At 67.2% G+C, this 49,961-nt stretch carries 44 protein-coding genes, 1 tRNA gene, 1 pseudogene and 1 riboswitch; of the genes and pseudogenes, 14 read left to right on the forward strand and 32 right to left on the reverse strand.

Going from position 1 to position 49,961, the window contains the following annotated elements:
• Positions 1 to 1,071 precede the first annotated feature (1,071 nt).
• Positions 1,072 to 2,697, reverse strand: a complete 1,626-nt coding sequence (groL, locus tag ON40_RS30990) for a chaperonin GroEL (protein WP_040828580.1) — start codon at positions 2,695 to 2,697, stop codon at positions 1,072 to 1,074.
• 187 nt (positions 2,698 to 2,884) lie between these two features.
• Complete coding sequence (locus tag ON40_RS30995) at positions 2,885 to 3,175, reverse strand: hypothetical protein (RefSeq protein WP_040828534.1); 291 nt, start codon at positions 3,173 to 3,175, stop codon at positions 2,885 to 2,887.
• A gap of 114 nt (positions 3,176 to 3,289) precedes the next feature.
• Between ON40_RS30995 and ON40_RS31000 the strand changes: the two genes are divergently transcribed.
• Positions 3,290 to 4,060, forward strand: coding sequence for a trans-aconitate 2-methyltransferase (locus ON40_RS31000; protein WP_040828536.1), 771 nt, complete (start codon positions 3,290 to 3,292; stop codon positions 4,058 to 4,060).
• 408 nt (positions 4,061 to 4,468) lie between these two features.
• On the opposite strand, the pseudogene ON40_RS31005 reads toward ON40_RS31000, so the two are convergent.
• Positions 4,469 to 5,170 (reverse strand): annotated as a pseudogene (locus tag ON40_RS31005) (Clp protease N-terminal domain-containing protein); the annotation flags it as partial.
• Positions 5,171 to 5,323: 153 nt separating this feature from the next.
• Between ON40_RS31005 and ON40_RS31010 the strand changes: the two are divergent.
• Positions 5,324 to 6,139, forward strand: a complete 816-nt coding sequence (locus tag ON40_RS31010) for a serine hydrolase (RefSeq protein ID WP_040828537.1) — start codon at positions 5,324 to 5,326, stop codon at positions 6,137 to 6,139.
• 74 nt (positions 6,140 to 6,213) lie between these two features.
• On the opposite strand, the gene ON40_RS54880 is transcribed toward ON40_RS31010, so the two are convergent.
• A complete protein-coding gene (locus tag ON40_RS54880) occupies positions 6,214 to 6,384 on the reverse strand; it encodes a hypothetical protein (RefSeq protein ID WP_235748778.1) in 171 nt (56 codons plus the stop codon).
• A gap of 4 nt (positions 6,385 to 6,388) precedes the next feature.
• Between ON40_RS54880 and ON40_RS54885 the strand changes: the two genes are divergently transcribed.
• Positions 6,389 to 6,664, forward strand: a complete 276-nt coding sequence (locus tag ON40_RS54885; RefSeq protein ID WP_245568071.1) for a hypothetical protein — start codon at positions 6,389 to 6,391, stop codon at positions 6,662 to 6,664.
• Between the two features lie 308 nt (positions 6,665 to 6,972).
• On the opposite strand, the gene ON40_RS31020 is transcribed toward ON40_RS54885, so the two are convergent.
• The 4 genes from ON40_RS31020 to ON40_RS31035 form a co-directional block, all read right to left on the reverse strand.
• The gene (locus ON40_RS31020) at positions 6,973 to 7,326 is read right to left on the reverse strand and encodes a UBP-type zinc finger domain-containing protein (RefSeq protein WP_040828583.1); all 354 of its coding nucleotides are present in this window, start codon (positions 7,324 to 7,326) and stop codon (positions 6,973 to 6,975) included.
• On the reverse strand, positions 7,326 to 8,834 hold the full coding sequence (locus tag ON40_RS31025; RefSeq protein WP_040828539.1) for an ATP-binding protein: 1,509 nt from the start codon (positions 8,832 to 8,834) through the stop codon (positions 7,326 to 7,328). Before ON40_RS31025 ends, ON40_RS31020 begins: the two co-directional genes overlap by 1 nt.
• Positions 8,835 to 8,848: 14 nt before the next feature.
• The gene (locus ON40_RS31030) at positions 8,849 to 10,522 is read right to left on the reverse strand and encodes an NAD(P)/FAD-dependent oxidoreductase (protein ID WP_040828540.1); all 1,674 of its coding nucleotides are present in this window, start codon (positions 10,520 to 10,522) and stop codon (positions 8,849 to 8,851) included.
• Positions 10,523 to 10,592: 70 nt separating this feature from the next.
• On the reverse strand, positions 10,593 to 10,784 hold the full coding sequence (locus tag ON40_RS31035) for a hypothetical protein (RefSeq protein WP_040828541.1): 192 nt from the start codon (positions 10,782 to 10,784) through the stop codon (positions 10,593 to 10,595).
• 234 nt (positions 10,785 to 11,018) lie between these two features.
• On the opposite strand from ON40_RS31035, the gene ON40_RS31040 reads away from it, so the two are divergent.
• The gene (locus tag ON40_RS31040) at positions 11,019 to 11,465 is read left to right on the forward strand and encodes an SRPBCC family protein (protein ID WP_040828585.1); all 447 of its coding nucleotides are present in this window, start codon (positions 11,019 to 11,021) and stop codon (positions 11,463 to 11,465) included.
• Positions 11,466 to 11,670: 205 nt separating this feature from the next.
• Positions 11,671 to 12,318, forward strand: coding sequence for an SIMPL domain-containing protein (locus ON40_RS31045; RefSeq protein ID WP_245568072.1), 648 nt, complete (start codon positions 11,671 to 11,673; stop codon positions 12,316 to 12,318).
• Between the two features lie 60 nt (positions 12,319 to 12,378).
• On the opposite strand, the gene ON40_RS31050 is transcribed toward ON40_RS31045, so the two are convergent.
• Positions 12,379 to 13,407 (reverse strand): beta-ketoacyl-ACP synthase III, encoded by a 1,029-nt coding sequence (locus tag ON40_RS31050; RefSeq protein WP_040828543.1) that lies wholly within the window; start codon positions 13,405 to 13,407, stop codon positions 12,379 to 12,381.
• 268 nt (positions 13,408 to 13,675) lie between these two features.
• Between ON40_RS31050 and ON40_RS31055 the strand changes: the two genes are divergently transcribed.
• Positions 13,676 to 14,392, forward strand: coding sequence for a phosphatidylserine decarboxylase (locus ON40_RS31055; RefSeq protein ID WP_040828544.1), 717 nt, complete (start codon positions 13,676 to 13,678; stop codon positions 14,390 to 14,392).
• Positions 14,389 to 15,288 (forward strand): CDP-alcohol phosphatidyltransferase family protein, encoded by a 900-nt coding sequence (locus tag ON40_RS31060; RefSeq protein WP_040828545.1) that lies wholly within the window; start codon positions 14,389 to 14,391, stop codon positions 15,286 to 15,288. Before ON40_RS31055 ends, ON40_RS31060 begins: the two co-directional genes overlap by 4 nt.
• 4 nt (positions 15,289 to 15,292) lie before the next feature.
• Here the strand turns inward: ON40_RS31060 and mnhG are convergent, their stop codons facing one another.
• The 13 genes from mnhG to napA form a co-directional block, all read right to left on the reverse strand.
• A complete protein-coding gene (gene mnhG, locus ON40_RS31065) occupies positions 15,293 to 15,640 on the reverse strand; it encodes a monovalent cation/H(+) antiporter subunit G (protein ID WP_040828547.1) in 348 nt (115 codons plus the stop codon).
• Positions 15,637 to 15,897: a monovalent cation/H+ antiporter complex subunit F gene (locus ON40_RS31070; protein ID WP_040828548.1), complete on the reverse strand. Its 261-nt coding sequence runs from the start codon at positions 15,895 to 15,897 to the stop codon at positions 15,637 to 15,639. The genes mnhG and ON40_RS31070 overlap by 4 nt, the downstream gene beginning before the upstream one ends.
• A gap of 59 nt (positions 15,898 to 15,956) precedes the next feature.
• On the reverse strand, positions 15,957 to 16,526 hold the full coding sequence (locus ON40_RS31075; RefSeq protein ID WP_083896058.1) for a Na+/H+ antiporter subunit E: 570 nt from the start codon (positions 16,524 to 16,526) through the stop codon (positions 15,957 to 15,959).
• The gene (locus tag ON40_RS31080) at positions 16,523 to 18,139 is read right to left on the reverse strand and encodes a Na+/H+ antiporter subunit D (RefSeq protein WP_040828550.1); all 1,617 of its coding nucleotides are present in this window, start codon (positions 18,137 to 18,139) and stop codon (positions 16,523 to 16,525) included. Before ON40_RS31080 ends, ON40_RS31075 begins: the two co-directional genes overlap by 4 nt.
• Positions 18,136 to 18,519 carry a Na(+)/H(+) antiporter subunit C gene (locus ON40_RS31085; RefSeq protein ID WP_040828551.1) on the reverse strand — a complete coding sequence of 128 codons (384 nt, stop codon included), beginning with the start codon at positions 18,517 to 18,519 and terminating at the stop codon, positions 18,136 to 18,138. The genes ON40_RS31080 and ON40_RS31085 overlap by 4 nt, the downstream gene beginning before the upstream one ends.
• Entirely contained in the window at positions 18,516 to 21,401 is a 2,886-nt protein-coding gene (locus tag ON40_RS31090) for a Na+/H+ antiporter subunit A (protein WP_051193783.1), read from the reverse strand. The genes ON40_RS31085 and ON40_RS31090 overlap by 4 nt, the downstream gene beginning before the upstream one ends.
• Positions 21,402 to 21,505: 104 nt before the next feature.
• Positions 21,506 to 22,831 carry a hypothetical protein gene (locus tag ON40_RS31095; RefSeq protein ID WP_040828553.1) on the reverse strand — a complete coding sequence of 442 codons (1,326 nt, stop codon included), beginning with the start codon at positions 22,829 to 22,831 and terminating at the stop codon, positions 21,506 to 21,508.
• Positions 22,832 to 23,128: 297 nt separating this feature from the next.
• The gene (locus ON40_RS31100) at positions 23,129 to 25,354 is read right to left on the reverse strand and encodes an AAA family ATPase (RefSeq protein ID WP_040828554.1); all 2,226 of its coding nucleotides are present in this window, start codon (positions 25,352 to 25,354) and stop codon (positions 23,129 to 23,131) included.
• Positions 25,355 to 25,530: 176 nt separating this feature from the next.
• The gene (locus ON40_RS31105; RefSeq protein WP_051193787.1) at positions 25,531 to 26,850 is read right to left on the reverse strand and encodes a phosphatase PAP2 family protein; all 1,320 of its coding nucleotides are present in this window, start codon (positions 26,848 to 26,850) and stop codon (positions 25,531 to 25,533) included.
• A 138-nt stretch (positions 26,851 to 26,988) separates the two neighbouring features.
• Positions 26,989 to 28,134, reverse strand: coding sequence for a glutamate--cysteine ligase (locus ON40_RS31110; RefSeq protein WP_040828556.1), 1,146 nt, complete (start codon positions 28,132 to 28,134; stop codon positions 26,989 to 26,991).
• 10 nt (positions 28,135 to 28,144) lie between these two features.
• Complete coding sequence (gene sodC, locus ON40_RS31115; protein ID WP_040828558.1) at positions 28,145 to 28,828, reverse strand: superoxide dismutase[Cu-Zn]; 684 nt, start codon at positions 28,826 to 28,828, stop codon at positions 28,145 to 28,147.
• 144 nt (positions 28,829 to 28,972) lie between these two features.
• Entirely contained in the window at positions 28,973 to 29,530 is a 558-nt protein-coding gene (locus tag ON40_RS31120; RefSeq protein ID WP_040828560.1) for a LytR C-terminal domain-containing protein, read from the reverse strand.
• 39 nt (positions 29,531 to 29,569) lie between these two features.
• Positions 29,570 to 29,914, reverse strand: coding sequence for a nucleoid-associated protein NapA (gene napA, locus ON40_RS31125; protein WP_040828562.1), 345 nt, complete (start codon positions 29,912 to 29,914; stop codon positions 29,570 to 29,572).
• Between the two features lie 126 nt (positions 29,915 to 30,040).
• Here napA and ON40_RS31130 point away from each other — a divergent pair, with 126 nt between their 5' ends.
• From ON40_RS31130 to ON40_RS31140, 3 genes are read left to right on the forward strand one after another with little or no spacing between them, the layout of a single operon-like run.
• Entirely contained in the window at positions 30,041 to 30,631 is a 591-nt protein-coding gene (locus tag ON40_RS31130) for a peptide deformylase (protein ID WP_040828564.1), read from the forward strand.
• Positions 30,621 to 31,583: an N-acetylglutamate synthase, CG3035 family gene (locus ON40_RS31135; RefSeq protein ID WP_040828565.1), complete on the forward strand. Its 963-nt coding sequence runs from the start codon at positions 30,621 to 30,623 to the stop codon at positions 31,581 to 31,583. Before ON40_RS31130 ends, ON40_RS31135 begins: the two co-directional genes overlap by 11 nt.
• Before the next feature lie 49 nt (positions 31,584 to 31,632).
• Complete coding sequence (locus ON40_RS31140; protein WP_040828566.1) at positions 31,633 to 32,448, forward strand: exodeoxyribonuclease III; 816 nt, start codon at positions 31,633 to 31,635, stop codon at positions 32,446 to 32,448.
• A gap of 10 nt (positions 32,449 to 32,458) precedes the next feature.
• On the opposite strand, the gene ON40_RS31145 is transcribed toward ON40_RS31140, so the two are convergent.
• Both ON40_RS31145 and ON40_RS31150 read right to left on the reverse strand, forming a co-directional pair.
• Positions 32,459 to 33,097 (reverse strand): hypothetical protein, encoded by a 639-nt coding sequence (locus tag ON40_RS31145; protein WP_040828591.1) that lies wholly within the window; start codon positions 33,095 to 33,097, stop codon positions 32,459 to 32,461.
• A gap of 162 nt (positions 33,098 to 33,259) precedes the next feature.
• Positions 33,260 to 35,086 carry an acyl-CoA dehydrogenase gene (locus ON40_RS31150; protein ID WP_040828567.1) on the reverse strand — a complete coding sequence of 609 codons (1,827 nt, stop codon included), beginning with the start codon at positions 35,084 to 35,086 and terminating at the stop codon, positions 33,260 to 33,262.
• Between the two features lie 356 nt (positions 35,087 to 35,442).
• Positions 35,443 to 35,569, forward strand: a riboswitch (TPP riboswitch).
• Here ON40_RS31150 and thiC point away from each other — a divergent pair.
• Both thiC and ON40_RS31160 read left to right on the forward strand, forming a co-directional pair.
• Entirely contained in the window at positions 35,562 to 37,202 is a 1,641-nt protein-coding gene (gene thiC, locus ON40_RS31155; RefSeq protein ID WP_040828568.1) for a phosphomethylpyrimidine synthase ThiC, read from the forward strand. Its footprint overlaps the riboswitch before it by 8 nt.
• A 510-nt stretch (positions 37,203 to 37,712) precedes the next feature.
• Complete coding sequence (locus ON40_RS31160; RefSeq protein ID WP_040828569.1) at positions 37,713 to 38,570, forward strand: DUF5995 family protein; 858 nt, start codon at positions 37,713 to 37,715, stop codon at positions 38,568 to 38,570.
• Between the two features lie 292 nt (positions 38,571 to 38,862).
• Here ON40_RS31160 and ON40_RS31165 read toward each other — a convergent pair whose 3' ends face one another.
• Positions 38,863 to 40,008 carry a GTP-binding protein gene (locus ON40_RS31165; protein ID WP_040828571.1) on the reverse strand — a complete coding sequence of 382 codons (1,146 nt, stop codon included), beginning with the start codon at positions 40,006 to 40,008 and terminating at the stop codon, positions 38,863 to 38,865.
• Positions 40,009 to 40,081: 73 nt separating this feature from the next.
• Between ON40_RS31165 and thiD the strand changes: the two genes are divergently transcribed.
• Positions 40,082 to 40,930, forward strand: a complete 849-nt coding sequence (gene thiD / locus ON40_RS31170) for a bifunctional hydroxymethylpyrimidine kinase/phosphomethylpyrimidine kinase (RefSeq protein WP_040828573.1) — start codon at positions 40,082 to 40,084, stop codon at positions 40,928 to 40,930.
• 116 nt (positions 40,931 to 41,046) lie between these two features.
• Positions 41,047 to 42,294: a bifunctional glycosyltransferase family 2/GtrA family protein gene (locus ON40_RS31175; protein ID WP_040828574.1), complete on the forward strand. Its 1,248-nt coding sequence runs from the start codon at positions 41,047 to 41,049 to the stop codon at positions 42,292 to 42,294.
• Between the two features lie 78 nt (positions 42,295 to 42,372).
• Here ON40_RS31175 and ON40_RS31180 read toward each other — a convergent pair.
• The 7 genes from ON40_RS31180 to ON40_RS31210 all read right to left on the reverse strand — a co-directional run bounded on the left by ON40_RS31180 (position 42,373) and on the right by ON40_RS31210 (position 49,880).
• A tRNA-Glu gene (locus ON40_RS31180) sits at positions 42,373 to 42,445 on the reverse strand.
• Between the two features lie 45 nt (positions 42,446 to 42,490).
• A complete protein-coding gene (locus ON40_RS31185) occupies positions 42,491 to 43,168 on the reverse strand; it encodes a TetR/AcrR family transcriptional regulator (protein WP_051193785.1) in 678 nt (225 codons plus the stop codon).
• A 6-nt stretch (positions 43,169 to 43,174) separates the two neighbouring features.
• Positions 43,175 to 43,963 carry an enoyl-CoA hydratase family protein gene (locus tag ON40_RS31190; protein ID WP_040828576.1) on the reverse strand — a complete coding sequence of 263 codons (789 nt, stop codon included), beginning with the start codon at positions 43,961 to 43,963 and terminating at the stop codon, positions 43,175 to 43,177.
• A 9-nt stretch (positions 43,964 to 43,972) separates the two neighbouring features.
• Complete coding sequence (locus ON40_RS31195) at positions 43,973 to 45,136, reverse strand: acyl-CoA dehydrogenase family protein (RefSeq protein WP_040828577.1); 1,164 nt, start codon at positions 45,134 to 45,136, stop codon at positions 43,973 to 43,975.
• Positions 45,137 to 45,139: 3 nt separating this feature from the next.
• Positions 45,140 to 47,128: an acetyl/propionyl/methylcrotonyl-CoA carboxylase subunit alpha gene (locus ON40_RS31200; protein ID WP_040828578.1), complete on the reverse strand. Its 1,989-nt coding sequence runs from the start codon at positions 47,126 to 47,128 to the stop codon at positions 45,140 to 45,142.
• Positions 47,129 to 47,136: 8 nt separating this feature from the next.
• The gene (locus ON40_RS31205; RefSeq protein WP_040828579.1) at positions 47,137 to 48,735 is read right to left on the reverse strand and encodes an acyl-CoA carboxylase subunit beta; all 1,599 of its coding nucleotides are present in this window, start codon (positions 48,733 to 48,735) and stop codon (positions 47,137 to 47,139) included.
• Positions 48,732 to 49,880, reverse strand: a complete 1,149-nt coding sequence (locus ON40_RS31210) for an acyl-CoA dehydrogenase family protein (RefSeq protein WP_040828593.1) — start codon at positions 49,878 to 49,880, stop codon at positions 48,732 to 48,734. The genes ON40_RS31205 and ON40_RS31210 overlap by 4 nt, the downstream gene beginning before the upstream one ends.
• Between the last annotated feature and the right edge of the window lie 81 nt (positions 49,881 to 49,961).

The following is a 49,961-nucleotide window of genomic DNA, read 5'->3' on the forward strand; positions in this document are numbered from 1 at the left end:
ACACCATCTCGCGGGATTTACCCGGTTGATCGGTGAGGCAACTTTTCAAGCTTAGCGCAACCGTGGATCCCGAACCAAATCGGGGCCTCGATCAAGCTAGTGTGAGCGCCAGGCGCTCCTCGTCCAACCTCGTGTCCCGGGCCTTTCGGCTCCGGGTCGGTGTCCGTGTCGCTCTGACCTGGAATAAGTTACGCGGCAGCCGGTTTCAATGTCAAATCGCCTGGTCATACGGCCAAACCTTGCACAACGTCCACATGAACACCCTTCGAAAACAACACCTGCCGAACCGAAGTTGTCACGCATCCGGATCACCGACGCCGATATCGGCCGGATAGGTGCGGAACTTCCGCACTATTCCGAACGCGGTGCGATCAGTTCTCGCGATCTCGCCCATCCCGTGCCGACGCGTCGCGGACCGACCCGCCCGAAGCCGTCCGGTTCAGTAGCTGCAGAGCTTGACCCAGTCGTTGTCGGAGTCCTGGTTGTCCCGGGCGAACAGAGTCCGGCCCCTTCGATGAAGGGCACCGCCAAGTCGAAGTCTCCCGCCCGGAAGATCGCCCACCGCTCGTCCCGCATCCTCAGGAACCTGGCGTTCTGCGCCCCCTGAAGAAATCCCCCGAAGTCGAAGTCGTGGTCCTCGGTGACGATGTCGCCATCGATGACGTACCCGTGCTCATGCGTGTGGGCATGCAAGTGTCCCCACCCGTCCACATCGCCCGAACAGCTCCCCGAGGCGGCTCCCGCATCCGACTCCGCGGGTGCCTGCCCCGTTCCGAGCAACACCGCGATTCCGACGGACAACAAGGTGAACAGAATTCGCTGCATCGTTCCCACCCGCTCACAGACGGGCCCGGCGCCCATCGTTCGACGCTGACCACGTTAGAAGCGCAAACCCCCTGCAGCGCTTGCGAAATTCCTGATAGAGCCGATCACGGCCCCGCGCACGGCATCCGGTCCGGACGCCCGAGGACACGGGGCATCCGTCGGTCGACGGCCGCCCGCACGGCCGAAGGCCGGCCCACCCGTAGGTGGACCGGCCTTCGGTTGTAAAGCGTTGCCGGGAGGCCGGACTCAGAAGTCCATGCCGCCCATGCCGCCGGTCGGGTCGCCCGCGGGAGCGGCGGCCTTCTCCGGCTTGTCGGCCACGACGGCCTCGGTGGTGAGGAACAGGGCCGCGATCGAGGCCGCGTTCTGCAGCGCCGAACGGGTCACCTTGACCGGGTCGGCAACGCCGGCCGCCAGCAGGTCCTCGTAGACGCCGGAGTCGGCGTTGAGGCCCTGGCCGGTGGGCAGGTTGGAGACCTTCTCGGCCACCACGCCGGGCTCCAGGCCCGCGTTGAACGCGATCTGCTTCAGCGGCGCGCCCAGCGCGACACGAACGATGTTCGCGCCGGTGGCCTCGTCACCCTCGAGCTTCAGGTCGTCCAGAGCCGGAGCGGACTGCAGCAGGGCCACACCACCACCGGGGACGATGCCCTCCTCGACGGCGGCCTTGGCGTTGCGCACGGCATCTTCGATGCGGTGCTTGCGCTCCTTGAGCTCCACCTCGGTGGCGGCGCCGGCCTTGATCACCGCAACACCGCCGGCCAGCTTGGCCAGGCGCTCCTGCAGCTTCTCGCGGTCGTAGTCCGAATCCGAGTTCTCGATCTCGGTGCGGATCTGCGCGACGCGGCCCTGGATGGCATCGGCATCGCCGGCACCGTCCACGATCGTGGTCTCGTCCTTGGTGATGACGACCTTGCGGGCGGTGCCCAGCAGGTCGACGGTCGCGGTCTCCAGCGAGAGGCCGACCTCTTCGCTGACGACCTCGCCACCGGTCAGGATGGCGATGTCGGCGAGCTGCGCCTTGCGACGGTCACCGAAGCCCGGGGCCTTCACGGCGACGGACTTGAAGGTGCCGCGGATCTTGTTCACGACCAGGGTCGACAGGGCCTCGCCCTCGACGTCCTCGGCGATGATCAGCAGCGGCTTGCCGGCCTGGATGACCTTCTCCAGCAGCGGCAGCAGGTCCTTGACGGTCGAGATCTTCGAGCCGACCAGCAGGATGTACGGGTCCTCGAGGACCGCTTCCTGACGCTCGGGGTCGGTGACGAAGTAGCCCGAGATGTAGCCCTTGTCGAAGCGCATACCCTCGGTCAGCTCCAGCTGGAGACCGAAGGTGTTGCTCTCCTCGACGGTGATGACGCCTTCCTTGCCGACCTTGTCCATGGCCTCGGCGATCAGCTCACCGATGGACGCGTCGCCGGCGGAGATGGCGGCGGTGGCAGCGATCTGCTCCTTGGTCTCGACCTCCTTGGCCGAGCTCAGCAGACGGCTGGTGACGGCCTCGACGGCCTTCTCGATGCCGCGCTTGAGACCCAGCGGGTTCGCGCCGGCCGCGACGTTGCGCAGACCCTCACGCACCAGCGCCTGAGCCAGCACGGTCGCGGTGGTGGTGCCGTCGCCCGCGACGTCGTCGGTCTTCTTGGCGACTTCCTTGACCAGCTCGGCGCCGATCTTCTCGTACGGGTCCTCGAGCTCGATCTCCTTGGCGATGGACACACCATCGTTGGTGATCGTCGGGGCGCCCCACTTCTTCTCCAGGACAACGTTGCGGCCCTTGGGCCCCAGCGTCACCTTGACGGCGTCGGCGAGGCTGTTCAGACCCCGCTCGAGGCCGCGGCGGGCCTCTTCGTCATACGCAATTGTCTTGGCCATGGCGTTGTTGAGATCCTCCAGATCAGGGATTGACACGATCTGGCCAGGTTCGGTGCCCGCGACGGACGACCGATGTCTCGGCCTCACCATCCCGACCTGGCACTCATTGGTTTGGAGTGCCAGATCCCTTTTTAGCACTCGAGGGTATCGAGTGCAAGGTTGAATGACGCTGCTCGCGGGGCCGGGATCAGGTGTCGGTGACGCGCAGCGCCAAGGCGAGAAAGGCGTCGGCGCGACGCTCCTCGGGGGTGCGCGGCTCGCCGCGGTCGACAGTGACCTGCCGGGCGTCGTGCAACAGGAGTTCGGCTTCGATTCGCATGATGGCGCGGATGAACGGAGGCGCCACGTCGGGCGGGAGATCTCCGTTGACGATGTAACTACCGTCCGGGCCCGACTCGGTCTCCACATAGGAGAGCGCTCGCAGCAGGTCAACCCGTAGTTCCCCGGCGATCAGGTCGGAATCGGTGTCATCCGCCATAGCGACATCCTATCCGGACGCCTGTTGCGTAAGCGCAATTCGGCCTCTAAAGTACGTACGTACGGTTTGGTTAGGCGATGTCATCATCGATGAAAGCGACGTCAGGAGCCGCCCATGTGGGATCCCCAGCAGTATCTGGCCTTCGACGACCACCGCTCCCGCCCCTTCTACGAACTGCTCGGCCGGATCGGCGCCGAACAGCCCCGGCGTGTCACCGACCTCGGCTGCGGCCCCGGACATCTGACCTCGGTGCTGTCCCAGCGGTGGCCCGAGGCGATCGTCGAGGCATCGGACTCCGCACCGGAGATGGTCGCCGCGGCGCGCGCCCGCGGCGTCCACGCGACCCTGCTCGACGTGCGTGACTGGACCCCCGAGCCCGATACCGACGTGGTGGTCTCCAACGCCGTGCTGCAGTGGGTGCCCGGCCATCCCGCCCTGCTGGACGAATGGGCCCGCAAGCTGCCACCCGGCGCATGGCTGGCCATCCAGGTACCCGGCAATTTCGACGCGCCCTCACATCGGTGCATCCGGGAACTCGCCGCCCGCGAGCAGTGGCGCGACGCCCTCGAACCCGCGGGCCTGCTGCAACCGCGCAACGTCCTGGACCCGACCGGATACGCGACCGTGCTCGCGACAGCGGGATGTGCCGTAGACGCTTGGGAGACAACGTATCTGCAGCGCCTCACCGGTGACGATCCGGTGCTGAAGTGGGTATCGGGCACCGCGCTGCGCCCGGTGCGCGACGCCCTGGACGACACCGGCTGGGATCGTTTCGTCGGCGAACTCGCGCCCATGTTGCGCGAGGCATATCCGCAGCAGGCCGACGGGACGACCTGGCTCCCGTTCCGCCGAGTGTTCGCCGTGGCCCGCACACCCGGTGTCTGATTGCCTCCGCTTCGCTCCGGCCGAAATAGATCCGGGCCACAGCCTCGCAGCCGACGTTGCGAGGAGTGAGCGAGTCGGGCGATGTCCGGATGGACGAGAGAGGCGACCGGGATGGCCGTCACTGTCCAGGCTCTGCGTGGAGGTCCGGACCGGCGCGGCGAGGCCGCCGAGTTGCGCGTGCCCGGCGGCGTAGCAGCGCTGTGTCCCGCGGCCTGTTCCCAGCGTCGAACCGGGCTTTCAGTGCTGCGGCGGCGCGGGCGGCTGGGGTGGCATCGGAGGTTGCGCGGGCAGCGGGGGGTGCAGGCCCTGGGGGTGTTCGGGGGGCGGAGGCGGCTGGTGACCGGGGGGCGGGAGGTGGCCGGGCGGGGGCTGGTGGCCGGGTTGCGGGCCGGGCGGGGGCGGCGGGGTGAACTGGGCGAGTTGGGCAGCGATGTCCTTCTCCAGTCCGGCCTTGTCCAGGCCCAGGCCCGAGAGCAGGCCGGAACCGTCCTCGAGTTCGAGCAGGGCCAGCAGCATATGTTCGGTGCCGATGTAGTTGTGTCCCAGGCGAAGTGCCTCACGGAAGGTCAGTTCGAGGGCCTTGCGGGACTGGGCGCTGTAGGGGATGAGCGCGGGCACCTCCTCGACGGCGGGCGGCAGCGCAGCGGTGGCCACCTTGCGGACCGCGTCCAGGGCGATGCCGTTCGCGACGATCGCGTGCGCGGCGAACGAATCCGGCTGGGTGAGCAGGCCCAGGACGAGGTGTTCGGGCTGGATCTCGGCATTTCCCGCCTGACGCGCCTGCTCCTGCGAAGCCATCACGACCTCACGAGCCCGCGGGGTGAACCGCGCGAAACCGGCATTGGGGTCCATCGCGGCCGGATCACCGGAAGGTTTGGGCACGAACCGCTTCTGCGCGGCCTGCTTGGTGACGCCCATACTCCGGCCGATATCGGTCCACGATGCGCCCGCGCGGCGGGCCTGATCTACGAAATGCCCGATCAGATGGTCGGCCACCTCGCTCAGATGTCCGGCGGCGACGACCGCGTCGGACAGTTGTTCCAGCACGTCGTCGGGACGTGCGCGCTTTATGCCGTCGATCAGATCGTCGAGGCGTATTCTTTCGGTCATGCGTCAACTTTAAGTTGACCAGCGCCGCTTCGTCAACCAAAAGTTGACGATGGCTCATAGGCGACGTCGCCGGTACGGATGGATGCAATTCCCGGACCCGGCCAATACTCTGCAGAAGGCAGAAGCAACAGGACCCCACGTCGACAGGTAGATATGTCCGCATTCCGACGCTCGGCCGCCGTCGCCGCGGCCGTGGTGGCAACATTCGCGCTGCACATGCCGACGGCACCGGCACAGGCACCGGCCCTGGACCCCGCTCTGGTGACCCGCGCGGCCGCGGCCGACGCCTACGCCAAGACCCGGCCCGGCACCACCGGCATCGTCGTCTTCGACCGCCAGACCGGCGCGATCTGGCAGAACGGCAATGCGAACTACCAGGTGTGGGCCGAGTCCACCGAGAAGCTGGAGATGGTCGTCAGCCTGTTGCTGCGCAACGAATCCCACGCCATCACCCTGTCCGCGTCGGACCGCGACCTGATGCATCGCATGCTCAACGTCAGTGACGACAACGCGGCCGATGTGCTGTGGAAGCGTTACGGCGGTGCGAGTTTCGCCAAGGACCTGGGCCGCTTCGGCATGACCACGTCGAAATTCCGTGATCCGCAACCGTATTGGGGATGGATGCGGACCACCGCCGCCGACCTCGATCGCCTGATGAATTCCGCACTGGCCCAGCTCAATCCCGCGGACCGCACCTATCTGGTGAACGAGATGCGCTCGGTGGGCACCGTTCAGCAGTGGGGCGTCTGGGGTGCGGGACCGGCCGCGCAACCCGGCAACAAGGACGGCTGGTCACCCGACAATCCGGACGGCTCGTGGCTGGACAACTCCGTCGGCTTCGTCGGCCCGAACGAGCGCTACACCGTGGCCATCACCGGAAACACCGCGACGGTGAAGAACGGCGACCAGGTCGGCCGGGAAACCGCGACACACGTCGCGAGCATCCTGTTCCAGGGCTACTTCCGCTGATCCCGTGCCCGCCGCGCCGAGCAGCGCTCATCGAGCCCTGAATGATCGGTAAATGTGACGGAGCGCGCGAGCGGTTACTGCTCGGCGACACCGATCGCGACCGCGATGGGCTTGTTCTGCTCGCTCGACGCCAAGCAGACCAACCTGGCCGTACCCAGCGCGACATTCGGGCTACCGTCGAGCTTGGAACCGGGATTCTCCGCGAGCACCTTCTTCACCAGCGACGTTTCGTCCTCGATGCTCATATTCTTGAAAGTGGCGCACGTCGTGCGGGAAGCCGTGCCCAGCTTCGAATTCACCGGCGCACTCGATGCGGCCGCGGCACTACTGGTAGCGGCACGGCTCGGAGCCGCCGCGCTGCTGGCAACCGCTGAAGCCGATGCGCTCGTCGTCGACCCAGGGGCCGAACCAGCCGAATCATCCTGGTGCCCACCGCATGCGGCAAGCCCCGTCGTCAGCACACCGAGGGCCACGATCGCCGCCCCACGAGCGACGATCACCGAAAGTCGTTTCATCTACACGTAATCCCAGATGGTCGGTAACGCCGGGCCCCCCGGCGCGCTCGCAGCGTACTGTATCTTCTGCCTCCGCTTCGCTCCGGCGGGCCGCGGCCCCCGAAGGGCCGATTCTTCCCTCCTCCGCTCCTCCGCTTCGCTCCCCCGCTCCGTCAGTCCAGAATCGACCCGGGCCACGGCCTTTGGAGTTGGCGTTACCCGGAGTGGACGGGCCTGGGTGAGCTGGAGTGATTCGTCAGGCCGGAATCGACCCGGGCTACGGCCTCGGAGTCCGACGTTGTCGAGGCGTGCGCGTAGCCCGGGTGACTCCGGGTCGGGTCAGTGGACGTGGTCCTGCCAATCGCGCGGGACGCGCTCGCGGGGGCCCGGGACGGTCTGGCTGGCAGGGTGGTGGGACGGGGGTGCGAGAGCGGGGCCCTCGGAGAACATTTCGCTGCTGCGGAAGTCCCAGAACCAGTCCTCGCCGGGCTCGAAACTCTGGATGTAGGGGTGCCCGGTTTCGGCGAAGTGCTTACTGGCGTGCTGCTCGGGAGAGCTGTCGCAGCAGCCGACGTGCCCGCAGGCGGCGCAGCGCCGCAGGTGCACCCACCAGCCCTGTGCTGCTTCACATTCCGCGCACCCCGGACCACTGGGCGGGCGGCTGGGATCGATGCCCTCGATGGATTCGGCCATCATTCACCTCCGAGATTCGATTGCACGACAGAGTCACCGACCGCCTCGGCCACCGCGGCGGAACGACCCGGCGGATCGAGCGGCAGCCGGACGATGAACCGGGTGTCCCCCGGCACCGACTCCACCCGAATGTCGCCACCGTGCTTCTTGGCGACGATGCGGAACGAGATATCAAGTCCCAGACCGGTTCCCTCACCCACCGGCTTGGTGGTGAAGAACGGCTCGAAGATCCGGTGCCGCAGCTCGGCCGGAACGCCCGGGCCGGTGTCGCCGATCTCCACTACGGCACAGTCGTTCTCGCGATACGTGCGGACGGTCAGGGTGCCGCGGCCCTGCATCGCGCCGACGGCATTGTCGATCAGATTCGTCCACACCTGATTCAACTCCGCTGCGTAACAGGGCACCTGGGGCAGCGTGCGGTCGAAGTCCTTGACCACGGTGATGTCGTCGCCGATCTTGCGGGCCAACATCACCAGCGTGCTCTTGAGCAGTTCGTGGATGTCGACCACCTGGAAGGGCGCGCGGTCCATCTGCGAATACTGCTTGGCCGCATTGACCAGCGAGGACACCCGCGTGGTCGAATCGGTGATCTCGTTCATCAGCAATTCGGTCTCGACCGTGTAGTTCAGCCAGCGGATCGCGCCCTCGAACACGTTGCTGCCGCAGCCCTCCAACGTCCCGGCGACCCGCTCGAGCCAGTCGATGTCGAATCCGGCCTGGACGAACGTCGGGGCGATATCCCAGCCGTTCGCGATGCCGTGCTCGTCGAGCCAGTCGCCGAGTTCGTCCTCGCGGTCCGCGGTTTCCAGCGGAGTGAGCGTCGGGGCCTTGGCGACCTGCGTCGCGGCTTCCTCCTGCAACTGGACCAGGGCTTCGAGCGTGTCCGGGGTGAATTTGCCGTGCGCCATCATCTTCAGCTTGTGCCGCATGCCCGCGACGCGCTCGCGCAACGCCGAGGTGGCCCGCACGGCCGCGGAGGCGGGATTGTTCAGCTCGTGGGTCAGGCCCGCCGACAGCGAGCCCAGCGCGAGCAGCCGCTCCCGCTGGCCGATGATCTCGTTACTGTTCCGGTTGCCGAAGAACACGCCCTCGAGCAGATGCAGGGCCATCGGGAACCATTCCTGCATCATCTGCGCGAATATCGCCGCGTCGAGCACATAGAAACGCGAAGGCTCGGTGATGTAGAACGAGTTGGAGTAGCTCTGATCCACCTTGTCCGCCATGTAGGCGGTCCACGCACCGGCATACGATCCGCGGTGGCTGGTGCGCACCAGTTCGATCTCCTCGCCGCCGGACTGCTTGGTCAGTACGACCTCGCCCTCCATCAGCACATAGAAGCAGGTCGCGGGCTCGCCCTCGCGGAAGACCAGGCCGGGTTCGAAGGTTTCCATCCGGCCGTCGCGGCACAGCCAGGCCAGCTGTTCGTCGTCGAGCCTCTCGAACAGGAACAGTGTGCGCAATTCCTGGGGATCGCAGATCACATCGGCGCTCTCGGCATTGTCGGTCACGGCGCACACCTTCCTTACTGCTTGGCGATGTATCGGTGGACGAGCATGACCGCCATCGCGCCCTCGCCCACGGCCGAGGCGACCCGTTTGGCCGATTCGGAACGCACGTCACCGGCGACGAAAACACCGGGAACGCTGGTCTCGAGATGATGCGGCGGCCGCGGCAATTCCCAGCCGGACGGGCGGTTGCCGTCCACCATCAGGTCCGGACCGGCCAGCACGTATCCAGCGGCGTCCCGGGTGACGATGTCGTCCAACCAGTCGGTCTCCGGTGCGGCCCCGATGAACAGGAACAACCGCTCGGCATCCACTTTTTCTTCCGCGCCGGTGGCATTGTTGCGCAGCACGAGCCGTTCCAGATGCCCCGCGCCATCGGCCGCGACCACCTCCGTGCAGGGGTGCACGACGATGTTCTCGAGCTGCTCGATCTGCTGAATCAGATAGTGCGACATGGATTTCTCCAGCGAGTCCGCACGAATCAGAATGTGCACGGTGCAGGCGTGCCGGGACAGGAACACCGCGGCCTGCCCCGCCGAATTCGCGCCGCCCACGATGTAGACGTCACGATCGGCGCAGTCGGCGGCCTCGGTCATCGCCGAACCGTAATAGACGCCGCGGCCGGTGAATTCGTCCACGCCGGGCGCCGGGTGGTGCCGGTAGTTGACCCCGGTCGCGATCAGGACCGCATGCGCCGAAATCGAACTGCCGTCGTCGAAATTCACCATCCGCGCCGAACCGCACACCTCCAGGCCGACCACCTCGCGCGCGGTGATGAGTTCGGCCCCGAATTTGACCGCCTGACGACGGGCGCGGTCGGCCAGTTGCGCACCCGACAGACCGTCGGGGAATCCGAGATAGTTCTCGATCCGCGAACTCTGCCCCGCCTGACCGCCGGTCGCGGTGCGTTCGACCAGGACCGTGCGCAATCCCTCGGACGCGCCGTAGACGGCCGCACCCAGGCCCGCCGGACCGCCGCCGATGACGATCAGATCGTAGAATTCACCGGTCGGATCGGTATTGAGCCCGACGCTCGCGGCCAATTCACTGTCCGAGGGGGCCAGCAGCGCCTTACCGGCCGCATCGATGATCACCGGGCAGTTGTCCGCGGACGCGCCCGCTGCCTGCAGCAGTCGCGAGCCCTCCGGTTCGTCGGCCAGATACCAGCGGTACGGCAGCTGATTGCGGGCGAGGAATTCCCGCACCTGCGAACTGCGCGCGGACCAGCGGTGACCGATCACCTTGGTCTCGTGCACCGGGCGATGTTCATCGCCGCGCCACGCCTCGAGCAGCGCGTCGACCACCGGATACAGCTTCTCCTCCGGCGGATCCCACGGCTTGAGCAGATAGTGGTCCAGATCCACGACGTTGATCGCCTCGATGGCGGCATTGGTGTCCGCGTACGCGGTCAACAGCACGCGCCGGGCATACGGATGCAGGTCCATGGCCTGCTCCAGGAATTCGATGCCGTCCATTCCGGGCATCCGGTAGTCGGCGATCAGCACGGCGACCGGCTGACCGCGCAGCTTCAACTCGCGAAGCGCGTCCAGCGCCGAGGCGCCCGATTCCGCGCGCAGAATCCGGTAGTCCCCGCCGTACCGTCGCCGCAGATCACGCACGACGGCGCGGGAGACACCCGGGTCGTCGTCGACGCTGAGGATTGCCGGTTTGGCGGCAGCTGGTGAAGTCACCTCATGAGTATGGGCGGTTCGGACAAGTACGGCGCATTTCTTTCGCTGACAGCAGTACGGGAAGGGAAGATCATGATCTGCGCGGCCCGCGGTGTTCGACGATATCCCGCTCGGTCGGCGTGAGCAGCCGCTCGAGTCGTTCTTCCAGATCGGCCCGCGCACGTTTGCCGTGTATGCGCGGGAGATGGATGTGCTCGGTCTCGGAAACCGGAAGCAGCGGAAGGGATTCCGCCTGCAGATGCAGGAGCGTACGCAAATTCACGGCCGATCACCTCACATGGGACGGGACATACTCCAGTCGGTTGCTTCGTTGCCTGCCGTAATCTCTATCTGCCATTGTGCGTCGGTTATTACCGATTGGGGCAGTATTCACATCGGAATGTGATCCAGTTGATCTTCAGTCCTCGGGTGACCCGGCTCACCGATCGCGGTGGGCGACACCACCAGTAGGATTCCTGGTACCGACAGTTACACCGTCACACGCCCGGAGGCGACGTTGCCGAAACCCCTGGAAGCCACCATCGAGATCGCCGCGCCGCCGGAGCGGGTCTGGGCGGTGCTGACCGACCTGAAGCGGATGCCGGAGTTCAGCCCGAACACCGTCCGGATGATGCCGCTGGGCGCCGTGCGCGCCGGCACCTGGACGATCAACCTGAATCACGATACGTACTACTACCCCACCACCTCCCGGATCGTGCGCTTCGAACCCGACCGCGCCTTCGCGTTCCGGATGAACGAGAACCGCACGATCTGGAGCTACCTGCTCGAAGCCACCGATTCGGGCACTCGCCTCACCGAGCGCCGCGACATCCCGCACGGCGTCCGCAAACCGGTCCGGATCATGATCGCCACCTTCCTCGGCGGCGAGGAACAGTTCGAAACCCGCCTGATCGCCGGCATGAGCGAAACCCTGAGCAAGATCAAATCGGCCGCCGAGCGCTGACTCCCGGGCGGCAACGCCGACACACCCCGCACCGAAACGTCGCCGCACACCCGAACATTCAGGCAAACTACGTCGACCACAAATGTTTTCGGCGCGGCTCGTCCTTCGGGCGCCGAAAACCTGCCGGAGCGAAGCGGAGGCCGAAGACACTGTGCGACGACGAATCACAGGCCCTGTTGCCGTTCTCGCCGGGACCGTTGCCCTGTTGTCCGGTTGCGGGAGTTCGGATTCCGCTCCCGCGCCCGGCCGGGACGTCACGGTGATCGGGTCGGGGGAGGTGCAGGGGACGCCGGACACGCTGAACTCCGATCTCGGAGTGGAGGTGACCGCGCCGGACGTGTCCACCGCGATCTCGACCGCGAGCACCAAGGCCAAGGCGGTCATCGATGCCATGGTCGCCGCGGGAGCCAAACGGGAGGACATCCGCACCACCGGTGTCTCGGTGCAACCGCAGTACGGCCCCGACCAGACCATCACCGCGTACCGATCCAGCAATACCGTGCACGTCGCGGTGCGCGATCTGACCAAGGCCTCGGCGATCCTCGGCGCGGCGACGCAGGCCGGCGGTAACGACACCCGGGTCGACTCGGTCTCGTTCGCGCTGGACGACAATTCCAAACTGCTCGCCGACGCCCGCGCCCGCGCCTTCGCCGATGCGAAATCGCGGGCCGAGCAGTACGCGGTGTTGTCGGGGCTGAAGCTGGGGACGGTCAAGACCATCCACGAGACCAGCAGCGGCGACACCACTCCCTCGCCCTCGCTGCACAAGCAGGCCGCCGTGCCGGACATTCCGCTGGAACCGGGTACGCAGACGGTGGCGTTCAACGTCACCGTCACCTGGAACCTGGACTGACCCGAGCCCCAACCCCAACCAGCACAGGCGATCTGCGCTAATTACGAGCGAACCGCCGCACTACTGCCAGTTGGGGAGTTTCACTACCTGGGCGGCATAGGACAATCCGGCGCCGAAAGCGACCAGCAGCGCGTCGGCGCCGGGTTTGGTCTCTCCAGACCGCAGCAGTGCCTCCATCGCCAGCGGAATCGACGCGGCCGAGGTGTTCCCGGTGTGCTCGATGTCGTTGGCCAGCGCGGTGTCCTGCGACAGTTTGAGTTCGCGGGCCATGATCTCGATGATGCGGCCGTTGGCCTGGTGCGGAACCATCGCGTCGATATCGGCGGGGGTGAGTCCGGCGCGGTCGATGGCGTCCAGGCAGACGGTCTTCAATGAGTGCGCGGCCCAACGGAATACCGCCGTGCCTTCCATCGCCAGGTACGGCCGTACCGCATCGAGGCCCTTCTCGTCGATCTCGGCGAAGAACTCCATCCAGTCCTTGTCCTGCCGGATCGCGCGATGCTGGGTGCCGTCCGAACCCCAGACCGTCGGGCCGATACCCGGCTCGTCGGACGGGCCGATCACCACCGCGCCCGCACCGTCGGCGAACAGGAACGCGGTGCCGCGATCGGTCGGATCCACCGTGTCGGTGAGCCGCTCGACGCCGATCACCAGCGCGTATTTGGCGGTACCCCCCTTGACCAGATCCGAGCCCACCGCGAGGGCATGGCAGAACCCGGCGCATCCGGCGGAGATGTCGAACGCGGCGGGATGGTTCATCCCCAGTGCGGTGGCGATCTGCGGGGCCGCGGCCGGAGTGAGCAGCAGCCAGGTCGACGTCGCCACGATGACGCAGTCGACGTGCTCGGGCGAGATCCCGGCGGCGGCGAGCGCGTCGCGGCCCGCCGCCGCGCTCATCTCGATGATGGTCTCCGCATCCGAGGCGAATCGCCTGGTCCGGATGCCGGAGCGGCTGTGGATCCATTCGTCGCTGGAATCTATCAGCCCGGCGACCTCGTCATTGGTGACGACTCGGGCTGGGCGGTACACGCCGAGCCCGAGCATCGCGGTGTGCTCAGCCCCTTCGACCTGGGCGAGTCGAGCAGCCATCGTGCTCCTCCTCTGTGTACCTACGCGGCTTCCTTCATCGGGCCTCGAACGACCGGTCGCGAAACGGTAGACATGAGGCCCCCTCATATTATCCCGAACTCTAGCGTCAGGTAGAGGAAAGTCACAAACGATTCCGCTGTGTCCCGTTCGCCGCCGGTTTGCGGCCTGCCCCGGGACGGCCCTGTTCCCGTAAGGTGTGAGCGCGGTCCGAGACGAATACGTCACGCACACCCGCGACAACCCCTGTCCATGCACGAAAGAGGAGCCCGTGGCCCGCCGCCCCACCCCGCCCGGCACGCCCGAACAATCCGGACTCGGCCATCTCGCCGACCTGGTTCGCGCTGCGATTCCGCCGCTGCACCCCGCCGGTCTGCCGTTCGTGGCAACACCGCTGGCGGTGGCGCTGGTGGCACGGCGACGCAAGTGGGTACGTCGCGCGGGGATCACCGTGGCCGCGGCCTCGGCCGCGTTCTTCCGGCATCCGCACCGCGTCCCGCCGAACCGGCCCGGCGTCGTTGTCGCACCGGCCGACGGTGAGGTCGCCCTGGTCGACACCGCGGTACCGCCCGCCGAACTGCATCTGGGCGATGGCGAGGTGCCGCGGGTGAGCATCTTCCTGTCGGTACTGGACGTCCACGTGCAGCGCATGCCGGTCTCCGGCATCGTGCGCGAGATCGCCTATCGGCGTGGACAATTCCGTTCGGCCGATCTGCCCGAGGCGAGCTCGGTGAACGAGCGCAACACCATGGTCGTCGAGACCGCGGCCGGACAGCTGATCACGGTCGTGCAGATCGCCGGACTGCTGGCCCGACGGATCGTGTGCGACGCCAAGGCCGGTGACAAGCTCAGCATCGGCGAGACCTACGGGCTGATCCGCTTCGGCTCCCGCGTCGACACCTACTTCCCGGCCGGAACCCAGCTGCTCGTCGAACCCGGGCAGCGCACCATCGGCGGGGAGACGGTGCTCGCAGAACTGCTGTCATGATCGAGAAGGCCGCGATCGTCCAGGGACGACGCAGAACGGTTCGACTGCTTCCCAGCATCGTCACGATCCTGGCGCTGTGCGCGGGCCTGTCCGCGGTGAAATTCGCGCTGGACGGCTCCCGCGAGGTCGCGCTGGCGATGATCGGCGCCGCCGCGGTGCTGGACACGCTCGACGGGCGGCTCGCGCGCCTGCTCGACGCCACCACGAAGATGGGCGCGGAACTCGACTCACTCGCCGACGCGATCTCCTTCGGCGTCGCGCCCGCGCTGGTGCTGTACGTGTCGTTCCTGCAGAAGAACAGCGTCGGGTGGATCATCGCGCTGATCTACACGGTCAGCCTGGTGCTGCGGCTGGCCCGGTTCAACACCCTGCTGGACGACGACAACCGCCCGGACTGGCAACGCGAATACTTCACCGGCGTGCCCGCACCCGCGGCCGCGCTGACCGTGCTGTTGCCCGTCGCGGTGCACGAGCAGTTCGGCAACGGCTGGTGGAATTCGCTTCCGGCGATCGTGGTCTGGACGGTTTTCACCGCACTGCTGGCCGTGAGCACCGTCCCGACGCTGGCGATGAAGTCGGTATCGGTCGCGCCGCAGGCCGCGGCACTGCTGCTGGTCCTGGTCGCGCTGATCGCCGCCGCGCTGGTCACCTATCCGCTGATCCTGCTGATCGTGCTGGTCGTGGTGTATCTGGTGCACATCCCGTTCGCCTGGCGTTCGGCCCGCTGGGTCGCCGCCCGTCCGGAGACCTGGCACCACAAACCGGCCGAACGCCGCGCCCAGCGTCGCGCCACCCGTCGCCGTCCCGCGCTGCCGCCGCTGCGCGGGTCCACCGCGCGCCTGCGCCTGCGCCGCCCCGGCGGCCGGAACTTCCCGGAGGACACCCCGCCGCGCTGAGCGGTCACTCCCGGTCGTCGTCGCCGAGTTCGTTGATCAGCAGCAATCCGTCGCGGCCGCGCTGTTCGCGGTAGGCGGTGCGGCCGATCAGATGGGCTACAGCGGGGGCGGTGACGAGAGTGAACAGGCCCACCAGCACGAGCATCCAGACGTTGCCGTGCCCGCGCAGCTGGACCGATGCGCCGATCAGGATCATGATCAGACCGACCACCTGCGGTTTCGTCGCGGCGTGCATGCGCGACAGGGTGTCCGGGAAACGCACGATCCCGATGGCCGCGGTCAGGGCGAAGGCCGAACCGAGCAGGATCAGTACGCAGGACACCCAGCGCAGGACGGTGTCGAACCAGCTCATCGGTCGTCCCGAACGCGGAAGCGGGAGACCGCGGCCGAGCCGAGGAAACCGACCAGGGCCAGCGCCACGATGCCGGGCAGCACGGTGGCGTCGTTGCTGTACGCCGCCCAGACCGCCAGGCCCGAGGCGGTGATGGCGACCAGCGAGTCGACCCCGACCACGCGGTCCAGTGTGCTGGGTCCGGCCAGTACGCGGTAGCCGGTGAGCAGGGCCGCGCTCGCCAGCAGAACGGCCGCCACGATCGCGACGATCGTCATGATTCCTCCTGTGTCGTGCGTTGCTCCTGGAGCGTGTGCTGCCTGGTTCGCGTGATCATTCAGCGCTCCTCGGGCGGCAGGGGTTCGGGACGCAGGGTCTCGTGCCATTCCCCGGGACGTTCGAAGGATCGGATCAGCAACTGCTCGAGCCGCCGGGTGGTGAAGTAGAACCGCTCCACGGCCTCGTCACTGCCCACGTCGAGCACATGCACCCAGATGGTGTGCGTCGTCCGGTCGATCTCCAGCACCATGGTGCCGGGAATCAGATTCAGCACGTCGGCGCACAACACCATCACCAGCGGTGAGCGGATCGTCATCCGCACCCGTAGCACACCCGAGACCGGCGAACCCGACGGCCGCACCGCGAACCAGGCGATCTGCAGACTCGACTCGAGCGCGTAATACACGCCGACGATCACCAATTCCAGCAGCGAGAGCGGATGCAACCGCCCGGACACCGGCACCCGCGGCAACGGCAGCAACAACATGATCACCGTGCCGATCACCAGTCCGGCCACGATATTGCCGACGCTGAAATCCCCCCACAGCGCGGTGTACACGATCGCCAGCCAGATCAGCCCGCCCAGGCGGACCAGACGATCGCGGCTCAGCACCGTCGACAGGCTCATCTCGCACCACCCGCCTGCGCGGGTTCCGGAGAATGCAGAACCGTTGTGAGGTAGATGTTCCGATCCATCAGATCGCCCGCGGTGCGCGTCGCGATGTTCAGGATCGGCCCGGCGAGCACGGTCAGCGCGACGCCGACCGCGATCAGCGCGACCGTCGGCATCAGCATCAGCCGCGGCATCCGCCCCGGATCGGGACGTTCGTCGAACAGCATGTCGACCGATTCGTCGATCAGCGCCGAGGGCGCGGCGTCGGCCAGCTCGCCCTCGGGCGCCTGGGCGCGCGGGCGCCAGAACGCCTTACTCCACACCCGCGCCATCGCGTACAACGTCAACAGACTGGTCAGCACCGATCCGGCGACCAGAATCCAGGACAGCGCACTGCCGTCGGCGACGCCGGCCTCGAGCAACGTCACCTTGCCCAGGAAGCCCGAAAACGGTGGAATACCACCGAGATTCAGCGCCGGAATGCCGAACAGCACCGCCAGCGCCGGACTCGCGGCGAGCAACCCGCCCAGTCGTTCGAGCGACGCGGATCCGGCCTGCCGCTCGATCAGTCCGACCACCAGGAACAACGTGGTCTGCACCAGAATGTGGTGTGCCACATAGTAAACCGTCCCGGCCAGACCCAGCGCGGTGTTCAGCCCGATGCCGAACATCAGATAGCCGATATGGCTCACCAGCGTGAACGACAACAATCGCTTGATATCGCTCTGCGCGATCGCGCCCAGGATGCCCAGCACCATGGTCAGCAGACCGCAGATCAGCAGAATCCGGTCGAAATGCGCGGACGGGAACAACAGGGTGTGCAACCGGATGATCGCGTACACACCGACTTTCGTCAGCAAACCGGCGAAGACCGCGGTCACCGGCGCGGGCGCGGTCGGATAGGAATCGGGCAGCCAGTTCGACAGCGGGAACACCGCGGCCTTGATCCCGAACGCCACCAGCAGCACCGCGTAGATCGCACTGCGCACGCCGCCGGGCACCGAACCCATCCGCTCGGCCATCTGCGCCAGATTCAACGTCCCGGTCGCCGCGTAGGCCAGGGCGATACCGGTCAGGAAGATCAGTGAGGAGACCATCGAGACCATCACGTACGACACACCGGCGCGCACGCGTTCCGCACTCGCGCCGAGGGTCAGCAGCACGAACGACGCGGCCAGCAGCACCTCGAATCCGACGAACAGATTGAACAGGTCGCCCGCCAGGAAGGCGATCGAAACCCCCGCGCTCAGAATGAGATACGTCGGCTGGAAGATCGAGGTCGGCTGGCGTTCGGCGCCGTCGCTGATACCCTGCCCGACCGCGTAGACGAGCACCGCGAGCAGCACGATCGAGGACACCAGCAGCATCGCCGCGGACAATCGGTCCACCACCAGGGTTATCCCGATCGGGGTGTGCCAGTTGCCGACCTGGATCGCGGCCATCCCGTTGCGGTCGGCCAGGTACAGCAGCATCCCCGCGACCGCCACCACCGCACTCAGCGCGATCACCGAGATCGTCTGCTGCACTCGGGGGCGTCGTCCGGTGATGAGCGACACGGCGGCGGTGAGCATCGGGATCAGCACGGGAAGCGGAGCCAGACGCAGGATCAGATCGGGCGGCAGAGTCACTGTTCGGGATCCTCCCCTTCGCGGCGCTGCGCGACCTTCACGTCCTCCGGATCGTCCTGGACCTGTTCGGTGGTGGTCAGGGCGTAGGAGCGGTAGGCCAGCGCGAGCACGAAGGCGGCCAGGCCCATGGTGATCACGATCGAGGTCAACACCATCGCCTGGGCCAGCGGATCGGACGTTCCGTGATGCACTCGATCGGTCTCGCCGAGGATCGGCGGCAGGCCGTCCGGGCCGCCGACGGTCAGCAGCAGCAGATTCACCGCGTTGCCGAACAGGATCATGCCGAGCAGCATCTTCGACACCGCCCGCTCGAGCACCATGTACACCGCGCAGGCGACGGTGATGCCGATCAGGACGAGCAGGGTGATGTTGGCAGTCATCGGGCCTCCTGTACCGGGTCGGGCGGGAACACCGCGGCGGTGTCGTCGACGTGCGGCGCAGTCGACGGGACGGCGGGCTCCTCGGTGTCCAGCCGCGCGCCGAGGCTGCGCAGCACGTCCAGGACCAGCCCGACCACGATGAGATAGACGCCCAGGTCGAACAGCATCGCGGTGACCAATTTGACGTGTCCGAAGAACGGCACGGTCACCTGGATGATCGCCGAGGACAGCGGTGGCGCGCCCAGCAGCAGCGATCCGGTCGCGGTCCCGGCGGCCAGGGCCAGACCCGCACCCAGCAGATGTCCGGCGTCCACCGGCAGCGCCTCGGCCAATTCGTACCGCCCGCCCGCGAGATAGCGCAGGACCAGGGCCAATCCGGCGGTGAGGCCACCGGCGAATCCGCCGCCGGGCGCGTTGTGGCCGGAGAAGAAGAAGTACGCCGACAGGACCATGATCGTCGGGAACAGCAGGCGGGTGGTCATCGCCAGCACCATCGAGCGATGTCGTCGGGCGACCAGCGGTGAGGCGGTCAGCCAGTAGCTGCGGCTGGGGTCGGGGGTGTAGCCGGGGGCGTCGGCCACCCGCGGCAGCGTGCCGAAACGGCGGCTGCGGAACATCAGGGAGGCGACGCCGGTCGCGGCGACCAGCAGGACCGAGATCTCGCCGAGGGTGTCCCAGGCGCGAGTGTCCACCAGCAGGACGTTCACCGCGTTCTTCCCGCCACCGAATTGGTATGCGGCCGAAGGGATCTGATGCCAGATCGGCTCGGTGCCGCGGGCGGCGATGGCGAAGGCGGCCAGCACCGCGACCGTCACGCCGACCAGCGCGGCCAGCATCGCGCGGCGCACCTTGAACTTCGCCGGGCTGTCCACCTCCGCGGGGAATTTGCGCAGCACCAGCACGAAGATCACCAATGTCAGTGTCTCGACCAGGAATTGGGTCAACGCGAGGTCGGGCGCGCCGTGCAGGGCGAAGATGCAGCCGCAGCCGTATCCGGTCACACCGACCAGCAGCACCGCGGCCAAGCGATTGCGCATCACCGTCGCGCCCAGCGCCATCATGCTCATGATCACCGCGATCACCAGCTGCCACGGTGAATCCCACAGCCGCAGTGAGATTTTCGAGCGGGCACTGGCGACGAGCATCGCGACGGGCAGGATGATCAGGGTGATCAGGATCAGCGCCTGGTTCAGCGGAAGCGAACCGCGCTGTGTCGCACCGGTCATGCGCAGGGAGAGCTGATCCATCGCGCGCAGGGTCGCGTCGTAGACGCGGTCGGCGTTACCCAGCCGCGGCGTCGCGGATTCGCCGATGTGGTCGCGGATCTCGAACAGCAGCAGACCGCAGGCGATGGCGATCATGGACAGGGTGAGCGGTTGCCCCCAGCCGTGCCAGAGCGCCAGATGGGTGGGTTCGGGGCCCGGCAGCGTCTGCGCGTAGGGCCGCAGCAGCCGATCGAGCCAGGGTGCGCCCAGCGCGGCGACCAGACTGCCCAGCGCCAGCAGGCTCGCCGGGGCGACGAACGCGAAACTCGGCCGGTGCCAGGATATTTCACGCTCGGGAACGTCCTCGGAACCGCGCGAGCGGGCCTTGCTCCCGAATGCGCCCCACAGGAACCGGATGCTGTATCCGACGGTGAACATCGACCCGACCACCACGCCGAGGGTCTCCGCGATCTTCACCGGCCCGGACAGATCGCTCGCGCCCATGATCGCGGCCAGCGCGCTCTCCTTGCCGACGAAGCCGAACAGCGGCGGAATGCCCGCCATGCTCAGCGCGGCCAGGATCGCCGTCCCGCACAGCAGCGGCGCGCGCCGCCCGAGCCCGGACAGCCTGCGCATATCGCGAGTGCCGGCACTGTGATCGATGACGCCGACGACCATGAACAGGCATGCCTTGAACATCGCGTGCGCCACGATCATCGCCGCACCGGCCAGGGCCGCATCCGGCGTGCCGATGCCGACCAGCACCATCATGAAACCCAGCTGACTGACCGTGCCGAAGGCCAGCACCAGTTTCAGGTCGTACACCTGCAGCGATCGCAGACCGGCCAGGATCATCGACAGCAGGCCCAGGGTGAGCAGGATCGGATGCCAGGGCGCGGAGACCGCGAACACCGGCGCCAGGCGCGCGACGAGATACACACCGGCCTTCACCATCGCCGCGGCGTGCAGATAGGCGCTGACCGGCGTCGGCGCGGCCATCGCACCGGGCAGCCAGAAGTGCAGCGGCACGATCGCCGATTTGCTCAACGCGCCGATCAGGATGAGCACCACCGCGACGCCGGTCGACCAGGAGTGCGGATCGGCCCGGTGCACGACCTCCGAAAGGCGGTAGCTGCCGCAGTCCTCGCCGACCATGATGATGCCGACCAGCATCGTCAGCCCGCCCGCACCGGTCACCAGCAGCGCCTGCAGAGCCGCGCGACGGCCCGCGATCTGGTCGGCGTGATGGCCGACCAGCAGGAAGGACAGGACCGTCGTCACCTCCCAGAAGGTGAACATCAGAATCATGTTGTCGCTGGTGACCAGGCCGAACATGGCCCCGGAGAAGGCGACCATGTACCCGGCGAAGATGCCGAGGCGCTGGCGGTCGTCATCGTCGAAGTAGCTCGCGCAATAGGCCAGGATCAACGTCCCGATGCCGAGCACCAGCACCGACAGGATGCAGGCCAGCGAATCCAGGCGCAGATCCAGATCCATATGGATGCTCGGAGCCCACTCGATGCGCACGACCTGTCCGTCGTTCCAGTGCGCGAGTACCCAGACCAGGCTGCCCAGCGGGGCCAGGGCCAGCGCGTAGAAGCCGCGTCGACCGAGCATCCGGACGCACGGCGGCGCGAAGAGAGCGGCGACGGCATGTGCGAGCAGGATGGCGAGCAAACATCACTCCGTCGGTCGGGGGCGGGGTGGAGTGGGGCCGAGTTTACTTGGCGTCACAGGCACCCCCTCGCCACGACCAGCGGACATCCGGCCTGCTATGCAATTTAGCTATCTTTAGGCAATTCTTCGGAATCCACAGGTTTCTGCGGCGTTCCGGTGATTTTGCGCCAATGCCGCAGGGCCAGCAACGACAGCGCACAGCAGACCGTGATGGCCAGGGCCATCCAGTACGCGACGGCCGACTGTGCCATCGGCGGGGGGCCCGAACTCCAGTGCGTGCCGCCGATGACCGCGGCGCCGAATTCCCCGCGACCGCGGACCGCCAGCACGACCGAGGACCCCAGGACGATCGCGACGCCCAGGACCCGGGTCGGGTTGTAGCGCGGCGCCGCACAGCCGAAACTGAATCCGCCCGTGAGCGCCAGGGCCGCGCCGATCGCCGCGACGTGCAGGCGGCCGTGATCACCGGAACTCAGCGCACCCACCACCGCCAGGAGCGCCAGTGCGGCCATCGCCAGCAACGGCGCGGGAAGGCGGAAACCCAGCAGGATCCCCACCGCCAGCAGAACCACCAGAATCCAGGCCGACCAGCCCGGCACCTGCGTCGGGACGATCGCGCTGCCGACCGAGGAGAGTGCGACCGCCAGCAGTACGAGGGTGCCGTCCCGACGTGGCAGCAACATGGCCGCAATCATTGCGGTGACGGCCGTCAGCGCGACGGCGAGCACGATGTCGAAGCCGCTCGCGGTCCGGCCGGCCAGCCATTGCGCGCCGAACAGGGCCACGCCGATATAGAGCATGCCCGCCACGATCGGCGCCATCGGCAGCTCGACCGCACGCCGCTCGATACCGGTGCGCCGCCGGTTGACCAGGGTGCCGATGGCGACCAGCACCAACGTCGCCTCGATCAGCCACAGCGGCGGGTAGTCCACCGACGGCAAGTGCGCGGGAACGGGTTCGAACGGATTCGCGGCGTGCGCCACCGGCAGCGCCGCGGAGACCACGAAGCTGGTCAGCGCCCCCAGCGTCCAGCCGAACACCTGCATCCGCCCGCGCAGCACCGCGGCCGCGATTCCGCCGAGCAGCATGCCGCCCGCGATCGAATCCACGAAGTTCAAGGTGGACAGCGGTGCGACCGGACTCGCGCCGTGGCCCGCGAGATGGTTGATCAGCATGATCACCACTCCGGCCAGAGCCGACCCCCAGGCCGCGAGCGCATGGTTGATCGTCGTGGCGAACACCGCGATCAGCACCGCGATGATGGCCCCGACCGCGATTGCCCGCGGCACGCTGAACGCGAGCATATCCAGTTGCAACGGCGTCGATTCCGACGACCACGCGAAGTCGATCGGGAGTAACAGCGACATCCCGGCAACCAGCGTGGACACGAAGGCCGTGACCATCTCCACTGCCGCATGAGGAGTGCGCACCAGGCAAAACTACCTGTGATGCGAATCATGTCAGTGGGTGACGTGCCGGGTACGTACAGTTCGCCCGGTCCGGGTCGGATGTCGGCTGTGCGTCGAGTCGGGTGCACCCACACCGCGACCGGCCCGCACCCCTACGCGACAGGGCCTGACCCGAATTCCGACTCGGGCTCGCGCGCACGCCAAGTCGCGCACGGCCCACGGCGAGTCGGAGACCGCGGCCTCCTGCGGATCGCTCGGAGCGTCGCCCATCAGGTCGAGCACTCCACATGCCGACTCGGGCACAGCCGACGCGTCGGGTCAGTTGTCGGTTGCGCGGCGTTCGGCATAGGCGCGCAGGGATTCGACCTGGGCTACGTCCAAGGACGGGCGGACCGCCGCGCGGGCCGTGGCCACGTCCGCGGCGGTGACATCGGCGGCGTCGACGTCGCGGCGCATGGCTGCCATGGCTGCTTCACGCAGCAGGGCCGAGCAGTCGGCGGCGGAGTAGCCGTCCAGGGTTTCGGCCAGGTCGGTGAGGTTCACGTCGTCGGCGAGGGGAACCGAGCGGCCGGCGGTGCGCAGGATGTCGGCGCGTCCGGCAGCGTCGGGGGGCGGGACGAAGACCAGACGGTCGAGGCGGCCGGGACGCATCAGAGCGGGATCGATCAACTCGGGGCGGTTGGTCGCGCCGACCACGACGACCTCGCGCAGCGGTTCCACGCCGTCCAGTTCGGTGAGCAGCGCCGCGACGACCCGGTCACCGACGCCGGAGTCGCCGCTCTGCCCGCGGCGCGGCGCGAGAGCGTCCACCTCGTCCAGGAAGATCAGCGAGGGGGCGGAATCGCGGGCACGCTGGAACAGTTCGCGGACCGCTCGTTCGGACGAGCCGACCCATTTGTCCATCAACTCCGCGCCCTTGACCGCGTGCACGCTGAGCTGGCCGCTCCCGGCCAGCGCGCGGACCAGGAACGTCTTACCGCACCCGGGCGGACCGTAGAGCAGCACACCGCGCGGCGGGTCGATGCCCAGGCGGGCGAAGGAGTCCGGGTGCCGCAGCGGCCACAGCACCGATTCGGTCAGCGCCTGTTTGGTCTCGGCCATATCGCCGACATCGTCCAGGCTGAGGCTGCCGATCGCCAATTCCTCCGTGCCGGAACGGGACAGCGGGCGGATCACCTCCAGCGCGCCGACCAGATCTGCCTGGGTCAGCACCGGATCGGTATGTTCCCGGCTCGCCCGCGAGGCCGCGCGCAACGCCGCCTCCCGGCACAGCGCCGCCAGATCGGACACCACGAAACCCGGTGTACGAGAAGCGATCTCGTCTAGAACCAGACGGTCGGTGGGGACTCTGCGCAGCAGTTGCGCCAGCAGATCCTTGCGCACGGCCGCGGTCGGCAGGGTCAGCGCCACCTCGCGATCGCACAATTCCGGTGCGCGCAAGCGGGAGTCGATGCCCGCCGGATGAGAGGTGGTGGCCAGGAAGGCGACTCCGGGAGTGGCGACCGCGGCGCGCAGCTGATCCAGGATCAACGTCGCCACCGGTTCGCGATCGGCCGGAAGCAACGCGTCGATATCGGTGATCAACAGCACACCGCCTGCGCCGGAACCGATCTCCGATACCGCGAGCGCGACCTCGCGCAGCCGGGTGCCGCTCTCGGTCGCGCCCACCGCGGGACCGTCGAGTTCCACGATGCGACGCGGCGTGGACACCGCGCGAGCCAGCGTCGCCTTCCCGGCCCCGGCCGGTCCGGTGATCAGCACACCGAGATGCGGTGGGGCGCCGAGGGTTTTCAGCAGCTCAGGCTCGTCCAGGGCGAGGCTGAGCCATTCGGTCAGTTTCCCGGACTGCGCGCGCACGCCCGTGAGTTCGGCCACCGGCACCACGGACGGCCGCTCCCGCACCGTCATCCGCTTGCCCGGCTCGACGGCCCCCTGCGGCCCGCCACCACCCGGATCGTGCGACGCCTCCACCGGCGGAACACCCGCACCCCACACCACGGCACTGTTGGGCTGCACACTCACCGGTCCCTTCCCCGGATCGGTCCCGGTGACTGTCAGCAATTCCGAGGTCCACGCGATGCCGAAGGTCCGCGAGAGCGCCTGCGAGGCCGCCACGGTACTGGTCCCCGGCCCCAGATCGCGCGGCAACAGCGACACCGTATCCCCCACCGTGACCACCTTCCCCAGCAGCGCCTGCCGCAGGGTTGACTCCGCGACGGACCGCATCGCCTGCGCCGACCCGGTCACCGCGATCCGCCGCGCACCGAAAACCGTTGCCGGAGAAACCACCACGGTGGCGTCCTCCCGCACCCCCGCATTGGACAACGTCACATCGTCCAGCAGCACCGCCCCCGCCGGAGTCCCCGCCGGAGCAACCCCCGCCACCGCCGCGGTCCGCCGCGACCCGATGACCGTGATCCCGTCCCACTCCCGCAACCCCAGCGCCGCCAACGCCTCCGGATGCACCCGAACCACCCCCCGCCGCGCATCCGCAGCCGAACGATTCAGTCGAGCGGACAGCACGAGTTCCGGAACTTCAGGCACTGTGTTATTTTGCCTCCGCTTCGCTCCGGCGGGCCACGGCCCCCTGGTGGCCGATTCTTCCCTCCTCCGCTCCTTCGCTCCGTCAGTCCGGAATCGACCCGGGCCGCGGCCTTCGGAGTTGGCGTAATCCGGGGTGGACGAGCCTGGGTGAGCTGGGGTTTTCCAGGCCGCGCGGCCTAGCGCGCGAGGGCGCTGTCTTTGTTGTCGGAGCCGGCGAGTGCGGGGTGGGCGAACCAGGTGTTGTAGAAGGCACGGGCGTAGGCGGCTACCAGCAGCAGGAGGATCAGGCCCGCGGGGACGGGGTGCTGGGCCATCCACAGGGGGAGGTAGCGGAAGGACAGCAGGAGGACCGCGAACAGGGTCGCGCCTGCGGCGACGATCAGGATGCGGGCGCGGTCCCAGCCGCGTTCGGGGGCGCGCAGGACCGATTCGACGGTCAGGCACAGGACCGCACCGGCGATCAGGTCCGAGCCGTAGTGGTAGCCGAAGCCCAGCGTGGCCGTCAGGGTCGCCAGCACCCAGAACGCGCCGCCCCAGCGCAGCCAGCGAGGTGCGGGCGAACCGTCGACGTCGCGGCGGGAGTGCAGGAATATCGACGTCGACCAGGCCGCGTGCATGGAGGGCATGCAGTTGCGCGGGGTGAACGCGTCGAACCGCATCGCGGCGGGCGCGTGATCGAACGGCGGCACGTGGTGCGGCCAGAAATTGCCGATCTGCAGCCCGTGCCCGTCGGGGGCGAAGGCGAACATCGGACCCACCACGGGGAACAGCAGGTAGACGATCGGCCCGACCAGGCCGAGCACCAGAAACGTCCGCACCAGATAGTGACTCGGCCACACTCCCGCGCGATTCGACGCCGCGGCCACGTGCCGCAACTGCCACACCGCGATCACCATCGCCCCGACCGGCAGCTCGATATAGACCCAGTGCAGGATCGCGGGCGGCACCGGACCGAGCGAATCGAGTATCCGCGCCACCGTCCAGGCCGGTTCGCCCAGGGCCCGATCGGCCAGCGCCACATACCGATCCAGCACATTCGGCCCGGCCATCACCGTGACGTGCAACCAGACGTCACCGACCTTGGTGGCCAGGATCAGCAGCGCGCCCAGCGCGGCCGCATGCAGCGCGTTGCGTTTGTCGCGATCCTCCCAGCCCAGCCAGGCCACCAGCGCCAGACCGGTCAGCGTGATCACCGCACCGTTGCCGAAGGTGAACGGACCGCCCAGCGCCACACGGGTTCCGGCGATCACCACATCCAGCGCGATCGCCACCGCGAGCGTCACGAACCGACGTCGCCAGGACAGTCCGACCAGCGCCAACGCGAGCCCGGCCCACGGCATCGACATCGATTTGGGCGTCCCGAAATAGTCGTGCCACACACTCTGCAGCGGACCTTCGAAACCGTTGCGCGAGGCCACGATCTGCAATACGAGCAACAGCAGCGGTACCGCCGCCACCGCGAGTACCCTCCGGGTTCGGCTCGATGGCCATCGAATCCGGCTACGGCGCGAATCGCCGTCGTAACCGGCGCGAGGATCATCGAGAAGCACGGACCCATAGTAAACATGCGATGAACGCCACCCCCCTGGGTAGCTGAATCATCGGCGTCTGGTAAGCGAAAGCCGGGACAGCTCTCAGTGATCGAGTTCGCGGACCAGTGCGTCCACCACGGCCATCAGATCCCCCTGCGCCGTGGCGGCCGCCCGACGCTGACGTTGATAGGACGCACCCCGCGCGGGAATGTCTGCGACCGCGGCGAGTTCGCGCTCGCAGCCGAGCTGTTTGGCGGTCGGCTCGAGCCGGTCGAGCATGTCGGACAGGTCATCGGTCACCAGCCGCTCATTGCTGTCGGCATCGGTGATGACGATCGCATCGAGCCCGTAACGTGCTGCGCGCCACTTGTTCTCCTGCACATGCCAGGGCGGCAGCACGGGCAGCGTTTCACCGGCCTCGACCCGGCGATCGATATCCACGATCAGACAGTGGATCAGCGCGACGATCGCGGAAAGCTCTGCGCGACTGGGAATTCCGTCACACACCCGGACCTCGATGGTGCCCCACTTGGGCGCGGGACGGATATCCCAGTGCATCCCGCCGAGCTGTTCGAACACCCCGGTCTTGGTCTCGTCGCGCACGAAAGCCTCGAACTGCGACCAGTTCTCGAACTGGAACGGCAATCCGGCGGTGGGCAGCTGCTGGAACATCATCGCCCGATTGCTGGCATAGCCGGTGTCCACACCCGTCCACATCGGCGAGGAGGCCGACAGCGCCAGCAGATGCGGATAGGACAGCAGCAGCGTGTTCAGGATCGGAAAGACCTTCTCCGGGTGCGAAACTCCCACGTGCACATGCACGCCCCAGATCAGCATCTGCCGCCCCCACCACTGGGTGCGATCGATCAGCTCGTCGTAATGCTCTGTGCGGGTGAGCAATTGAGCCGACCACTGGGCGAACGGATGAGTTCCGGCGCAGAACAGGTCCACGCCGAGTCGATTCGCGGCGCGACGCACGGTGTCCATCGTGCCGCCCAGATCGTCGACGACCTCACCGACGGTGTCGTGCACCCCGCTGATGATCTCGACGGTATTGCGCAGCAGCTCCTTGGTGAGCTGCGGCCTGCCGTCATGCGCCCGCAGATCTCCGACCTCGTCGAATACGGCCGCGGCGGTATTCGACAGATTGCGGGTCTGCTTGTCGACGAGTGCGATCTCCCACTCGACGCCGAGCGTCGGGCGGGGCGAGCCGTTCCAGTGAACCCGACTGATGCTTGCCCCGCCCATGGCGTACCTGCTACCCGATGACACCGCAGGCGATACGCCCGCCCGCGTCGCCGGTCGCCTGGGTATCGGCGTCCGGGCCGGGCGTTCCGTTGGCCTGGGTGTATCGCGTCGGAATGTTGCCGAAGTTGTCCTCACCGGCGTGGATGATCAGGGCCTTGCCCTTGACCTGGTCCAGCGTGACCGCGTCGGTGGTGGTGACCAGGTGCGCCGAACCGTCCTTGCGGACCTGCAGCGAGGTCAGGTCACCGCTGGCGGGCATCGCGTGCGCGTCGCCGACCTGCAGATGTCCGCCCGCGGACAGGAAGTTGCCGGGCGCGCCGCCCGCGGGGGCGACCGAATTGGGCTCGCACTTGCCGACCGAGTGGATGTGCAGGCCGTGGAATCCGGGCTGCAGACCATGCGCGTCGACGGTCAACTCGAGGTGGCCGCCGGAGGAGGCGATGGTGGCCGTGCCGACCTGCTGACCGGAGGGATCCTTCAGCGGCACCGACACCGAATCACCCGCGGGCGCGGCGCTCTCGGTCGGGTTCGCGGCCCCGGTCGGACCCGCGGTACCTGTCCACACCGGCGGCGTCGTCCCCTTGACGTTGCTCGACTCCTGACTGTTGGTGCAGGCTGCGAGCCCGAAGACCGCGACCGCCAGCACCGGGGTCACAATCCGCCAGGACGGGCGGCGTGTCGTGAACGGGGCCATCGGGGAACTCCTTTACGAGTACCGAGTTTACGAGTAAGGCTGGATGGACAAATTCGTTACCGGTCAAGATGATGCCAGAGCCGTTACGCAGTGCAGGCGCGGGGCTACTACACAACGTAGGCGCGTGGCATCGTGCCACCGGACTCAACCACCGGTGACCACGACGATGATGCCCGGGGCCGTACCCGAGAGTGCCGAGGTGCGGGGCTCGGCGATGCCGCCGAGCTGACTGGCGATCGCCTGCGCGGTCGCCTGCTGATGTGGCGAATTCTCGTAGAAGACAGTGGTTTTCGACAGCACGCTGGTGGCGTAGTTGCCCGTGGAGGTGACGTTCCAGCCGTTCGCGGTGAGCTTGGCCCCGGTCTTGGCGGCCAGGCCCGCGACGGTGCTGTTGTTGAGCACCCGCACCGGGATCGACTTGTCGACCCCCGCGGCGGCGGTCGTGGTGGGCGCGGTCGTACTGGTCGTCGCCTCGGCCGCGGCGGAGGTGGTGCTGTGCGCGGTCGTGGCAGCGGGCTGCGCCGAGGTGGCCGCGGCCTGCGCGGTCGTCGAGGTGGCCGAATCCGAGGACGCAGTACTGTCGGCCTGCGAACTCGACAGCGACATCGCGCCCAGGCCGGCGAAGACGATCGCCACCGCGATCAACACCATGGCGAGCGCACGCAGCGGCAGTCCACCCGGGGCCGGATTCTGGTTGCTCACGGTTGCAACCCTAACCGTCCGCGCATCCGAACGCGCGGATCACACCTGAAAGCCCAGTCGCCGTGCCGCCCTGGCTTTCTGACGGCTCGCCCGCAACCGGCGCAGGCGCTTGACCAGCATCGGGTCGGCGACCAGCGCCTCCGGCTTGTCGACGACGGCGTTGAGCACCTGGTAGTAGCGGGTGGCGGACATGCCGAACAGTTCGCGGATGGCCTCTTCCTTGGCCCCCGCGTACTTCCACCACTTGCGTTCGAAATCGAGGATCTCGAGCTCGCGACGGCCGAGTCCGTCGACGAGCTGTTCCGTACCCGGTGTGCCGAGGACCTCGCTCGCGGAAGAGCTGTCCTCGCTTGCGGAAAGATTCCGGGCCGCTGCGCTGTCCATAATGCTCCCTCGCCGAGTAACCACCAGACGATACGTCGTGGCTCATTCAATCACGGATACCGGAGATACAAGATGTGTCACACGGCGTGTCGGGACCCGCCACGACGCCGCGTAAAGTGTGCGACCATGGCGATTCTCCCCATTCGCATCGTCGGCGATCCGGTGCTGCACAATCCGACCGAACCGGTCACCCAGTCACCGGACGAGCTCGCCGAGCTGATCGCGGACATGTACGAGACGCTCGATGCGGCCAATGGTGTTGGCCTGGCGGCGAATCAGGTCGGCGTGGCATTGCGCCTCTTCGTCTACGACTGCCCCGACCTCGACGCGGACGGGACGGTGCACCGCCGTCGCGGCGCGGTGGTCAATCCGGTGCTGGAGACCTCGGAGATTCCCGAGACCATGCCCGACCCCGATGACGACGAGGAGGGCTGCCTGTCGGTGCCCGGTGAGCAGTTCCCCACCGGCCGCGCCGACTGGGCGCGGGTGAGCGGCACCGACGAGAAGGGCGAGCCGGTCACCATCGAGGGCAACGGTTTCTTCGCCCGCATGTTGCAGCACGAGGTGGGCCATCTGGACGGCTTCCTCTACGTCGACGTGCTGATCGGGCGCAACGCCCGCGCGGCGAAGAAGGCGATCAAGCGAAATGGTTGGGGCGCACCGGGTTCGAGCTGGCTGCCCGGATCGGTAGCGGACCCGTTCGGACATGACGACTGAGCCCGACGACCTGGTTCCGGGGCGGCGCGTGGTGGTCCGCTACCGCCTGCCGGCCGACGATCCACATCAGTTCACCGACGTCATCGGCGAGTTGGTCACGCTCGATCCGCTGACCGTGCGCACCCCGGACGGTGGTGTGATCACCGTTCCCGCCGAACGGGTCGTCGCGGCCAGGACGTTGTCCCCCAGGCCGATTCGCACCCGCGAGATCCGCGCGCTGGAGTCCGCGGCGGCCGACGGCTGGCCGGGTGTGGAGCGGGCCTGGATCGACGGCTGGCTGGTGCGCGCCGGAAACGGTTATACGCGGCGGGCGAATTCGGCTCTGCCGCTGGGGACGGTCGACGGTCCGGTGCAGCTGACGCCGGGCGCGCTGACCCGGATCGCCGAGTGGTACGCCGAGCGCGGTCTGCCGATGCAACTGGCGCTGCCGGATCGGCTGGTTCCCGAACTGCCCGGGTACCGCACCTGGTGCGAGGTGGTGGTTCTCGGCATCGATATCGACAATTTCGTTCTGCCGCAAGGCCCTTCGATGGTGCGCATCGATACCGTGCCGAATGCGGCCTGGCTGGATCTGCATCGCTTCAAGGGTGAGGACACCACGCCGGTCGCGCCGGTGGAACCCGACCGGGACGTGTTGACCGCGGTCCATCAGGGCGAAGTGGGTTTCGCGACACTGGGTATGCCCAGCGTGCTGGCGATCGGGCGCGGCGCGGTCACCGTCGCGCCGGACGGACGCCACTGGGTCGGGTTGAGCAGTATCGCGGTCGCCGCGCCGCACCGCCGGCACGGACTGGGCACGCTGGTGTGCGCGGAGCTGATCCGCTGGGGCCAGCGGCGCGGTGCCACCCACGCCTATCTCCAAGTGGAAGTGGAGAATACGGGGGCGCTGGCGCTGTATCGGGAGATGGGTTTCATCGAACACCATCGGTACCGGTACGCCGCGCCCGACTGAACATCCGCACGGCCGCGCCGGGCCGGGAAGCGAAAGAGGTGAGCCGGCAGTGCGTCTGGCGACATGGAACGTGAATTCGATTCGGTCCCGGGTGGATCGGGTGATCGCCTGGCTGGACCGCGCCGATATCGACGTGCTGGCGATCCAGGAAACCAAGTGCCGCGACGACCAGTTCCCTTCCGAGCGTTTCGAAGAGGCCGGTTACGAGATCGCGCACGTCGGCTTCAACCAGTGGAACGGCGTGGCGATCGCCTCGCGCATCGGCCTGGACGACGTGGAGATCGGCTTCCCCGGGCAGCCGGGTTTCGACAAGGATGCCGAGGCATCCCTGTTGACCGCGCCGGTGGTCGAGGCCCGCGCGATCGGCGCGACCTGCGGCGGGGTCCGGGTGTGGAGCCTGTACGTCCCCAACGGCCGCGCCCTGGACGATCCGCACTACACCTACAAACTGCAATGGCTTGCCGCCCTGCGTGATTCGGGCGAGCGCTGGCTGGCCGAACACCCCGACGCACAGATCGCCCTGGTCGGCGACTGGAATATCGCCCCCACCGACGACGACGTGTGGTCGACGGATTTCTTCGAGGGCAGAACCCATGTCTCCGAACCGGAACGCACGGCGTTCACGGCCATGACCGACGCCGGTTTCACCGACGTCATGCGCCCGTTCGCCCCCGGCCCCGGCGTCTACACCTACTGGGATTACACCCAATTGCGCTTCCCCCGTAAGGAAGGCATGCGCATCGACTTCATCCTCGCCTCCCCCGCGCTGTCCGCCCGCGTCACCGACGCCACCGTGGACCGCGAGGAACGCAAGGGCAAGGGCGCGTCCGATCACGCCCCGGTCGTCGCGGAGATCGCGGAGTGACCTCGCCCGGCTAGGCCGGACGGGTCTTGATGGCGTCCTGGGAGATGTAGACGTCGTAGGCGCCGGTGGTGGCGATGACGGCGTTGCCGTAGGCGGAGCGGACGAAAGGGTGGGTGTACCAGGTGTGATTCTGCATGTCGGCGAAGAAGTCCCGGTCGCTGCCGTTGAGGAAGATCTGGTTCTGCTTCACCGCGGTGCCGTCCTGACGCTCGCCGAACAGCCGGGTGAGTTTGTAGCCGGAGTGGAAGCCCAGGGCGTTGACCCACGGCTCGAGTTCGACGATATCGGCCTGCAGCGCCCACATATCGCCCTCGACCAGGTAGGTGGCGTGGGTGTCGGCGTGGTCGCGGTCGCCGTAGACGGTCACCTCCACATCGAGCATATGCGGGCTGTTGGCAATGGATTTCGCGACGACGTGCGCGGCCTTCACCTCACCGGTCAGGCCGAGGTAGGCGCGCAGCAGCGTTGTCACCCACAGGATCAGCACCGCGATCAGGACCAGAACCAGTGCGCTGCTTCCCCTTCGGGCCAGCACCCGCCATCCGGCCCGGCGCGCTTTGAGCAGCGCGGTGACGAGCAACAGGACCGCGACCGCGAACAGCAGTCCCAGCAGCACTTGAATCCAGCCGAAATCCACCGGGAACACCATGTGCCAGTTGTACCGCGCCACCGGCCGGAATGGGTGGTCGGTAGGTGAAGTTCGTCCGTATTTCCCGGCGCGTCTCCCGACACACGCCGGGAACGCGATCGTGCCCCTCGGCCGAAGCGACCGAGGGGCACGATCATTCGCGAATCGAGTTGAATCGGCCCGCTAGAAGGCGGCCTCCTCCAGCTGCATGATGTCGTTGTCCAGGTTCTCGATCACCGTGCGCACGCTGCTCAGCAGCGGCAACTGGTTCTTCGCGAACCACGAAGCGACAGCGGCCTTTCCGGTGTAGAACAACCGATCCTTCTCGGTCGGGCTGCCCTCGAGCGCGACCAGCGCGATCTTCGCGGCCTCCAGCAGTCGCCACCCGATGACCAGATCGCCGACCGCGTGCAGAAAACGCACCGAGCCCAGGCCGACCTTGTAGATCTCCTCCGGATTCTGCTGCGAGGCCATCAGATAGCCGGTCAGTGCGGCGGCCATGGCCTGCACGTCGGCCAGCGCCGCACCGAGCAGTTCCCGCTCGGCCTTCAGCGCGGATCCGTCGGACTCGACGAACTTCCCGATCAACCCGGCCACATGCCCCAGCGCGACGCCCTTGTCCCGAATGATCTTGCGGAAGAAGAAGTCCTGCGCCTGGATCGCGGTGGTGCCCTCGTACAGCGAGTCGATCTTCACATCGCGGATGTACTGCTCGATCGGGTAGTCCTGCAGATAGCCCGAACCACCGAAGGTCTGCAGCGATTCGGTGAGCGTCTCGTACGCGCGCTCGGATCCGACGCCCTTGACGATCGGCAGCAGCAGGTCGTTCACCCGCGCGGCGACATCGGCGTCCGCGCCGAAATTGGCCTGTGCCACATCGGCATCCTGATACGCCGCGCAGTACAGATACAGCGCGCGCAGCCCCTCCGAATACGCCTTCTGCAATGCCAGGCTGCGGCGCACGTCCGGGTGGTGGGTGATGGTGACGCGCGGTGCGCCCTTGTCGCTGTTCTGCGTCAGGGCCGCGCCCTGGACACGAGTCTTGGCGTATTCCAGCGCATTCAGGTATCCGGTCGACAGGGTACCCGCCGACAGCACGCCCACCATCATCCGCGCGTGCTCGATCACCTTGAACATCTGCGCGATGCCGTTGTGCGCGTCGCCGACCAGGTAGCCGATCGCGGGATGGTCGCCGCCGAAGGTCAATTCGCAGGTGGGCGAGGACTTGATGCCCATCTTGTGCTCGAGGTTGGTGACGTACACCCCGTTGCGTTCGCCCAATGTCATCGTCTGCGGATCGAACAGGAATTTCGGGACCACGAACAGCGACAGCCCCTTGGTGCCGGGACCGGCTCCCTCGGGGCGGGCCAGGGTCAGGTGGATGATGTTGTCCGCGGTGTCGCCGACGTCGCCGCCGGAGATGAATCGTTTGACGCCCTCGATGTGCCAGGTGCCGTCGGGCTGCTGGGTCGCCTTGGTGCGGCCCATGCCGACGTCCGATCCGGCGTCGGGCTCGGTGAGCACCATCGTTCCGCCCCAACGGTTCTCCCACGCGTGCGCGGCCCAGCGCTGCTGCTCCTGGGTGCCCTCGCGGAACAGCACCTCGTGCATGAGCGGGCCCATGTTGAAGAAGCTCGCCGAATTATGCGCTGCCACAAGCATTTCCTGCGTCGCCCAGATCAGCGCAGAGGGCGCGGGGACCCCGCCCATCCCCTCGGGCATGCCCAGTCCGGACCAGCCCGCCTCGTTCACCGCGGCGACGGTCTTGCGCATCGAATCGGGGACGATGGCCGAATGGGTGGCGGGGTCGAAGGTGACCGGGTTGCGGTCGGCGTCGACGAACGACTCGGCGACCGGCCCCTCCGCCAGGCGCAGCACCTCGCCCAGCATGCCTCGCGCGGTGTCGGCGTCCAGATCGCCGTAGGCGCCGCCGTCCAGCAGCGCCCCGATTCCCAGCACCTCGAACAAGTTGAACTCGATATCACGAACGTTCGCCTTGTAGTGCGACACGGACCGGCCTCCTCGGCACATTGCAGCGTGCGAGGACGAAACTCCATCCGCGAATCCGGCCGCGCACACTGGTCGACAGTTACAACTGGAGGTTGCCGTACAACTGTCAGGCTACGCAACCGTAGGCTCACTGCCTCCCGAATCGTTAACTCACCTACTTGTCGAACAGGCTGTTGCCCTCTGCGCAGAGGCGTACCAGTCTTCACATCCGATAATTTGCCAGAAGTTATCCACCGTCGACCGAAGGTTCATCCCCCGGATGTCGCACGGGACGATCGCCAACCCACGCCGCGAAATTCCCACCCGGGTCCGCTGACGCTCGCCACCCCGGGCATGTACCCTCGGCCGGGTACCACAACCGAACATGCGGGGGCTCGCACCAGCGGGCTGAGAGGACGGCTAGCCCATCAGGGCGGATCAGGGCCGTCGACCGTTAGAACCTGACCGGGTAATGCCGGCGTAGGGAGGCTTCAACATGTCATCGAATCATGCCCAGAGCACCGTCGACACCGTGACCACCGGGCCCATCCAGGGCAGCGTCAAGCACTATCAGCAGGTGGATGACCTGCGCATTCCGGTGCGCCGGGTCAACCTCACCAACGGTGAGCACTTCGATGTCTACGACACCTCGGGCCCGTACACCGACGATGCGGCAACGATCGATCTCGACGGCGGTCTGCCGAAGCTGCGGGACGGCTGGGCCAAGCCGGATGTCGCCGGTCCGCCTACCCAGCTGGCCTGGGCGCGGCAGGGGCTCGTCACCAGCGAGATGCGGTATATCGCTGCGCGCGAAGGGGTTTCGCCCGAGTTGGTGCGCGAGGAGGTCGCCGCGGGGCGCGCGGTGATCCCGGCCAATCACAATCATCCCGAATCCGAGCCGATGATCATCGGCAAGAAGTTCGCGGTGAAAATCAATGCGAACATCGGCAATTCGGCTGTGAGCTCCTCGATCGCGGAAGAGGTCGAGAAGATGGTGTGGGCCACGCGCTGGGGCGCGGACACCATCATGGATCTGTCCACCGGGAAGAACATCCACGAGACCCGCGAGTGGATTCTGCGCAATTCGCCCGTCCCGGTCGGCACCGTGCCGATCTATCAGGCGCTGGAGAAGACAAACGGCGATCCGACCGAGTTGACCTGGGAACTCTACCGCGACACCGTGATCGAGCAGGCCGAGCAGGGCGTGGACTACATGACCGTGCACGCCGGGGTGCTGCTGCGCTACGTGCCGTTGACGGCCAAGCGGGTCACCGGGATCGTCTCGCGCGGCGGTTCGATCATGGCCGCGTGGTGCCTGGCGCATCATCGGGAGTCGTTCCTGTACACGCATTTCGAGGAACTGTGCGAGATCCTGGCGAAGTACGACATCACTTTCTCCCTGGGTGACGGCCTGCGCCCCGGCTCGATCGCCGACGCCAACGACGAGGCCCAGTTCGCCGAGTTGCGCACCCTGGGCGAGCTGACGAAGATCGCGAAATCCCATGGCGTGCAGGTGATGATCGAGGGTCCGGGTCACGTGCCGATGCACAAGATCGTGGAGAACGTGCGGCTCGAGGAGGAGCTGTGCGAGGAGGCCCCGTTCTACACCCTCGGCCCGCTGGCCACCGATATCGCGCCCGCGTACGACCACATCACCTCCGGGATCGGCGCGGCGATCATCGCCCAGGCCGGTACCGCGATGCTGTGCTACGTCACGCCGAAGGAACACCTGGGCCTGCCCAACCGCGACGATGTGAAGACCGGCGTCATCACCTACAAGATCGCCGCGCACGCGGCCGATCTCGCGAAGGGTCTGCCGCACGCCCAGGACCGTGACGACGCATTGTCCAAGGCGCGCTTCGAATTCCGCTGGCACGACCAGTTCGCCCTGTCCCTGGATCCGGACACCGCCCGCGAATTCCACGACGAGACCCTCCCCGCCGAACCCGCCAAGACCGCGCACTTCTGCTCGATGTGCGGCCCGAAGTTCTGCTCCATGCGCATCTCCGCCGACGTGCGCGAATACGCCGAAAGTCACGGCCTCACCGACGTCGATGCGATCGAAGCCGGCATGGCCGAGAAGTCCGCTGAATTCACCGAATCCGGCAACCAGGTCTACCTCCCGGTCGTCTCGTAAACCGTTCCCCCACAATCGATCCCGGTTCCGGCCTCTCCGCGGAGGTCGGGGTCCCGCCTGACCCCGACCTCCTCCGGGACGACGGACCCGGGTTTCGGTGACCTCAGGCGCCAACCTGGATACCACGACTCTCCCCCGGAGATCCCTGCGGACCATTTCCCTGCGGACCATTGGTGGTATTCGGTGGTGACGGATCTCCGACTCGACAGGCAGAACCGGTTCCATGCCCGCTGCGATTTCACGGCTACCAACGGCCGAGTGACTTCTCCGGGATCGGTGGAGTACACCGTCGAGTTCACCCTGCACTCCCGCTGAGGCCGCAGGCACGCATCTGTTCCATCGCGGCCTCGCGTGGCACGACCAGTTTGCCCCGTGTGCCGCCTAGAGTGCGTGGGGCTTGGCGTGATGATCTCATGGGCCCCGGCTGCGGCGGGGCCTGCAATCGCACATGAGCGCGAGGAGAGGGCCGGGATGGTCCGGGTTGGGGTTGCGAGGTCGCTACTGGTCGGGATGACTTGCGCCACTGTGGCTTTCGGCATCGCGCCAGCGGCCGCCGAGGCGCCGTCGGTCGCGACCGCGGGCTGTGGGAGCCCTTTGTCCGACCGCGAGGTCGGTGCGATTGCCGCGCTCTCCGATACGAGCACCTTGTCGGGCACTCCGATGCAGCGGTTGACCGATGTCATCGAGCGGCATCACCGCATCACCGACATTCTGGTGAAGCATCGGGATCGGCGAGGACTGTTTCTGATCGGGCTCGATCTGTCCGAACAGCAGGCCGTGATGCCGTTGCAGCGCGACCCGGCGGCATTCGCGCACCCGGGCTACGCGCACGAGGTCAGCTTGCAGCTCGCGCGGCGGCTACTGGTCAGCTTCCACCGCGAATTCGCGGGCGGGACCGTGGAACCACATTGGGCACAGTATTTTTCGCTGGCGGCGGACTGTGGCATCTCCGGCGCGCGGGTGGCGATGGCCGGTTACAACGCCCACCTCACGGTCGATCTGGCGTATTCGGTTGCGGCAGCGGGCGCGCGGCCGGAGGATGCGGGCGACCACTTCGAAATCGTCGACGCGATCGCCGGGCAGGGGTTCCCGATCGTCGATCGCACCAAAGCGGCCTACGGCGTCGACATCGGGCCGCTGTGGCGGTTCTACTTCCTCGGCGAAGGGCTGGATTCGCTTGTTGGACAAGGCGTTGCGACCGGCCCCATGCTCCGGGCAGCGGACGACGGCTACAACGTGATCGTGTTCGGCAACGGACTGGCACTACAGAACCCGGCCGTCCACGACGCGACCGTGGAAGAGATTCGAACCCTGCACCGGTCCACCGAAACCGCGTTCGACGTTCTCACGCGACTCGGCAGATTATGAGTCCTACCGGCGTGCCGACGAGATCAGCCGTTGCCGCGAACCGGCGGTCGAATGGGGAACGCGCCCGATTGCGCTCATGAGATCGTGTTCGTGCTTCATACTGTTCGACGCAAGGCACCTGCTCGACTGATGCACAACGACTGCTCAGAGGGAGGTTGCACTATGCGCGCGAACGTCGGAGACCAGATCACATGTGATGTGATGCTGCGGTAACGGACCTCGTTCCACCCTGCTCTCGCAGGGGTGAACGCTCAGCTCGAAGCAGGCCGCCCGAGCTGTACGAACGCGCCCGTCATGCGTGTTCGTGCAGCTCGACCCACGACGGGAACGGATCCGGATACTGTTGCCAGACAACAGGTCCGGCTTCCAATTCGGTGTCGGTGAGCAGGGCGGTGTTCAGCAGGTCCCGAATGTGCGGGCGGTTCAGGCGGACGCCGATGAACACGAGTTCCTGGCCGGGCGTCATCTCCAGCGAGGTCCAGTACGCGGCGGCCTCGAAGGTCAGACCGGGGCCTGCCTGCGACCAGATCGCGGCCACGTCGGGACGGGTCGCGAGCCAGCAGAAGCCCTTGCTGCGCAGCAGCCGATGCAGTTGCGCCAGAGCCGATTCCAGCCGTTCGGGATGAAAGGGGCGATCGGCGGTGAAGGTCAGGCTGCTGATGCCGTATTCCTCGGTTTCCGGGGTGTGCCCACCGGCGAGTTCGTCCTCCCAGCCGTCGAACTGGGCCGCGATGTCGGGGTTGTAGCGGCCGGTGCCGAGCACCTCGGCCAGCTCGACGACGCCGTGCGCGGACCGCACGATGTGCGCGGCCGGATTGAGCCGCCTGATCGTCGCCTCCACGGTGCCCACGGCATTCGCGCTCACCAGGTCGGTCTTGTTGAGCACCAGCACGTTCGCGAATTCGACCTGGTCGATGAGCAGATCGGCGATGGTGCGCTCATCGCCCTGCGCGGCCTGCATGTCCCGGTCGGCCAGGGCTTGGCCCTTCACGACCTCGGCCAGGAAGGTGGAGGCGTCCACGACGGTCACCATGGTGTCCAGCCGCGCGATATCGCCGAGCCGGAAGCCGTCCTCGAATTCCCATTCGAAGGTGGCCGCGACCGGCATCGGTTCGGAGATGCCGGTCGATTCGATCACCAGCTGGTCGAAACGTCCCTCGCGGGCCAGCGCGCCGACCGATTCGATCAGATCCTCGCGCAGCGTGCAGCAGATGCAGCCGTTGCTGAGTTCGACCAGTTTCTCCTCGGTCCGGTCCAGACTCGCCTGGACCGCGACCAGGGCCGCATCGATGTTCACCTCGCTCATATCGTTCACGATCACCGCGACGCGGCGGCCCTCGCGATTGGCCAGGATGTGGTTGAGCAGGGTCGTCTTACCCGCGCCGAGGAATCCGAACAGGACGGTCACGGGCAGCGGAGCGTTCGTCGATGCGGTCACAGGCTAATGATAATCGTTTTCATTAAAGAAGTTGCGGCGGGGCCCGGATCGGCGGGACGTAATGTCTGAGGGTGTGAGACTTCTGCCCCTGACTCCCGATGGCCGCACGCCGGTCCGTGCGCTGACCATCGCCGGAACCGATTCCGGCGGCGGCGCGGGCATCCAGGCCGATTCCCGCACGATGGCCCTGCTCGGCGTGCACGCCTGCGTCGCGGTGGCGGCGGTGACGGTGCAGAATTCGGTGGGCGTCAGCGGATTTCACGAGATCCCGCCCGAGGTGGTCGCCGATCAGGTGCGCGTCGTGGTGAGCGATATCGGCATCGGCGCGGCCAAGACCGGCATGCTCGCCTCGACCGCGATCATCGAGGCGGTCGCGGGCGTGTGCCGGGAGCTGGGCATCGGCCGCGACGGGCACATCCCGCTGGTGGTCGATCCCGTCGCGGCCTCCATGCACGGCGACCCGCTGCTGCACGCCGAGGCGCTGGATGCGTTGCGGCACATACTGATTCCGTGTGCCACCCTGGTCACCCCGAATCTGGACGAAGTACGGCTGCTCACCGGGATCGAGGTCGTCGACGATCGCACGGCGCACAAGGCGGCCGAGGCGCTGCACGGACTGGGACCGCGCTGGGCGATCGTCAAGGGCGGGCATCTGCGTTCGTCGGCATTCAGCACCGATCTGCTCTACGACGGCGACACGTTCGTCGAACTGTCCGCCCCGCGCATCGAGACCGGCAACGATCACGGCGGCGGCGACACCCTGGCCGCGGCCACCGCCTGCGCGCTCGCGCACGGCTACACCGTTCCCGAGGCCGTGGAATTCGGTAAGGAGTGGACCCGGCGCTGCCTGGCCGCGTCCTACGACCTGGGCGCCGGCCACGGGCCGGTCTCACCGCTGTGGCGGCTGCATTCCCACGATTGAGGGGCCAAATATTCTTTGTTTGAAACTTGAATCGCGCAACCCCTGCGGCCACTCTCCCAGGAATCTCCCAGCTCTGCCGCAGCCAGAACCAAGGCTGGTCCTCAACGGTGGAGCCCATGACCGACACCGCAACGGCGGCTCACGAGTGCGATCCGGACGATGCCGTACTGACGCCCGTGCTGGATGTGGTGATCCCGGTCTACAACGAGGAGCGTGATCTCGGCGTCTGCGTACGGCGCCTGCACGAGTTCCTCGGTGACGGATTCCCGTTCAGTGCGCGGATCACCATAGCGGACAACGCCTCCACCGATACCACTCTGGCCGTCGCCCAGGGGTTGGCCGACGAGCTGGCCGACGTGCACGTGGTCCATCTGGATCGCAAGGGTCGCGGCCGGGCGCTGCGCGCGGTCTGGGAGGCATCGGACGCGCAGGTCGTCGCCTACATGGACGTCGACCTGTCCACCGACCTCAACGCGCTGCTGCCACTGGTCGCACCCCTGGTGTCCGGACATTCGGATCTGGCGATCGGCACGCGGCTGGCCAAATCCTCGCGCGTGGTGCGCGGACCCAAGCGCGAATTCATTTCTCGCAGCTACAACCTGATCCTGAAGGCGTCGCTGCAAGCCCGCTTCTCCGACGCACAGTGCGGATTCAAGGCCATGCGCACCGACGTCGGCCAGCTGGTCCTGCCGCTGGTGCAGGACGGGGAATGGTTCTTCGACACCGAACTGCTGGTCATCGCCGAACGCGCCGGACTGCGGATTCACGAGGTTCCGGTGGACTGGATCGATGATCCCGATTCGCGCGTGGACATCATCGATACCGCCCGCAAGGATCTGCGCGGCATCTGGCGGCTCGGGCGGGCCCTGGCGACCGGTCGACTGCCCATCAACGAACTGCGTATCGCGATCGGGCGGGAGCCCCTGGTGGAGGGTGTGCCGCTGGGCATGGTCGGGCAGGTGGTGCGATTCGGCATCGTGGGGGTGATCTCGACGCTCGCCTTCATGGTCCTGTACCTGGTGTTGCAGCCGCTCACGGGTGCGCAGGCGGCGAACTTCCTGGCGCTGCTGATCACTGCCATCGGTAATACGACGGCCAATCGGGCGTTCACCTTCGGTGTGCGCGGATCCAGCAAGGCCGTCTCCCATCAGATCCAGGGGTTGTTGATCTTCGTCTTCACCTGGTTCCTGACCAGTGGTTCGCTGTTCGCGCTGCATCACTGGGCTCCCGGTGCGGCCGTGCACCTGCAACTGTTCGTGCTGGTGGTCGCGAATCTGGTCGCCACGCTGATCCGGTTCATCGCACTGCGCTGGGTGTTCCGCAATGCGGTCGGCGGCCCGCGGGCCGCCGAGAACCTCGCATAGCGACCCGAATTCGACCGGCCGCCAAGCGAATTCGTCGAGAAAGGAAAAAGCCGCGCACACAGGCGCGGCTTCTCGATGTAGCCCCGACGGGATTTGAACCCGCGCTACCGCCTTGAGAGGGCGGCGTCCTAGGCCGCTAGACGACGGGGCCAGGAACAACCCGCCTAGCGTAACCGGCATCGGCCGGTCCGCCAAATCAAGTTGGGCCGGTCACACTCCGTTGGCCAACCGGCATCGGCGGAGTCACCTCCGCCGTAGCGGAGCGGAGGCCGAACAACTCAGCGTGCAGAGTTTTGGCCCATTGGGCGACGATTTCCTTGCGACGGGCCGAATCGTCGGTGAGGACGTCGGCCAGGCCCAGTCCGCGGGCCAGGTCCATGGTGGCCTGGACGAGATGGTGGGCGACCGGATCGGAATCGTCGACGCCCAGCGCGCCCACGGCCATGCGGTGTGAGACGCGGCCGAAGCGGGCCTCCAGCGGGACGATGCGTTCGCGCAGGGCGGGGTCGGCGGCGGCGTGCGTCCACACCTGTAGAGCCGCCTTGAACAGCGGGCTCGTATAGGACTCGACCAGCGAGCCCACCACGGCCTCGGTGCGGCCGACGCCCTCCGCGATCCGCCGCAGACTGCGCGCCTCCGTCTCGGCCTGCGCCATGCGGATGTCGAACATGTACTCGAGTGCGGCGGTGATCAGATCCTCTCGCGTCGGGAAATGATGTTGCGCCGCACCGCGTGACACCCCGGCCCGCTCGGCCACCACGGCCACGGTGGCCGCCGCCCAACCGGTTTCGGCCAGCGTGTCGATGGTCGATTCGAGCAGCCGCTGCCGGGTGGCCCGGCTGCGGTCCTGCTTGGGTTCGTGCGGGGTAGCCATGACGAGCTATTCTGCCCAGCTCGGCGGACGACGCTGAAAGAAGGCCGTCATACCCTCGACCACCTCGGACGTTCCGAAATACGAGGCGGACCGTTTCGCCAGTTCCTCGGCCGAACGGTCGAACTCGGCGAGCAGGGCCGCGTTCACCAGACGCTTGCTCTCGGCCAGACCCTGCGGTGAGCCCTTGCGCAGTTCGCCGCGCAACCGGCTCACCTCCGCGACCGCGTCCTGGGCCGCCACGGTGATCAGGCCGATGCGCTCGGCTTCGGCGGCGTCGAAGGTTTCGCCGGTCTGGTAGTAGCGCCCGGCCGCGCGGGAGGTCGTGCGCGGCAGCAGTGTCAGCGAGATCATGAAGGGGGCCAGGCCGATTCGCGCCTCGGTCAGCGCGAAGGTGCTGGAGGGACCGGCCACGGCGATGTCGCACGCGGCCAGGATGCCCATACCACCGGCGCGGACATTGCCATCGACCTGCGCCACAACGGGTTTGGGAAGCTCCAGGATGTCCCGCAGCACCCGGATCATCCACCGGGTCCGGATATCCGCCGCCGCGGCCGGGTCGGCATCCAGGGCTTCCTTGAGATCCGCACCGGCGCAGAAGGTATTGCCGGTGTGGGTCAGGACGACACCGCGTGCGGACTCGTCGGCGGCGGCGCGCTCGAGGCCCGACAGGAGTTCACCGACCAGACGCGAGGACAGCGCGTTGCGATTGTGCGGCGAGTCCAGGGTGAGCACGGCGAATCCGTCACTCACCTCGTAGTGCACGAAAGGTGAATCGGCACCGGAAGTTTCGCTCATGGTCACCCCTCAGTAGGACCTGGGCAGGCCCAGCGAGTGCTGGGAGACGAAGTTCAGGATCATCTCGCGACTGACCGGCGCCACGCGCGCGATACGGGCCGCGGCGAGCATCCCGGCCAACCCGACGTCACTGGTCAGGCCCGAGCCGCCGTGTGTCTGGATGGACTGGTCCAACGCCTTGATACTCGCCTCGGCCGCAGCGTATTTCGCCATGTTCGCCGCCTCGGCCGCACCGAAGTCGTCGCCGGAGTCGTAGAGCACCGCGGCCTTCTGCATCATCAGCTTGGCCAGCTCCAGTTCGATCTTCACCTGCGCGAGCGGATGCGAAAGACCTTGGTGCGCACCGATCGGCACACCCTTCCACACCGCGCGCTCCTTGGCGTATTCGACCGCGCGGTCGATGGCATAGCGGCCCATGCCGACCGCCATCGCCGCACCCATGATCCGCTCGGGATTCAGGCCCGCGAACAGTTGCGCGATGGCCGCGTCCTCCTGGCCGACCAGGGCGGTGCCGGGCAGGCGCACGTCGTCGAGGAACAGGGTGAACTGGTTGTCCGGTTCGATGATGTCCATCTGCTGCGCCGTCTTGACCAGGCCGGGAGCGTCGGTCGGCACGATGAACAGGGCCGGCTGGAGGTTGCCGGTCTTGGCGTTCTCGGTGCGGGCCACGATGAGCACCGCCTCGGCCTGGTCGACGCCGGAGATGAAGATCTTGCGGCCGTTGAGGATCCAGTCCTCGCCGTCGCGGCGGGCGGTGGTGGTGATCTTGTGCGAATTGGATCCGGCGTCGGGTTCGGTGATGCCGAAGACCATCTTCGACGAACCGTCGGCCAGGCGCGTGAGCCAGTACTTCTTCTGATCCTCGGTGCCGTATTTGGTGATGATCGTGCCGCAGATGGCCGGGGACACCACCATGAGCAGCAGACCGCAGCCGCGCGCGGACAACTCCTCCTGCACCAGGGCCAGCTCGTAGATGCCCGCGCCGCCACCGCCGTACTCCTCGGGCAGATTCACGCCCAGGAAGCCGAGTTCGCCGGCCTCGGACCACAATTCGTCGTACGGCTCGTTGCGCCGGGCCTTGGGTCCGGCGTACTCGCGGAAGTTGTACTTCTCGGCCAGCTTGGCCACCGCGGCCCGCAGCGCCTTCTGCTCGTCGGATTCGATGAAACTCATGGGCTACTCCTGATCTTCGCTGTGGACCACGGCGAGCACGGCGCCCACCTCGACCTGCTGACCGGCAACGACATTCAATTCGGCAAGGATGCCCGCGGCGGGGGCGGCGATGGTGTGCTCCATCTTCATCGCCTCCAGCCACAGGATCGGCTGCCCCTTCTCGACCCGATCGCCCGCCTGTGCGCCGAGGCGGATGACCGCGCCCGGCATGGGCGCGAGCAGCGAGCCCTCGGCCACCTGATCGGCCGGATCCTCGAAGCGCGGCAGGTGTTTCACCGCTACCGGGCCCAGTGGCGAGTCGATCGTCACCAGATCGCCGTAACGCGCGATCTCGAAGCGGCGGCGAACCCGGCCTCGGTCGCCGGGAACGGTCAGGGTGACCGAATCCGGTGTGGCCTCGATCAATTCGAGGCCGTCGAAACCGTCGACCACGAGGCCGGCGCGGGTGAGGCGGTAGCGGATCTCGTGTTTGCCGCTGATCCGGGACTCGTAGGACTTGGCCTGTGGCTGGGAGGGGAGATTGCGCCAGCCGCTGGGCAGGCCCGCGCCGATGCGGGCCGCGGCGCGATTGGCCGCGGCGTCGGACAGGGCCGCGGCGACGATGGACAGCTTCTCGTCGCCTTCGGAAATCAAAGGAGCGGAGAGCTTTTCCAGTCCGTGCGTGGCGAAGAACGCGGTATCGGTATCACCCGCGAGGAAGGCCGGATGCCGCAGGACCCGGACCAGCAGATCGCGGTTGGTCACCAATCCGTGGATCTTCGCCCGCTGCAACGCCGAGGCCAGCAGATGCGCTGCCTCGTCTCGGGTTTCGGCATAGGAGATCACCTTGGACAGCATCGGGTCGTAGTGCACTCCGACCTGCGAGCCGTCCACCACGCCGGTGTCCAGGCGCACGCCCGGTTCGGTCAGGACGGTGAACTCCCCTGTGGCGCCGGGAATGTCGAGCCGAAACACCGGACCGCTCTGCGGCTGCCAATCCTGTGCCGGATCCTCCGCGTACAGGCGCACCTCGATGGAATGTCCGCGCAGACCGGGCTGCCGCGCGGGCAACGGACGTCCCGCGGCAACCTGCAACTGCAACCGGACCAGATCCAGCCCGGTGACCTGTTCGGTGACCGGATGTTCCACCTGCAGACGGGTATTCATCTCCAGGAAGAAGAAATCGCCCCTCTCGTCGGCCAGGAATTCGACCGTGCCCGCGCCCTCGTAACCGATCGCCTCCGCGGCCAGCCGCGCCGCGGTGAACAACCGCTCGCGCATGCCGTCGATCTTCTCCACCAGCGGCGAGGGGGCCTCCTCCACGACCTTCTGATGCCGCCGCTGAATGGAGCATTCCCGCTCCCCCACCGCCCACACCGCGCCGTGCGTATCGGCCATGACCTGCACTTCGATATGCCGTCCGGTCTCGAGATACCGCTCGCAGAACACGGTCGGATCGCCGAAGGCCGATTCGGCCTCACGCTGCGCCGCCTCGAGCTGCGCGGCCAGATCGGCCACCTCGCGCACCACCCGCATACCGCGGCCGCCACCGCCCGCCGACGCCTTGATCAGCACCGGCAGCACCTCGGCGGTGACCTCGGCCGGGTCGAGTTGCTTCAGCACCGGGACACCGGCCGCGTCCATCATCTTCTTGGCCTCGACCTTCGAGCCCATCTGCTCGATGGCCGCGACGGGCGGGCCGATCCAGATCAGCCCGGCCTCCTGCACGGCCTTCGCGAATCCGGCGTTCTCCGAGAGGAATCCGTAACCGGGATGAATCGCGTCCGCACCCGCGGCCAGCGCGGCCTCGATGATGAGCTCAACACGCAGATAGGTCTCGCCCGGAGCGTTGCCGGGCAGCCGGACGGCCGAATCCGCCTCCGCCACATGGGGTGAGTTCGCGTCGGCGTCCGAATAGACGGCGGTGGTGGCGATTCCCATGCGGCGGCAGGTCGCGAAGACGCGCCGGGCGATCTCGCCGCGATTGGCGACCAGAACGTTCGTGATTTCCATACCTCGCCTCACATCCGGAAGACGCCGAAACCCGCGGCGCCCTCGATCGGGGCATTGTGGATGGCGGACAACGCCATTCCCAGTACCGTGCGGGTGTCGCGGGGGTCGATGACGCCGTCGTCGTACAGGCGGCCCGACATGAACATGGGCAGTGATTCGGCCTCGATCTGCGCCTCGATCATCGCGCGCATCCCCTTGTCGGCCTCCTCGTCGAACGGCATCCCCTTGGCCTCGGCGGCCGCGCGTCCCACGATCGAGATGACGCCCGCCAGCTGCGCACCACCCATCACCGCGGATTTCGCACTGGGCCAGGCGAAGACGAAGCGCGGATCGTAGGCCCGCCCGCACATGCCGTAGTGGCCCGCACCGTAGGACGCCCCCATCAGCACCGAGATGTGCGGCACCTTCGAATTGGAGACCGCGTTGATCATCATCGCGCCGTGCTTGATGATGCCCTTCTGCTCGTACTCCTTGCCGACCATGTAGCCGGTCGTGTTGTGCAGGAACAACAGTGGCGTATCGGACTGATTGGCCAGCTGGATGAACTGCGCCGCCTTCTGCGCCTCCTCGGAGAACAGCACGCCGCGGGCGTTGGCGAGAATGCCGACCGGATAGCCGTGCAGTTCGGCCCATCCCGTCACCAGGCTGGAGCCGTAGAGCGGTTTGAACTCGTCGAAATCCGAGCCGTCCACCACCCGGGCGATCACCTCGCGCGGATCGAACGGAATCTTCAGATCCGTCGGCACGATGCCGAGCAGCTCATCCTGGTCGTACAGCGGTTCGATGACCTCGGCCCGCGGCGCCGGACCGCGCTTGGTCCAGTTGAGGCGCTTGACGATCGACCGGCCCAGACGGATCGCATCCTGTTCGTCCGCGGCCAGATAATCGGCCAGACCCGAGACGCGCGCGTGCATTTCCGCGCCGCCGAGGGATTCGTCGTCGGATTCCTCACCGGTGGCCATCTTCACCAGCGGCGGACCACCCAGGAACACCTTGGACCGTTCCTTGATCATGACGGTGTAGTCGGACATCCCCGGGATGTACGCGCCACCGGCCGTGGAATTGCCGAAAACCAGTGCGATGGTGGGTATTCCAGCTGCGGACAGGCGAGTCAGATCCCGGAACATGCGGCCGCCGGGGACGAAGACCTCCTTCTGCGTCGGCAGATCCGCGCCGCCGGATTCGACCAGTCCGATGACCGGGAGCCGGTTCTCCAGCGCGATATCGTTCATCCGCAGGTTCTTGCGCAACGTCCACGGATTCGAGGTGCCGCCGCGCACGGTCGGATCCGGGGCGACGATCATGCATTCGACGCCCTCCACGATGCCGATGCCCGCGATGACGCTCGCGCCCACATGGAATTCACTGCCCCAGGCGGCGAGTGGAGCCAGTTCCAGGAACGGCGAATCCTCGTCGATGAGCAGTTCGATGCGCTCACGCGCGGTCAGCTTGCCGCGCTTGCGATGTCGCGCCAGCTTGTCCGGGCCGCCGCCGGCGATGTTCTTGGCGTACTCGGCCTCCACCTCGGCCAGTTTCGCCGTCATGGCCTCGGCGGCGGTGGCGTAATCCGCCGACGCCGCGTCCAGGGAACTACGCAGGATACTCAAGACTGGAACCCCAATCGCTTGGCCGCGAGGCTGGTCAGGATCTCGTTGGTGCCGCCGCCGATACCGAGGATGCGCACATCCCGATAATGCCGCTCGACCTCGGACTCGCGCATGTAACCGAGCCCGCCGAACAGCTGAACCGCCTGGTGCGCAACCCATTCCGCAGTCTCCACGGCGGTGTTCTTGGCGAAGCACACCTCCGCGATCAGATCGGTGTCACCTGCCGCCGCGCGCTCGACCACGTGCCGGGTGTACACCCGCGCGACATCGATCCGGCGGGCCATCTCCGACAACGTGTTCTGCACCGCCTGACGGCTGATCAGCGGGCGGCCGAAGGTCTCCCGATCCCGGCACCACTGCAGGGTCAGGTCCAGGCAGCGCTGCGCATGCCCGTACGCCTGCGCGGCCAGGCCCACCCGTTCGCTCACGAATGCCTGTGCGATCTGGGCGAATCCACTGTTCTCGACGCCGACCAGATTCGAAACCGGTACGCGCGCATCGACATACGACAGTTCGGCGGTGTCCGAGGCCAGCCAGCCCATCTTCTCGAGTTTGCGGCTGACGGTGAATCCTGGCGTCCCCTTCTCCACTACCAGCAGCGACACACCGGACGCGCCGGGACCGCCCGTGCGCACCGCCGTCACCACGTAGTCCGCGCGCACGCCCGAGGTGATGAACGTCTTCGAGCCGTTCACCACGTATTCGTCGCCGTCGCGCACCGCGCTGGTGCGCAGATGCCCGACATCCGAGCCGCCGCCGGGTTCGGTGATGGCCAGTGAGCCGATCTTCTCGCCCGCCAGCGTCGGCTTCACCCAGCGCTCGATCTGCTCGCGGTTCCCGGACGCGGCAATGTGCGGCACCGCGATACCGCAGGTGAACAGTGATGCGAACAGGCCACCCGAGCAGCCCGCGTAATGCATCTCCTCGCACACGATCGCGGCATCGAGGCCGTCACCGCCGGAACCGCCCACCGATTCGGGGAACTGGATGCCCAAAAGGCCCAGCGCGCCCGCCTTCTTGTGCAACTCGCGCGGAATCTCACCGGCGCGTTCCCACTCGTCCAGTTGGGGCAGCACCTCGCGCTCGGCGAAACCGCGCACGGTGGCGCGCAATTCACGTCGCTCGGGAGTCTCCCAAGGGCTCACATAGGTCATAGTTGCGTCCTCCCGGGCCCGAACAAGCGCCCTCCTCGGTGACATCCCGCCGCTTCCTGCCGACGCCGACAC

Source organism: Nocardia jiangxiensis NBRC 101359 (genome assembly GCF_000308615.1).
Taxonomy (GTDB): domain Bacteria; phylum Actinomycetota; class Actinomycetes; order Mycobacteriales; family Mycobacteriaceae; genus Nocardia; species Nocardia jiangxiensis.

Excerpts from the sequence above, each read along its gene's own strand:
- groL (WP_040828580.1), bottom strand. The coding sequence starts at position 2,697 with ATGGCCAAGACAATTGCGTATGACGAAGAGGCCCGCCGCGGCCTCGAG.
- ON40_RS30995 (WP_040828534.1), bottom strand. The coding sequence starts at position 3,175 with ATGGCGGATGACACCGATTCCGACCTGATCGCCGGGGAACTACGGGTT.
- ON40_RS31000 (WP_040828536.1), top strand. The coding sequence starts at position 3,290 with ATGTGGGATCCCCAGCAGTATCTGGCCTTCGACGACCACCGCTCCCGC.
- ON40_RS31010 (WP_040828537.1), top strand. The coding sequence starts at position 5,324 with ATGTCCGCATTCCGACGCTCGGCCGCCGTCGCCGCGGCCGTGGTGGCA.
- ON40_RS54880 (WP_235748778.1), bottom strand. The coding sequence starts at position 6,384 with ATGAGCATCGAGGACGAAACGTCGCTGGTGAAGAAGGTGCTCGCGGAG.
- ON40_RS31020 (WP_040828583.1), bottom strand. The coding sequence starts at position 7,326 with ATGGCCGAATCCATCGAGGGCATCGATCCCAGCCGCCCGCCCAGTGGT.
- ON40_RS31050 (WP_040828543.1), bottom strand. The coding sequence starts at position 13,407 with ATGGCTGCTCGACTCGCCCAGGTCGAAGGGGCTGAGCACACCGCGATG.
- ON40_RS31060 (WP_040828545.1), top strand. The coding sequence starts at position 14,389 with ATGATCGAGAAGGCCGCGATCGTCCAGGGACGACGCAGAACGGTTCGA.
- mnhG (WP_040828547.1), bottom strand. The coding sequence starts at position 15,640 with ATGAGCTGGTTCGACACCGTCCTGCGCTGGGTGTCCTGCGTACTGATC.
- ON40_RS31070 (WP_040828548.1), bottom strand. The coding sequence starts at position 15,897 with ATGACGATCGTCGCGATCGTGGCGGCCGTTCTGCTGGCGAGCGCGGCC.
- ON40_RS31075 (WP_083896058.1), bottom strand. The coding sequence starts at position 16,526 with ATGAGCCTGTCGACGGTGCTGAGCCGCGATCGTCTGGTCCGCCTGGGC.
- ON40_RS31085 (WP_040828551.1), bottom strand. The coding sequence starts at position 18,519 with ATGACTGCCAACATCACCCTGCTCGTCCTGATCGGCATCACCGTCGCC.
- ON40_RS31110 (WP_040828556.1), bottom strand. The coding sequence starts at position 28,134 with ATGGGCGGGGCAAGCATCAGTCGGGTTCACTGGAACGGCTCGCCCCGC.
- sodC (WP_040828558.1), bottom strand. The coding sequence starts at position 28,828 with ATGGCCCCGTTCACGACACGCCGCCCGTCCTGGCGGATTGTGACCCCG.
- napA (WP_040828562.1), bottom strand. The coding sequence starts at position 29,914 with ATGGACAGCGCAGCGGCCCGGAATCTTTCCGCAAGCGAGGACAGCTCT.
- ON40_RS31130 (WP_040828564.1), top strand. The coding sequence starts at position 30,041 with ATGGCGATTCTCCCCATTCGCATCGTCGGCGATCCGGTGCTGCACAAT.
- ON40_RS31135 (WP_040828565.1), top strand. The coding sequence starts at position 30,621 with ATGACGACTGAGCCCGACGACCTGGTTCCGGGGCGGCGCGTGGTGGTC.
- ON40_RS31145 (WP_040828591.1), bottom strand. The coding sequence starts at position 33,097 with ATGGTGTTCCCGGTGGATTTCGGCTGGATTCAAGTGCTGCTGGGACTG.
- thiC (WP_040828568.1), top strand. The coding sequence starts at position 35,562 with ATGTCATCGAATCATGCCCAGAGCACCGTCGACACCGTGACCACCGGG.
- ON40_RS31160 (WP_040828569.1), top strand. The coding sequence starts at position 37,713 with ATGACTTGCGCCACTGTGGCTTTCGGCATCGCGCCAGCGGCCGCCGAG.
- ON40_RS31175 (WP_040828574.1), top strand. The coding sequence starts at position 41,047 with ATGACCGACACCGCAACGGCGGCTCACGAGTGCGATCCGGACGATGCC.
- ON40_RS31185 (WP_051193785.1), bottom strand. The coding sequence starts at position 43,168 with ATGGCTACCCCGCACGAACCCAAGCAGGACCGCAGCCGGGCCACCCGG.
- ON40_RS31190 (WP_040828576.1), bottom strand. The coding sequence starts at position 43,963 with ATGAGCGAAACTTCCGGTGCCGATTCACCTTTCGTGCACTACGAGGTG.
- ON40_RS31195 (WP_040828577.1), bottom strand. The coding sequence starts at position 45,136 with ATGAGTTTCATCGAATCCGACGAGCAGAAGGCGCTGCGGGCCGCGGTG.
- ON40_RS31200 (WP_040828578.1), bottom strand. The coding sequence starts at position 47,128 with ATGGAAATCACGAACGTTCTGGTCGCCAATCGCGGCGAGATCGCCCGG.